Origin of the sequence: Candidatus Lernaella stagnicola (assembly GCA_030765525.1) — a bacterium.
In the GTDB taxonomy this organism is placed as follows: Bacteria; Lernaellota; Lernaellaia; order Lernaellales; family Lernaellaceae; genus Lernaella; species Lernaella stagnicola.
On the sequence record JAVCCK010000021.1, the window covers coordinates 1 to 57,671 of the forward strand.

A 57,671-nucleotide genomic window follows, 5' to 3' on the forward strand; every position below is an offset into this window, starting at 1 on the left:
AGGTCCCAAGGGTTTGGCTGTTCGCCAATTAAAGCGGTACGCGAGCTGGGTTTAGAACGTCGTGAGACAGTTCGGTCCCTATCTGTCGTGGGCGTAGGAGATTTGAAGGGAGCTGCCCCTAGTACGAGAGGACCGGGGTGGACGAACCTCTAGTGTTCCAGTTGTGGCGCCCGCCGCATTGCTGGGTAGCCAAGTTCGGAAAGGATAACCGCTGAAAGCATCTAAGCGGGAAGCCTCCTCCAAGACAAGTCATCCCAGAACTTAGGTTCCTAAAGGGCCCTGGAAGACTACCAGGTTGATAGGCCGGATGTGTAAGTGCAGTAATGCACTCAGCTAACCGGTACTAATTGCCCGTGAGGCTTGACCATCAAGTGAATCCTTTTCCCCTTCTATTGCGCCCGCATAGGTTGTTCGTTTGTCATCTATCATTTTCTTTGAAAATATTTTCCGGTGGCTATGGCGGAGGGGCCACACCCGATCCCTTTCCGAACTCGGAAGTTAAGCCCTCCAGCGCCGATGGTACTGCCCGGGTAGCTAGGTGGGAGAGTAGGTCGCCGCCGGATTTCCATTTTGTAAAAAGCCGTACCCCGAAAGGGGCTCGGCTTTTTCTTTTTAAAATTACTACCGGAGATAACCGAGGCAACGCGAAAAGCCGCGCCGCGCCACTATTTCGACGCGGGGAGCTTTCGCCAGGGGTTGGTGAAAAGCAGCAGCCCGACCGCGCAAACGATCAGCCCGCCGAACAGCCAGCCCGGGAAATTCGGAAGTGAATAGAAGGCCAGGGCAATCAGGGCGACCGTCTCGGCCAAAATCCACCACGCGATACGCTTGCCGACCGGGGACTTTTTGAAAACCAATCGAACCACGATATAGGCCACAATCGATAAAGCGCAACCAACGGTTCCCACAAGCCCCATGCCGGCAGCGAGGCCGGGGGCGGGGACCGTCTCTCTCAACTCGGGCCAACGGAACACGCCCAGGTATGCGTAGGCCATTACCGAGGCCAAAATCATGCCCCACAAGGACAAAAGCCCGGACATTGGTGGGCTTTTTTCGACGTTCACACTTTTCATTACACCTTCCTCTCCAAGGTTAGCCGCAGATTCCGCCGCTGCTGTCATCATCATCGTCGTCGTCGCCGGGCGGGAGTTCGCCGTCGGTGTCATCGTCATCGTCGTCGTCGTCGATTGTGTCGTCATCGGCGGCTTCGTCGTCATCGTCCACGGCCGGGTTGACGGTGACGGTAACCTGGTCGGCGTCGCTGTCGACCATGCCGTCGTTGACAACCAAAGCGAAGATCCCTTCGCCCTCTTGCTCGCCCACAACCGCCGGTTGCGCGGCCGCCGGGTCGTCAAGCTGCATCGCGACACCCGCCGTTTGGGTCCAGGTGTAAAACAGCCCGTCGCCGTCGACATCGCTGCTGCCGCTGCCGTCCAGTGTCACGGGTTCACCAACGGTCGTGACCACATCGGCTCCGGCGTCGGCCACCGGCCCGGAGTTCGTGCCCTCGTATTTGAGCAGGTTCACGTGCATGCCGACCGAATAGACGGTCGTGTTGTCGACCCACGCCAGCGCATACTGGCCGCCGTCGAAGGTCAGCGCGTGCTCATCGAGCGTCCAGTTGTCGCCACCATCCACGGTGTAAAACAAGGCCGGGGCATAGGCTAAGGTCTTGGCCGCGTAACCCCACACCATGCCGAAGCCGGGGTTCACGAAACTGACGCCCTCGGGCGCCCACTCGCCGGCGATGCCCGGCATCTCGGTGGGGAAGTTTTGTAGGTAGGGCTCCCACGAGTCGCCGCCGTTTTCGGTCTTGTAGAATTTGGAAATAAACCCGCCGACGACCGTTTCGTCGCCCACGATAAAGCCCGTATCTCGGTCGACGAAAAAGACCCAGCTATACCCCTCGGCGGTGCTCTGTTTGAGGACTTCCCACGTCATGCCGCCGTCGGTGGTGTGCAGGATCGAGCCGGAAATATACGTTTTTTCATCGCTTTTGGCCCAGTGTTCCCGGCGGTAAAGCGGGTCGGAACTCATCCGCATGCGGTGAAGTTGTCGTGCGATCAGCGCCCTGCCTCGCAAGGGTTCGGCCTTTTCCGGCTCTTCTTCCCATTGGCCGATCGCCAGCCAGCCTTCGTTTTCGTCCAGCCACTGCATGCGATTGACATACAGTCGGGGCGCGTACAGCGCCGGCATCGTCGACCACGTGAAACCGCCGTCGGTGGTCTTGATGAAATAGCTGTTCAGACCCGCGGCGTACCCGACCAGGTCGTCGACCATCACCACATCCTGAATCGTGCCGTAACTGTCGTCGGGCGGAATATCCGCGTCGTGGAAGGTCTCGCCGCTGTCCTCGGTGAGCCAAAGCTGCGGCTGGAGTGTGTCCGCGCAAACCAGGATGCAGGCGAACTGCTCTTCGATGGTATGCCCGAAGCGCTCGATGCACTCGAGGTCGACGCCCGAGCCGCCGAAGAGGCCGAATTCGGGCGTCACCATCTCCACGGATGAACGCGCCTCGATCAGCCGCAAAAACTCGCAGAAGTTTTCCGGGGCTAAATTCAGGCTCATCTCGTAGACCGATTCCCACGTCGCGCCGCCGTCCAGCGTGCGGTAGATCAGATCAAACGTGCTGGAGTCTTCGCTCGCGGCGCCGACTGCGAACACGGTGTCTTGGTCGGGCGCCGAGACATCGATCAGCCCTTGGTTGTGGTCGGAGATCGAATAGAGGGAGGTCCAGCCGCCGTATTCGGCCTGCGCGGCGATCGCCAGTGCCGCCACCAGAATCACGGCTAAAAGGGTCGATTGCGCTCTCATGATGGATTCCTTTTCCCCCGGCCGCTAATCGACTTCCGGGATGATTTTCATTTTTGCGTAACGTAGCGCGCCTTGGGTGTGGTCCAAGAAGACGACCCCCGGCAAGTCATCCGGCGCCACCGTCAGTTGCGCCCCACTGCCGAATTGGTCGCCATCGAACACATCAGCAAACCGCCACAAGACGCCGTTGGTCCGGTACGCGATGCGCGGCGTGTTCGACAGCGCGTTGGTATAGGCCAGGTAGACGGTGCCGTCGCTCGCCGTGTCCGCCGACAGCGGGGCGGCCGGGGCGACGTGGTTGTCGGGCAGGTCGTAGATTCCCCAGGAGTTGGTGAACTCGCCGACCACGATCACCGGCACGGCGTCGGTGATGAAAAACGACATCGGCTGGTTATCTTCGTCCCATGTTACCGCCGTAAAACGCATGTCGACGTCGATCAGATGGCCCCAGTACAGCACGACCGAGTTATCCCCGCCGAGCGGGTCGTACCAGCCGGCGTACATGGCGTCGTAGCCGTACTTGTCGCTCGACATCTCGTAGTTATAATCGGGCCACGAAAAGACGGGGAAACCCGACGGCGCCATGTGGGCGTCGAAGGTGTAGGAAATCTGTACGAACGCGTTCCCAAAGCGTTGCCACTCATTCCACGCGGCGCCCGCTTCCTCGTAGTGCGCGATATACCAGTCCGCGTACTTTTTCATGCAAAACACGTTGGCCTCATCGTTGAGGCCAAAATGCAATTTCGCGTTGAGACCGGTCATCCCCTGGGACGCAACGGTGCGGGCCGTCCAGTCTTCAGCGGTCGTTTTGAACGCCACTTTCAAATCGCCGGCGGTGGCGTTGTGGTAGGCCACACCGATGCGGTCGGCGCCGTCCACGTCGACCGACGCGTACCAACCGGTGTCGCCTTGCTCGTCGACGATCCGAGTCGGCCACCCTTTCGCCGTGCGGACCGACACGCCCAACGCCTTTGGGCCGGGAGCGTAATAGGCCACCACCGGCGTGCCGTCGCTTAGGTACGCGAGGGAATAGAAGCGGCGGTCTTCGTTCGGCAGGTAGTCGTCCAGCACCGTCTCCACGTCGAAGTAGACGCAGCCGTCATCTTCGACGCCGTCGCAGTCCTGGTCGCGGCCATCGGTGCATAATTCCGCCGCATCGGGATGGCTCAACGGGTCATGATCGTCGCAATCCTCACCGCCGCAGGCGGCGTCGGTGAAGCCATCCTCGTCGGCGTCGGGACAATCGGTGTCGTCGTTGTCATCGTCGTCGCCGGAAGCGGAGTCGTCGTCCGCGTCGTCGTCGTCATCGGCACCGGTTTGGTCGTCGTCATCGTCGCCGTCGGAACAGCCGGAAAACACGGCAAGCAACAGCAGCATCAGCGCCAGCAGACGAAGCCATCGTTCTGGATTACTCAAGACGCTTTCTCCTATTTATTCGGCGGAATTGTTAGCGAACAAGCGCGCGCCGAGCAACCACCATATGCCCAACGCGGCGAAATAGAAAAACAATCCGTGGACGAGTAAAAAGCGGTAGCCGGTGATCATCGCGCTGAATTCAAGCACGCCGCCAAACACCATGCCGACGAGATTGGCTCCCATGGCATTGGTGACACGACTCGGCTGCAGGTCCCGCAGAGCGGTGGCGAAGCCGATCGCCGCGAGCAAAAACGCCGGACCGGCAAACGCGATCGCGCCGCCGATTTGTGCCGGAAGACCGGCCCCCAGCAGTTGCGCCGGCTCGAAGACCAGGCTGACACCGACCGCCGCGGCCGTCGCCGCCAAGACGATCGGCAGCAGGCGTCGGGGCACGCGGGAAGCAATCAGGTTGCCGAGCAGGATTGCCACCATCACCAGCGAAAACACGATGGATGCTACATACCAGTTCACGCTGAACAAGACGTGCAATCGCGATACGGTCGACGCCTCCACCAGCATGAAGCCGGCGCCCAGGAAAAAGAAGAAGAGCAAATACCCGCCGCCTTGACCACGTTGTCGCAGCACGACGGCCAGGGCCAGCGCGGCGACGAAAAAGAAGATCAACACCGTCAGGTATTCCACCGGCAAGGTTCGCGTTTTGAGAAAAAAGAAGGGCCAGTCATCCGACGCGGGCGCCACGTCGCCGACGTTATTCCAAGCCGGGACGTCATCGAGTTGTTCCAACGGCCGGTCGTTGGCCGTGAGAAACGCGATGGTGTTATGGGCAAACGCGGCAACTGCCGGGGGCCAACCGAAAACCTCGCGGATCGTTTCGTACAGGCGGGCGCGGATGAAGGGCCGCGGCACACCGTAGGAAACGATGAACAAGCCGGCGGGCGCCAAGCGGCGGCGAATCTGGGCAAACGCTTCTGTCGTGTACAAGTAGCTGTCAAAACGGACCGTGCTTTGCGGCGAGGGCAACAGCACGGCGTCGACGCCGAACATGGTGATGACATCGTAGGTCGTATCGCCGTCGTGCAGGAAAGCGCGGGCGTCGTCGATTACGACGTTGACGGCCGCGTCGTTGAAGGGGCGGCGCCGGTTGTAGATTCCCGACAGGGCGACGATCTGCGGATCGAGTTCCACGGCGTCGATGTGCGCCTCGGGCCCCACGACCGCGCGAATCATGCTGACTAAGCGGCCGGTGCCGACGCCAAGCATGGCGACGCGTAGCGGTTTATTCGCCGCGGCGCGGCGGCGGGCGGTTTCCGCCAACTGCTCGAGATACCGAACCATTTGCGGCCCTGCCACGGCTTCGCCGGACCCATCGAATTGCGGAAGCGGGTCGGCGAATTCGGTTTCCATGAAAAAGATATTGTTCACCTGCAAAAAATGCGTGTCGGCGTACTCGGCGCCGGCAGGCGTTTGGTGCGGCCAGACGGTGATTTTCGAATAGGAAGACCAATGCACGCGTTCGTCGCCCAATTCGGGGATCGTCGGGGCAAGCGCGATGAGCGCCAGTACCAGCGCCACAACCCACCGCGGAATACGACGTCCATCGCCCGGCGCGTCGGCGGCGATCAACACGACGCACAGGGAGAGAACGAGGCCGAACCAAACGGCGGGCGGAGTTTGCAGCCACGCCAGAAGCGCAAAAGCCACGGTACCGCTTAGGGACCCGGCGACATTGATGGAGTAGGCGCGCAGCGCCGGTAGTTCTCCGAATCGCCGCGCGATATACGCCCCCAAGGGCATCGCCCAACCCACCAACGCGAGGATGATTAACGTGGCCAGAAACGGTACGGGCAGCTTGGCGGTAAAGGCGTTGGCGGCGTTGAAGTAGTAAATCGGACCCTGCGAAATGTTGATATCCGCGGCCGGGAATCCCAGCAGAGCGAAGACGGGCACCAACACCGCACTCAGCGCGAGAAAGGAAAATAGCCCCTTGCGGCCGTACGCGGGGGCAAAAAAGCCGATGCCGAGGCCGAATATCGTGGCGATGAAAACCAGATTCGAGAAGAAACCGAGAAACAGTAGTTGGGCCGGGAGCCAACGAATCAGCGCGAGTTCAAAAAAAAGCGAGATAAAACTGCCGAAAAACAACCCGTAGCCGGGATCCGCGCCGTTTGTGCCCGCGGGGTGGCTCGTAACGTTCGCTTCGGCCATGTTGTCTTCCCGCTCATTGATTCGGAAAAAGAGTGACGAAATCGCGCGTAAAAACCCGACTATGGTCGATTGCGTAAGTCTACGGGATTATCCGGTGAAAGTCCAAGTCTTGAGCCTCCGTCGGTGACAATCTTCCCGCATTGGGCGACGGTTTGCAGCGTTGAGGCCGACGCGGCGACCGTGCTAGGCTCTGCAGCCAGAGTTGGAGGAAACATGACCGAAAAACGCCGCCGAACGTGCCGGCCATCATGGCTGCTGGTAATCGTATGTTTGCTGATAAGCATCGCGGCGTGCCAAGAGCCCGTCCTTGAACGGGTACCGCGCAGCTTCAACGATCAGGTCACCGTGAAGATGATGAAAAGCTATCGGCGAGCGGTCAAAAGACAAGCGGCCGTTGGCTTGCCTCTAGGAGCCCTCTTGGGCGGCACTGCCGAGTTTCGTCAGATTCTGCAACTCCTCCAATTCGAGCCCGACGACACGATTGCCGACCTGGGTTGCGGCACCGGAGCCCTGGAAGTTGCCATGCTGGAGGGCGAGGTACCCTTTGCGCGTATTTACGCGGTCGACGTCAACCAGGACGCGTTGGATTTTCTTCAATACGCCATGGACCTTTACGAGTTTCCCCACGCGAACAAGATAGAAACAGTGTTATCGACGATGGACGATGTGCGCCTGCCGGCGAATTCCATCGACGTGGCGGTGTTGCTATCGATTCGTGCCTTCGACGCCAAGCGTAATCAAAACGGCATCTTAGAGGTGGACGGCAAAGGGCAGGATTGCTTGAAGACCTTGGCGAACGCGCTGCGCGATGACGGCAGGATCGTATACGTGTCCGGCGTGGTCGACGGCGAACCCGACGAGGATCTTTTCGAACGGATCGCGTATTCCTTCGAAAAAGCCGGAGTGAAAACGGTTGAAAAAAAAGTCGTGGAAATTGGCGGGCCGCGTAACGCGTACATCGTTTTTCACAAGCCGCCCAAACCGTGAGCCCGTCCCGCGGGCGCGGACACCGAAGCCTTGTTCGCCCATGCGCCGTTTGTTAAACTTCTCGGAATGGTAAATCGACTTAGACGAAAACTTCGAAGGATAGGCGGTATCGGGCACCTCGGCTTAATGTCAGCCATCGTTATGCTGTCGTTGTTCACGCTTGCTTGCCAAAAACCGGAAGCGACCACACCTCCGCCCGGGGAACAGATACAAGGCTTCAGGCCCGACGCACCGGAACAGTTGGTGCCGCGCGATCCGGAAACCCTTGATTCTGAGAACTATTGTCACGCGGAGTACTATTTCCGAGGTAAGGAACGCGAGTCACCGGCGATACCGTTTGGCCGCTGCACGCGCGATGGCGACTACATGCTGTTACGTCGCGGCAAGGGTAAGCCGTTCAAGAAGCCGATTTTAGCTATTCGTGTGCGAGTGAATGAAAAAGTCACACCCGTGTTGACCGATACGACCTTCTCCCTCACGCAAGACGACAAGGCGCTCAAGCCGGACATCCTGGATTTGCAGGGCAAGGACGGATGGCTGGGCGAGCTCCGCTGGAATTTGGATCCCGATTGGCAGAAAATCCGGATCAACACCGACGTTATGGGACGCGACCCCGTCAGCAAAGTGATCAGGCCGACGACGGCGATGTTCGGCCTCAATGTTTTCAATGAAACAGTAGAGTGGCCGCGTTTCGCCAAGCCGAACACGAAGGCGGCCGGCAAGGGAGACGCGGTAACGTTGACCGGCCCCTGCTTCCCCTAGTGCAGCCCACCGAAATATTCTGTAAAATCGACCGCCTCGACAGGCGATACATCTGACTGCTCGTCATAAGGATGGTTTGTGAGAAGAAGAGTGCGCCGACGCGTGTTGATAGTTCTGGTGCTCGGGTTGGCGGCGGCCGTCATCGCGGGCTGGTGGGTGGTAGGCGGCAACCGCGGCTACCGCAACGTCGTGGAAAAGGAAGCGCCCGAAGCGAATTGGAAGTGTAAACACGCCAGATCGTGTGATGCTGATTACCGGCGTTTTGCCGAGCGCTACTCGAGGAAGGGCCAGCCCGTTTCAGAAGCCGAACTGGCCGAGTCGATAAAAGAGGCGGGCTGGGAGAGGCCGGTGACTTCCGCCCTGCCGTATGAAGAACTCCGGGCCGCGATCATCCAGGCGCTGAACATCGACTTTCTGCTCGACGGCCTCAACGAGCGCCGGCTTGAGGTGATTTACACAGCGCGCCACGAAGAAGCTGATTTCACTCGCGAAGAATTCTTACTCGTGGATCGTTACGTGGGCATGACCAAGGGCGTCTTGTATACGCCGCGAGGTGTCTCGCCGTGCCGCGCGATTCTTGGAGTACATGGGCATGGGCAACATGCGGAGACGTTTTTCCGGGATCTCGGGCTCAAGGCGTGGCTTGACGAGGGCTACGTGGTCCTCTCGGTGACGATGCGCGCGGCCGGCGCCGACATGGTCGAGGACCAACTCGTGCGGCATCTTTTACGCCGGGGATTTTCGCTTCTTGGGCTGCGTGTCTACGAAACGCTGCTCGGGCATAAGTTGCTCAAAGACCGCTTTGGCGAGGACGTCGAGGTCGTCTTGTTGGGGCATTCCGGCGGCAGCGTCAGTAACAACATCGTCATTCGCGTAACGCGCGAGATCGATGCGGCAATCATCGACGCGGTGGGTACCTATCTAAATGCCTGGAACGTTGGATTGACCGATGAGATCGCGCTGGAACTGCATCGGTATCGGCTGTTGATCAACGATTTTTCCACGGCTCCCATGCCGGTGCTTCGCCAAGCGTACGGTTATCCCGAGGGTTGGGGCTTGGCGAAGGATTTTCTGCAACACAATCTCGAATCGCCGGCGACCACAACATATAGCCCCTAACCCGATTCTTCCGTCAACGCGCGCGGCACGCGCCAGCTCGACTGGTCCTCGCTACCTGACTGATTAATTTTCCGGCACTTCATGCACGAGTTCGAAGCGGATGACGGCGTGGCATTCGTCGATCGGCGCGACGGGTGTCGTTAGGAAATCGTCAGTGAATCGCACACCGCGTAGCGCTGCGGTCAGGCGGTGGGCGGCGGTTCGATAATCCCGGCGACGTACCGACCGCAAGTGGCCGGAAATGTTTCGAACCTATTGGCGTGCAGGGAACTTACGCGGTTCCGGCGAAAAAAGGGCGGGCGAAGGTTGGCATTGGCCAAATCGCGACTTATTTTCTGTTTCGACTACAAGGATTTTTGAGAAAACGACGGCTTGGATAATCGGCCATAAAAGCACGACCCCTTGGCGGTCGCCGGTTTTGAAATAAAGGGTGGGTTTTCGTAAACCGTTCGAGAAAAGGGTCCCTAACAGAGCGCTCCTCTCAGGAGGAATAACATAGGCACGGGCGCGCAAGCGAGGTATGTCCTTGCGGTTGCAGCGCGATGCTTGTAACCGTGCGGCCGGCAGATTGAGGAAAGAAAAAAATGACGTCTACGCAGCAAAACAAACCCGGCAAGGGTGACGAAGGATTCGCAAAAATGGAATACGACCCCCGCATGAATACGACGCCGGAGGGTTTTGATCCACACACGGATTTGCCCGCCGGTTTTTGGGATTTCTACCAGCCTCTTCACGAAAAGTTCACTCGACGCCAACAAGAATTAGCGGCTCTTCGGATTGAAAGGATGGCGGCGGCGCACCGTGGCGAGCAGCCGCAATATTTGCCGCCCTCGGAGGCGTCGCAGGGCGACTGGAAAATCGATTTGCCCGATTGGGTCAAGGACCAACGCAATCAGATGACCGGCCCGGTGGACGACGCGGAATTGTCGGTGAAGATGCTCAACTCCGGCGCGCCCGGCGTGATGCTGGACCTCGAAGACTCGATGAGCAATCAGTGGGAAAACCTGATGCGCGGCGTCGGTTACGCGGTTCAAGCGCTCTATGACGAATTGACCTACCAGAAGAACGGCGACACCGTGAGGATCGTCGAGAGCAAAACCGTCACCTACGTGCGGGTGCGCGGCCTGCATTTGTCGCAAGCCGGCGTGATACCAGGCGGCGGATTGACCTCGGCTTCGCTGTTCGATCTGGCGCTGGTGGCCTATCAGATCGACCGCGACCGCTTGAAGCACAACCTCTCATTCTACATTCCGAAAACCGAAACGGCCGAGGAAGGCAAGTGGTGGGCGGGGGCCTTCAAGGCCATCGCCGCGGCGAAAGGCTGGGAGCCCGACTACATCAAAGCCATGGCGCTGGTGGAATCGTTTTCCATGGCGTACCAGTTCGAGGAATTCGCCTACCACATGCGCGACCACCTGCTCGGGCTGAATCTGGGTCGTTGGGATTACATGGCCAGCCTGATTCACTACCACTTGGATGACCCGGAATGGGTGCTGCCGGATCGCAACACGATTCCGCACGACGTGCCGTTTTTCCAGGCCGTACGCTTGCGAATTCCGGAGATCTGCCACGCGCGGGGCATGCTCGCGATCGGCGGCATGACGGCGCTGTACCCCAGCCGGGCCGACGCGGAGCTAAACGACCGGGCGCTCAAGGTGCTGGCGCAGGATAAGAAAAACGAAGCCGATTGCGGCATGGACGGCGCCTGGACCGGTCACCCGGATCAAAACGAAATCGCCCTCGCGCAGTTCCCGAATCCGAATCAATTGAACGCCTTCGATCCGAACTACGACAAGTACCCGGCGTTGGATAAAGCCCCGCTGGGCGTGGGCCGGATGACCTTGGCCGGGACTCGGGCGGCGGTGCGCACGACGATCCTTTACCGCCATGGCTTCATCACCGGCCGGGGTGCGAGCCTGATCAACGGCTACATGGAAGACCTGGCGACGGACCGCATTTACCGGTTGATGATCGCCCAGCGCGTCATGCACAACGCTCACGTCACGATTGTTGACGACGACGGCGCGCGCGTGGAACACACAGCGGAATTGATCAGCCGTCTTTACGACGAGGAATTGGCGGGCATTTTGGCGGGCTTGCCCGGCGACACGCCTGAGGAAGCGAAAGCGAAGTACGGCGAGGCGCGCCGTCTCAGTGAAGAGATGATCACCAAGGGTTGGTTTGATCCCGTTTGATCGATCCCGAATCCTGGTTTGATTCCGTTCATGAGTGAACAAAAGAAGGAGTTTGAAAATGAGCAAGGAGATGAAACTGGTCGAAACTCCGTTGCTGCCCAAGGGGTTGAAGATTCCCGCGTCGCGGTTAGAAAATTCGAGTACGCGGTTACGGAGAATGCTGGAGACCGAGCCCTATGTTTTCGGTCCCGGCGTGTACGATCCCATGACGGCGCAACTGGTCATGTATTACGGCTTCAACGCGGTGTACTTCAGCGGCTACAGCTTCGCCATCGGTCACGTGGGCAGCACCGATATGGACCTCTACACCGGCACCGAAATCGCCGACGTAGCGCGTCGCACAATCAGCGGTCTGCGCAAGTTCCAGTTGGCGATGGCGGTGGGCGATCCTGAAAAAGGCATCCCGCCCAAGCACCTGCACATTCCGCCGATGATCATCGACATGGACGGCGGCTACGGCAACGTGTTCAACGTGGCCCGCACTACCGAGAACTACGTTAACGCCGGGGTTGCCGCGGCGCATATCGAAGACCAGGTGCTGCCCAAGCGCTGCGGGCATATCGGCGGCAAGGCGCTGATTCCCGAAGGTGAGATGGTCGGCAAGCTGAAGATGATGCGCGCCGTGGCCGACGACCTGGGCAACCGGGACTTCGTGATTATCGCCCGCACCGACGGCCTCTCGGCGGTGGACGCGCCGGAAAGCGCCCGCGGCATGGAACTGGCGATCAAGCGCGCGCTGGCGTATCTCGACACGGGCGTGCCCGACTTGGTCTGGTGCGAATTTCCGACCTCCGACCGCGGCCCGCTGGAAGAGTTTACCGGGCGCGTGCACGAAGTATTTCCGGACGCCAAGTTCGCGTTCAACTACAGTTCTTCCTTCAAGTGGTTCAACGATGAGAACCCGATGACCTTCGACGCGCTGGGCGAGTTGGGCGTCAAGTTCCTGTTCATCACCCTGGGGGCGCAGCACGCCACGGCCCACGGCCTGAGCGTCTTGCTCCAGGAGATGAAGGAAGGCAAGCAGCAGGGCTACATCAACCTGCAGAAGAAGGAATTCGTGGAAGGCGGCGACTTCCCCAGCAAGAGCCACCACTTCTTCTCGGGCGTGCCGATGCACCACGTCGTCGGCGACATGTTCGAAAGCGCTCGTTTGGGCACGCAGTTCGTGGAAGAATTGCCCGACGATAAGGTTGTCTAGGTAGGTTTCATCAACGGGGGGCGGCCGCGGCGCCGTCCCGCTTCTTCTTCGATGACGGGTAAGAACATGAAGAAACGCAGACTAGGACACAGCGACCTGTACGTGACTGAAATCGGCCTGGGCACCAACGCGGTGGGCGGCCACAACCTCTATGAGAATCTCTCGGAAGAAGTGGGCATGGCCCTGGTGCGCCGCGCGGTGGAGGTGGGTATCAGTTTCATCGACACGGCCGACATCTACGGTCATGGTCGCTCCGAGGAACTAGTCGGCCAAGCGCTGGGCGCGGGGATCAACGACGTGATCATCGCCACGAAGGGCGGCCACGAGTGGGACCCGGCCGACCCGTCGAAGGTGCGTATCAACAACCATCCGGAGTTTTTGCGCGCGGCGCTCGAGGCGAGCCTGCGGCGGTTGGGGCGCGAGTACGTCGACCTCTACTACATCCACAAAATCGACGACGACGTGCCGGTCTGCGACAGCTACGGCGAACTGATGAAACTGCGGGAAGAGGGCAAGATACGCGCGGCGGGCCTATCGAACGTGCTCGTGCCGCACATTCAAGCCGCCATGTGCGCCGGGCCGGTCGACGCGGTGCAGAATCAATACAACCTGCTGATGCGCGAGCCGGAGGACGAGGTCACGCCCTTCTGCGAGGATAACGACATCGCCTTCATTCCTTACGGGCCGATCGCCTACGGCATTCTGGGCGGAACGTACGGGCCGGACCTGCAACTCGCACCGGGTGACTGGCGCAACGGCGTGCCGCTCTTCTCGGAAAAGAATTACGGGTCCGTGCTGAGCATTGTCGAAGGGCTCAAGAAAATCGCGGCCGAACTCAACGTGCCGCTGCCGCACCTGGCGATGCGCTGGGTGCTGCGCCGTTCGTTCGTGGCCTCGACGATCACCGGCGCCAAGCGCCCCGAGCAGGTCGAGGCGAACGCCCGCGCCGTGGGCTGGGACCTGGACCGCGACACGCTGGACCGTATCAACGAACTAACCGCTCGCGTGCGGTTTCATTAATTCTCGCCTGCGAAACCGCCTTAGTGAAATGGCTGCGATCAAATAAGGCAAATCGAAGACGAGGACTGCGAGAATCACCGGCCAACGATCGGACGCGCCATTGAAGAACCAAGGGAAGGCGAGTTTGAAACAAAACGCCGCGAAGAAGTAAACCTCCAGGTATCTGTAGGTCGACTCACGCCGTCGCCACAACAGAGAAAGCGCCACGGCGTTTGCCAGAAAGAAAAACGAGAAATTTGCCCAGCCAAGAAGCCAACCGAGGGGTTCGACTTTTTCTCCGTAAGCCGTCACGAACAGGGCTACGATAATCAGTGCCATCCATGCCAAAAGAAAAGAAGCACAGACGATGGCGACTATGGGCCTCTGATTCTTATTCATTTTAGCTTTCTCCCCAGAGTATTCCTTCTGCCTATGCGATATTAGCAAGCGACCTCAAGAAAGGCCGTTCGTCGCTTCCGGCACGCGCGATCAATTCCTTGCATTGTTCCTTGAACTGGGTTTGTTTCGGGAACGGGAAGACCCAAGACATCCGTTTTTGCCCCGCCTTTTTCGGTGCCGAGACAATTGTGAGCCACATGAAGCGCCGGACACGCGGCTCCCTCGAATCATCCCAAGCGATAAATTGGCGGCCGCCGAACGGAATATGTCTCGCAATACCCTCCTCGTTTACGTCGAAATACCCAAAACGATGACCGATAAATGTAGAAATTATGATGACGATGACGATCCCTATAAGAAAACGAAGGGTAAAAAGGGCCAGCAAAAACAATTCATCGAAAGAAGCTTCTCCCCATCCCCTAGTCGCGAGAATCGCGAGACCGGTCGCGAAATACGCGAGAATACTCACGATCACCACGATCATGGAATTCGGCCGATAGTATTTTGTCCCGTGCATACTTCTTTAGTTTCTCCGAAGAATAATGTGGGGGACACTAACCCGAATTATTGAGCGCATCGGTCACTCCGTCGAAGGGCCCGTTCCCGGGCGAATGACATCGATGGTGGAAAATCTACGTTGTGGCGGGCCGACCATGCGAATTTTGCACGTCTGGTCGTGTGAACACAAGGCTGAGCCGCACAGCCTCCTCGCCGATTCGTAAAAAACGGCGACATGTACTTGTTATGTGTCTCGATTATTCACTGAAAGCCGAAATAATTAAGGATGGTGTCCCTTAAAATCCGTGCTGCTTCAACGGTTCCTGAAGGCGGGATTAGTTCGGTTTGTTGCACATTTTAGCAATGCATTCGTCAACGGTTATACCGCGCCGCAGATCGCCGCGTAAAAACATCAATCGACATTCCAGTTCGCACGATATTTCTTCAGGTTGGGTTTTCGGGCAATAACCCTGGCCGGTGCACACAGCGATTTGAAGGATCCGACCGACGTAGACGGTTTCCGCGGATATCCGAAAATCCGCCAGCATGAGAAAGGTGTTATCGCGATAGGGGAAGCAAGGTTTCGTGCCAAAACCGGGGACGTCGAGTTGAAGTACCCTAGAGGATGAAAAATGAAGATTTTCGATGCGGCCATCGGACTGTCGCCATTGAAGGGTGCCGGTACCGGTTGCCCAAATACCCAACGTCGGTGTAGGCATTAATTTAGCGCAGCCATCTGGAGATTTCAGGAACGTCAGGTTCAACGTTCCATCAAAAAACCCGTAGCCTGCCGGCAGTTCCTCGATCGTGGGGATGGAGACACGGTTCGCGACGCTGGCGCAACTGATAATGACTATCGCGATGAATGGGAACGCTCCTAAAAGCAGCCGTGTTTTGTTCAACATGCAAATTCTGGGGACACCGAACTCAATTATCGAACGCATTGTTCACTCCGGCGAAGGGCCCGTTCCCGGGCGAATGACATCGATGAAGAAAATCTACGTTGTGGCGGGCCGACCATGCGAATTTTGCGCCTCTGGTCGTTTGAACACAAGGCTGGGCCGCACAGCCTCCCCGCCGATGGCGGTGAAACTATGGCACCCCGGGCGATTTCAGCGCCGGACCTTGCCCGGCCCTCACCCTGGCCTACGGCCGTCCCTCTCCCACAAGGAGAGGGCAGCGAAAATGTTGGCGCCCTGCCTCCCCTCTCCTTGTGGGAGAGGGGCCAGGGGTGAGGGCAAAAAAGCCCCGTAGAGGCGTGATCAGATAGCCCAGGGCATGAGCCCTGGGTGTGCTCCTATCGGCGTGCGGATTAGAGGTCGGGCATCGGGACCTTTGTAATGAGCGCGGAGATATCCTCGTCGGTGAAGTGGATGCCGCCGCCGGCGAAGTAGCGCGGGTCGGCGTATCCGTCCAGGACGTCTTTGTGGATCAGGTCGTCGGCGCCGGCGGTGATGAAGAAGTGGTCGAGGAAGAGGAAATCCATATTCGCCTTCAGGCGTGGATTGCGATCGTCGGCGAAGTCGCTGGCTTCGAGGGCGAGAATCAGGTGGTCGTCGAAAAGCATCAGTTCGGTGCCGACACCGGCCTCGGTTTCGATCAGGCCGCCGCGCACGACGATGTCGCGCCAGCGCTTGGCGATTTGGGCGCTAATTTTCAAATTGTCGGCGGTGATCTGTTTGTTGATGATTTTCTTTTCCTTACGCTCGGCCGGCCCCCCCGCGTCGTAGGTGGTGCTGATCACCTCGCGGGTTTCCACGGTGCGGCCGAAGGGGTCGTCGACCAGCCCGATTTCGTACCATTTGTCGGGGCGCGGTTGCAGGCGCACGGTGATGTAGGATTTCAGGTCGTTGTCTTCGGGGAAGTACTCGCCGCGGTAGCCCACGTGGGTTTGGATGCGGCGGATGCGGCCGACGAACTCATTGATCGTATCCAGGGTGTCGGAGAGTTCGTCGATGGTTTCGGTGTCGTTGATAAGCTGCCCGACGGTGCCTTCGCCTTCGTCGATTTTGCGGGTGATCGACGCGATATGTTCCATGGCGGCGCGCATTTGTTCGGAGGTGGCGGCCAATTCCCGCACGGCCTGGTTGATCTCTTCGTTGTTGGAGTCGGTGACTTGCGCCAGGTTGCGGCTAATGATCTCGATGTTGCCCGCAATCGCGGGGAACGCGCCGAGGGCTTCGCGGATGGCGGTGCGGTTTTCGACGGTCATCGCGGCCATTTGGCCGGTCATGGTTTCGATATTCTGGGCGATCTGGTTCATGCGTTGCTGGTTGTCTTCCAGCGCACCGGCGATGCGGTGGGTGATTTCCTGCAGGTTCATGAAGATATCGCGGATACCTTCTTCACCTTCCTCGCCGGCGAAGACTTTGCGCAAGTTGGCGGTGATGGCTTGCACGTCATCGGCGACCGCGGAGGCCTTGCCGGAGAGGGCGCTGAGTTCGCCGGTTGTGGACACGTTGGTGATTTCTTCGGCGTCTTCGTAGAATTTCGTATCCTTACCGGGCATGATTTCCAGGTATTTCGCGCCGAGAAAGCCGCGGGATTGTATGGAAATATCGCTGTCGATAGGGATTTCCGTACCTGGGGCGACGCGGAAAAAGATGCGTACGCGGCCCTTTTCGAGTTCCAGGTCGGTGACCATGCCGATGCGCAACCCGGCGAAAGAAACGGCGGTTTCGTCGTTGATGCCCGCAGCGGTATCAAAGACCGCCGAGAGGGTATAGCCGCCGGCTTCGCCGATTTTGTAGTTACCAAGCTTCAGGCTGATAAAAGCGATCAGCACAAAACAGGCGACAAAAAACACCCCGACCTTGGTTTCTAAATTCAGTTTTTTCACACGCTTCCCCAGCTCGAAACGTACAAAGGTCCTCAACTTGAACAGTCGGACATACTTACCGTGTCGTCATGCCGTTTGCAAGCGATGCGCTTTTTTCTTGACAGTTGGCACCTCACCCCGATAACTTAAAGCAACACATTCGCATCGGCGAGGTATCCATCGAAAGAAAAAGGATTTTTGGGCTCAATGAAAACGGGCCTTTTGATGTTGCAAAGGAGAAATAGATGAAGTCTCCGCATGAAATCCGGCGGCTGTTGTGGTTGATTTTGATCGTAGTGAGTCTTTCGCTCTTGGTGGCGGCGTGCGCCGACAGCGACGACGACGATGACGACGACGGCGGCGGCGGGTACGGCCAGGATATCAAAGGCCTCTACCGGGGCGTCATCCGTACCACGTTTAATAGTTGCCCGGGCGAACCGATTCCGGATGAGGAATGGTTCATTCAGATCGAGCAGTCCGAAGACCTCTCCAAGGCCGAAGTGTATTGGCAGGAAGAGGGCGCCGGGTCCGAGCAAGCGCTGTTGTTTGAAGGCGATGTGTACGGCTCGGCGATCGTGCTGGTGACCGTGCAGAAAACGAATATCGGGGACGCCGACTGCCTGCAGGTCACGTTGATCGACTACCGCCTGAACATCGATCCGGAAACCAACGATGTGTTCGGGTTCCTCAATGACGATACTTTTTACCTCGGTGCCGCCTGCTCCGCTTCGGTCGTAGACTGCCGCACCGAGCGCGTAATCGAACCCGATGACGCACTGGGCGACGACGATACCGCCGGCACCGACGACGACACGGCCGTCTGAAAAACCGGCCCCTTTGTGGTAGAACGCACGGAATCACTCCGCTAGGGGTGGTTCCGTTTTTTGTGGACGCAACGTAGGGAGCGCGTGAATGAATTTAGCGGGCGAATACCAGGGCGTGTTGTTCGATATGGACGGCGTGTTGCTGGACACCATGGGCGCGCACGTCGAAGCCTGGGTCGCCGCCGGGGTCGAACTGGGCTTGGAGATCGACGAGCACGAAGTGTACTTGCGCGAAGGGGAAAAAGGCGAAGTGTCGGCGCGTGATTTCATCAAGGCGGCCGGGCTGATGGGCACCAAAGCCAGGATGCGCGCGCTGCTGGAAGCTAAAGAGCGACGTTTTGCCGAACTGGCGCGAGCGCCCAAACTCTTCCCGGGGGCTATCGAAGCGCTCAGCGTCTGCCGCGAGCGGGGCCTGAAAATCGGCTTGGTGACCGGCACCAGCCGCGCCGAATGGCAGGATATCTTCCCGATCGAGTTACGCGAGTATCTGGACGCTTCGGTGACCGGCGACGAAGTGCTGCGCGGCAAGCCCAATCCCGAGCCGTTCCTGACCAGCGCCATGCAGCTAGGCTTACCGCCGCGGCGTTGCGTGGCCGTCGAAAACGCGCCATTCGGCATCCGGAGCGCGAACGCGGCGGGTTGTTTCGTCGTGGCGGTGCGCAGCTATTTGGCGGATGAAGATCTCGGCCAGGCCGCCGTGCTCGTGGACGACCTGGCCGCGTTTGTAACGTTGCTGTAGCGCTAGTCCACCGGGAGCGTGCCCGTCAGCCTCGCATAACGGAGTTCGCCGTTGACGAAATCCGGCTCGTAGGTGAAGGTCACACCCGGCAAACCGTTCGGCGCCACCGCCAAGCTGGCGGATTTGCCGTATTCGCCGGCTCCATTATCCAACATTTCGTAGAAGGTCCAGTCTTCACCCTGAAGGTGGCCGATGATCGGCGTAAGCGGGAAATCGCTGCCGTAGGATACCCACACCGTGCCGTCGGGCGACCGGTCGGCGCACAGCGGTCCGGTCAATTGTGCATGGTCATCATCAGGCAGGCTGGACTTCTGCCACGTGCCCTCGATCTTCTGGGCCAAGATGATCGTCATGGGCATGCCGCGCTGGAAGAAGACGTGAGGTACGTCGTTGCCGTCGAAAGCAAAGGCGTTGAATAGCGTCGAGACTTCGGCGTCGGAGAAGTCGTCGATATCCTCCTCGGTCGCCTCGTTGGTGAAGTCATAGGTGCCGTAGAAAATCCGATTGACGCCGTCGGTGTAGTCATCGTAGTGCCGCACGATTCCGGCCATGTTGGTGGCGGCGTTGAGCATGAAGTCGGCGCCGAACGCGCTCGTACCTTCGGTGTAGATCCGCGTGCTGTTGAACGCGCCGAGGCTGAACTCCTGGTGGTACATAATGTTCCAGGCGAGCGCGAACTTGATGGCCGTGATGTGGGCCATATTCGAATCGTCGAATTGAATATGCGGATCGCCGCCGATTTCCAAGAGACCGCCATGGGCGCCGAGCGAGATGATCAACCAATCCCCGCCGGGATCTTTCCAAGCGTAACGAATTTCCTTGCTCCCGCTCGTGTAATAGGCAATGCCGATACGGCCGTTGGGGGCCACGGCAATGGACGGGTCGCGGCCGACGTCGCCTTCGGAGTCGAGGAATACGATCGTCCAGTCTTTGTCTTTGGCGGTTTTGGTGGCGTACTTCAGGTCGCCTTCGCCCGCTTCCCAGAAGGCGACGTGCGGGTTGCCGTCCGAATCGTAGGCGAGATCGTGGCAACGCACGTAGCTGGACATGAGCGTCGGGCAGAAAAAACCGTCTTCGACGATGGTTTCGATTTCGACTGCGAGGCAGCCATCATCGGCGACGTCGTCGCAATCCTGGTCGATGTTGTCGTCGCAGATTTCTTCGGCGCCCGGATAGATCGTGTCGTCGGCGTCGTTGCAGTCTTCGCCGCCGCAGGCCGCGTCGGTAAAGCCGTCACCATCGGCGTCGGGACAGGCCGTGTCATCGTCGCCGCCGGTGTCATCGTCGCCGCCGGTATCGTCGTCGCCGCCGGTATCGTCGTCGCCGGTGTCGTCGTCATCGCCGGCCGCGTCGTCGTCGTCATCGTCGTCGTCACAGGCGAGGGTCAGCCCAAAAGCAAATGAGAAAGCCATGAACAGCACAAGGAACGTGGAAAGAGAAAGCTTCATCGTATCCTCCCCAGAATAGACGCGTTATTTTTGCAATGACGGTAAACGCCAAAGGCTACCGCGTGCAACCCTGCGCGGCGGCCATGAAATCGGCGTCGTCTTGATCTGCGTAACCGCTCTGATCGAGGTCCGCTCCCTCGCACCACTCGTTGCCCGCGTCGCAGGGCACTCCGTCATAGGTGACCAGCAGGGCGTCGTGCGCGGTTTGATCGCCGGTGTCGACGCTCCCTGAGTCGTCCAGATCGGGGCGGGCGCAACCGAGAGCGGCCCATTCGCACGAAAACACCCAAGGCGCGTTCGTGCACAGGGGCATTTCGTAAAGCAGATGGTTGGCGCTCCAAGATTGGTGCCACGGCGTTTCGACGTCGCTCCATTCACCGGCCCAGTTTTCCGCCTCGTAACCGACGCCGCCTTCCTTGACGCGGATCGGCGGCCCGTCGCTGAAGCGGTCCCAGTAGCGTTCGACGATCCACGGCTCATTATCCGCTTTGCGGTCGAGTTCGTTCTGGATGCGCGCCATGATTTCCGTGTCGTCGATCTGCGCCCAAGGCGACGTGTCGCCGAAGGAAAGAACCGATTCGAGGTAGTTGGCGCGGCTATGGCCGATGGAGAAGCCGTCGAGGTCCTCCAAGTTGACCTCGATGCCGTACATGCTGCCCATGTACGCGGCGACGTAGAGATGCTCTTGGGTCGAGGCGATGACGTCGTCCCATTTGGCTTCGTATTCCGTGCCGGCCATGGCGGCTTTGCCCGCATAGGCCAACTCGGCCAGGATGTAGTGCATATCGATCAGATTGCTCAAGTGCTGCCGAGACTCGTTCAGCAAATCCGGTTTGCCGTGGGTGTCGGCGTAGTAGCACAAGGCCATCGCGCCCATTTCCATTTCCTTGAAATCGTCGCCGGTCGAGCCGACGAGCGTCGGGAACAGGTCCGGGAAGATCTCGGCGACGAAGAACGCAACGTCCCACAAGCCGACACCGAAGACTTCCGCATCGAGAAACTCGCGCCACGTCAGGCCGAAGAACGCATCGTCAATTGATTTGCAGCGCTTGGCCGGAATCGGGATGTCCTCGAAGCCCAGCAACCGCAGCAATTCCTGAATCGCCGAGTTTTCGACCGAACCGGACATGGGCAGCACCGGGACCGGTGTGTCGAGGCCTTCGGTGGTGATCGCCTTGGCCAGGTACGCCGTGGTGCAGGAGGCCAGCGAGCCCAAATCCTGCCATTCGGTGCGTCCGTCGGGCCGTACCTGCCCCCCGGGCACGAAGGTGAAATAGTCGTGATGCTCATCGACGGTCATCTGGATCGTGCGGTCGCCGATGATGCGGTCGCCCACGCGGTGCCCGGCCGCCGCGGCCAGTTGGGCCGACGTGCGTACGTCACTCGGGAGCGAGGTATCTTCGGCCGCTTCAAATGCCGCGAGGTAGCCCAGAGCCATATCGGGGAAGTTGTCGCGGCTGTTGTGGTTACCCCACCAGGCGTCTTCCCAGATGCCGGTTTTCGAGCGCATCCACGAGCCGCAGCAATTGGAGATGTGCAGCCAGTCGTCGAAATCCGAAAACACCCACGTGACGGCGTAGTTTTCCAGTTCGACGATCGGTTTGAGGTTCCAGTAGTACTCGCCGGGGTTCTCGCGGTATTTGACGATGATCCCATCGTAGAACGTATCGAGCATTTCCTGTTCGAGATCTCCGGCATAGGTCACCGGCGGCGTGAGGGGATTGCCGTACCGCGTCCGGGTGATCGTGTCGTCCACGCCGTTCATGATGCGCGTCCAGCCCGGGATCACTTCGCGGGAGGTGAGGCCGCTGTGGCCGGACACGGCTTCGTAGAAGGCCATGCCTTCGAACATGCGGATGAGGCTCAGTTCGATGTTGCGGCCGGCGAAATGCCTGGACGTATTCCAGGTCGTCCAAACGGTCAGGCCGATGTCGTTGTTATCGGTTTCACCGCCTTGGATTTCGTAATAGTTGTCGTCTTTGGCGATGAAGTGCTTGTGGATGTTCGTGCCGAAGCAGGCGTCGCCCACCAGCCCGAAGCGGTTCCACGCCAGTAGCAGGCGATCGACCCGTTCCTTGTAGAAAAGCTGGAAACCGGCGGCCCGAGCTTCGTTGGTGACCGGGGGCGGCGGGGTGACGTCGTCGTCATCGTCGTTGTTGTCATCGTCGTCGTCATCGTCGTCATCGTCGCCGCCAGTGTCGTCATCGGCCGTATCGTCGTCGACGGTGTCGTCGTTGTCGTCGTTATCGTCGTCGTTGTCGTCATTATCGTCGTCATTGTCATCGTCGTCGTCATCGTCTTCATCTTTGCAACCGACGAGCGTGATGGCGGACAACAGAACCAGCAGGGCGATAAGCAGAAGCAAGGCACGTTTCATGATTCGAGGTCTCCACATCGTTAACCGCCGCAGTGTATCACAGGCTATTTCTTTTGGGGATACTTCTCGCGGTGTTCGCGCAGCCAATCAAGGCGTTGGCTGATTCGCTCTTCCAAACCCTGGTCGCTCGGGTGATAGAACTGCTGGTTCTCGATTTCCGGCGGCAGGCACGGTTGGCCCGCGAAGTGATGGGGAAAATCGTGGTCGTATTTGTAGCCGTCCGCGTAGCCAAGCTCTTTCATCAACTTGGTCGGCGCGTTGCGCAAATGACGCGGCACTTCCAGCGGTCCCCGTTCCTTGACTTCCCGCGCCGCCGCCTCCAGCGCCACATAGCTGGCGTTGCTTTTCGGGGCGCACGCCAGGTAGGTCACGGCGTGAGCGAGGATGATGCGCGCCTCGGGCATGCCGATCATGTGGACCGACTGCATGGCCGCGGTCGCCAGGGGTAGGGCGCGTGGATCGGCGTTGGATACGTCTTCGGCGGCGAATATCACGATGCGCCGCGCCATGAACATCGGGTCTTCCCCGGCTTCGATCATCCTGGCGAGCCAGTACAAAGCGGCGTCGGGGTCGGAAGCGCGCATGGATTTGATGAAGGCGGAGATCACATTGTAGTGCTGCTCGCCGCCGCGGTCGTAAAGCAGGGCTTTGGCTTGAATCGCTTTCTCGGCGACTTCGAGGGTGACGGTCGTTATGCCGTCGATTTTGGGCAACTCGCCGGCTGCGGCGATTTCCAGGGCGTTGAGCGCCACGCGGGCGTCGCCGTGGGCCTGCTGGGCGAGATGGTCCAGAGCCTTGGGCGTGATGGTCAAACCTCGGCCGCCCAAGCCGCGTTGCTTGTCGGTCAAAGCGCGGTTCAGCAGGGCCTCGATATCGGCCGGGCCCAGCGGCTCGAGGGTCACCACGCGGCAGCGCGACAGCAGCGCGGAGTTGATCGTGAAACTGGGATTTTCCGTCGTGGCGCCGACCAGAACGATCGTGCCGGCCTCCACGTGCGGCAGGAAACTGTCTTGCTGACTTTTGTTGAAACGATGAATTTCATCGACGAAGAGAATCGTCTTGCGACCGTGAATGTGCAGGCGTTGGCGGGCTTCCTCCACGACTTGCCGCACCTCTTTCACGCCGGAAAGGACCGCGGAAAAGTTGACGAAAGCCGCTTCCACGTAGGCGGCCATCAAGCGGGCGATCGTCGTTTTGCCGCTGCCCGGCGGGCCCCAGAAGATCAGCGAGGGTACGTCACCGGACACTAGCGCATCGCGCAGCATGCTGCCCGGGCCGATGATTTTCTCCTGCCCAACGACTTCCTCGAGGCGGTGCGGGCGAATCCGCTCGGCCAGCGGTGCGTTTTTCGGCGCTTCGTCCGGTCCGGAAAATAGGTCCTTGGTCATCCGTACCTTCCTTGATATCACCCCGGCCGATGCCTTTAAGGGCGTCTTTTCAATTGACGTTATCCTATAATTCGGAGGCGATTCCAAATGGAATTTCTTTACGTAGGCCCAAACGAAAGGTACAATCCGGGCGTTTTTTGACGACGGAGAGTCACTTGGTTCGTAAACTCGCGCTGATTATCGTGTTCCTCGGACTGGCGGTCGTGTTGCTGATGGCCGTGCGGTTGGGTTCCTTTTCGGCCATCGACGACGCGTTTATCTCCTTCCGTTACGCGGAGAATTTCGCCGCCGGCCACGGTTTGGTATTCAACATCGGGGAGAAGGTCGAGGGGTATTCGTCCACTTTGTTCGTGCTGATACTCTCGGCCTTCGCGAAGGTTCTCGGCCGCGTGCGGCTGGGCGCCTTGGCCGTCGGCGTGCTGTCCCACGCGGCGCTTGTCGCGTTGCTGATCTCTTTCTTGGCGCGGTTTTCCTCGGAGCGCCTAAGAACGCCTCTATCGGTGGCCGGTATCGCCTTTCTCATGTTTCACCCCAGTGTATTCGCCTATGCGTCTTCGGGTATGGAGACGACCCTTGCCGCGGCCCTGTTGCTGTCGGCGATCTACGCGGCGACGGCGGCCGGTGAAAAGGAGGGTGGCCGGTTGCAGGCTGCCGGCTGCGGCGTGCTGTTGCTGGCAGCGGCCCTGACGCGCCCGGAAATGATTTTGTTGGCGGCTCCTTTCACCCTCTGGCTATTCTTCGCCAAGCCGGATCGGCGCTTGGCTCGGGTGATGGCGCCGATGTTGATCGTGGCCATCGGCTATGGAGCGTTTCTCTTATGGCGGCACGCATATTTCGGGCAGTGGCAGCCGAACACGTATTACGCCAAGACCGCCGGGGCTGGGATATCCCTCGTGCCCACGGGATTGATGTACGTGTTCGACTTCGCGAATACGACGTTGATCCCCTATTTGCTGTTGGCGTTGGTCGGTGGTGTGATCATGACGCGCGCGAAACTGCCGACGTGGTGGTGGGGCACGCTGGGCGTCGTAGCCACGCAGATCGTCGCCGTGGTGTACGTGGGCGGCGACCACTTTCCGCTCGGCCGGTTTTTGGTGCCGACGATCGCTCCGATGTTGTTGCTCTTGGTCGAGGGCGTGCGGGTATTGCGCGACACGATGAACCGGACGAACCCGAATTTGGCCGCCATGCGTCTACGACCGGCACTGTGGGTGTTGGTCGTGTTGTTGCTGCCGCTAAGCTTCGCGTTGGCGATGTTCTATAAAAATGCCGGAATCAACTTCGTGCGCAACGGCGCCCAAGCCGCGGGCTGGTGTGAGTTGGGCCAAAGCATGGCCGGAACATCGCCGCCGGACACGTCGGCGGCCCTGATCGCCATCGGGGCTTTCGGCTATTGCTCGGGCATGCCGATCGTAGATTTGGTCGGCCTGACCGACCCGGTCATCGCCAAAACACCGACCGACTTGAGCAAAAGCGCGCCGGGTCACGGGCGTTTCAACAGCCGCTACGTGCTTCAGGAAAAAAAGCCCGACTACATATTCCTGCAACTGCGAAGGGTCGCCGTACCCGTGCCGGAATGGGTCTTGCGGCGGGGAATTGTGCATCTGGCGGGCCGGAATTTGGTGGCGGACAAGTTTTTCCAAGAAGAATACGCGTTTCATCGGCTGGCGCAGTACCAGGGTTTCGTGCATTACTGGAGTCGGCGGGAGTTCGAATCCGAGGACAGCAATCCCGGGGAATATCCGGTCGAAGGCATCAAGCCCGAGTTTCCGATTCACGAACCGCCCACGGGAATCAAGCGTTCGGATTACTTCGAAGATGATAACAAGCGACCCGCGGAAACCCAGGTACCCGAAGGTTGGGAGGTCTGGTAATGGGCATCGAGAAAGTGGCCGTGTTCATCAAACGCAACAAATCCGAAGCGGGGACCTTGGCCAAGCACGTCATCCGTTGGATATCGCGGCGCGGGCTGACCCCCCTGGTGCCGGAAAACGAAGCGAAGATGTACAACATCGGCGAGGGGCAACCGACCGAGCAGGTCTTCAACGAGTGCGACATGGTGATCGTTCTGGGCGGCGACGGCACGTTTCTGGCGGCGGCGCGCCTCCTGGGCGGCCGGCAGGCTCCGATTATGGGCGTCAACCTCGGCAGCATGGGGTTCCTGACGGAGATTCGCCGGGACGAGGTCCAGGAATCGCTCGATTTGGTGCTGGCGGAAAAGGCGACGATCATTCGCCGCATGCGCCTGCAGGTCGATATCGTTACCGACGGCGAAACGTCCAGTTACTCGGCGCTCAACGACGTGGTGATTACCAAAACGGCGCTGGCCCGCATCTACGATTTGCGCATCGCGGTCGGCGGCATCTACATGAATATCGTCCGCGCCGACGGCCTGATTATTTCCACGCCGACCGGCTCGACCGCCTACAATCTGGCGGCGGGCGGGCCGATCGTGCATCCGCAGACGAATTGCCTGGTCGTCACACCGATTTGTCCACACATGCTGTCAAACCGGCCGCTCGTGGTGCCGGCGGATCAAAAAATCGAATTGGAGCTGGTCGACGACGCCGAGGTCTTCGTGACCATTGACGGCCAAGCCGGTCAAGAGCTGAACATGGGCGACCGGGTCGTGACGGAATTGTCGGAGCAACCGCTGCTGGTCATCCAAAGCCCGAAGCGCACGTATTTCGAATTGTTACGCGACAAGCTGCATTACGGAGCTCGATGAAGCCATGCTACGCACGTTGACCGTACGTCGACTGGCCGTGATTGAGGACGTCCAGGTCGAATTCAACGACGGCCTCAACGTACTGTCCGGCGAGACCGGCGCCGGCAAATCGATCATCGTGACGGCCATCGGCCTGGCGTTGGGCTGGCGTGCGACCAGCGACCTGATCCGTACCGGCTGCGACGATGCCGAAATCGTCGCCGTATTCAACGACATTGCGCCCGCCGGCCGACGCACCCTGGAGGAGGAGGGGCTCCCGACCGCTGACCCCTTGACGGTACGGCGAGTCCTGCAAACCACGGGGCGCAACCGCGTAGAGATCGCCGGACAGGATGTCACCCTGGCTGCGTTGCGGCGTTTCGGCGAAACGATGCTCAATCTGTACGGTCAGCACGAGGCGCAGGGCTTGATGCGACCGGAAAGCCACATGCTGTATTTGGATGCCTACACCTCATGCGCCGGCGATCGGAACGTGCTGGGCGATATGGTGGAACGACTCAAGGATCTCGACAAGGAGATCGCGCGGCTGACGAAGCAGGACGCCGACCGCGAGGCGCGGCTTGGCTATCTGCGTTTCGTCATCGAAGAAATCGACGGCGCGCAAATCGGCGAGGACGAAGATGAGGAACTGGCGGCCGAGATCAAGGTGTTGTCTCACGCGGAAAACCTGATCCGCACCGGTCGGTCGGTCAGCGAAGTTTTGTACGACCGTGACGAAGGCGCGGTGGTTGAATCGGCGGGCGAGTTGCTGCGCGAGGTCGAGGAACAGGTCGATGTTGACGCGCGCCTCGGCGAGCTTCAGAAGGGCTTGGAAGAACTGGTCGCGCTGGCCGAGGATATTGCGGCGCGCGGGCGGGATTATGCCGAATCGCTCGATTTCGACCCGGCCCGGCTGGAGCAGTTGCAGGATCGGCTGTACGCGCTTGGCGATTTGAAAAAGAAATACGGCGGCTCGTTGGCCGAGGTGTCGGCCATGCGCGAGCGTGCCGTCGCCGAAATCGCCGCGTTGGATCTCGTGTCGAGCAATCTGCGGAACTTAGCCGACGAGCGCCTGCGATTGCGCGACGAGGTGTCTGCAGCGGCGCGTCGCTTGTCCGGTGCGCGAAGGAAAGCGGCGAAAAAGATGCGGCGGGAAGTGGAACGCGAGTTGGCCGATTTGGATATGTCGGGAACGAGTTTCACCGTGGCGGTCGAGCCGCTATCGGCGGGCGGCCTGGAAATCGACGGACTCCGCATCGATGCGAACGGCGCCGACGAGGTCGAATTCCTGATCAGCGCCAATGTAGGTGAACTGCCGCGGCCCCTGGCCCGCATCGCCAGCGGCGGCGAACTGTCGCGCATCATGCTGGCGATCAAGCGGGTGCTGGCGCGCCATTTTCCGGTGCCGACGCTTATCTTCGACGAAATCGACGCCGGCGTCGGCGGGGCGCAAGCTGAACGCCTCGGCCGAAAATTGCGGGAAGTCGCCGGCGAGCACCAAGTGCTGTGCATCACGCATCTACCGCAGATCGCGGCCCAAGCCGATCATCATTACTTGGTGGAAAAGACCGCCATTCAGGGGCGGACGCACACGCGCGTCGAGGCGCTGTCGGCGGAGGGCCGGGTGAACGAGTTGGCGCGGATGTTGGGCGGCGAGGAAATCACGTCGGCCGCGCGCGCCAACGCGACATCGCTCATGGCGGCGACCCAGCCTCGTCGCTAGTCGCTCGCACCGCAGCATCTTCCAGAAATCAATAAGTCGTACGTGGGGTCGAAAAGGGCGGGGAGTGCTTTACGATTCCGTCGAAGCGCTGCTGTTGTCGACGAATCGCGCCAGAATCAGATCGTCGATTTGTTTCCCGTTGGAAAGCTGGGTGTGTCGCACCAAGGTGCCTTCCATGTGGAAATGGTGCTTTTTCAGCAGCGTGATACCGGGTTCGTTGATCGAGCGCACTTGGGTTTCGATCTTTTGGACTTTGTCCACATCGTGAGCCCATTCCAAAGCGATTCTCATGAGTTCCCGGGCGATCCCCCGCCGGCGGTAATGCGGGTCTACGGCGACGCTGAGGTATCGCACGTGATCCTGCGCGCGAAACGGACGGGATTCGAGGGTGACCATGCCGATCACACGCTCATCATCGGTGGCGACGTAAAATATCCGGTTGCGGCGGTTGGTCGCGTTGCGGATGCGGCCGCGGATATCTTCCGGCGAAAGTTCGTCGGCCGAGGCGGTCAGCGCACCTTCTTCATCGGCGACCGCAGTCATCAGGCGATGCACTTGATCGGCATCGACAGCCCGAGCGGGTCGGTAGTTGATTTTGAGATCCATCATCCGCTTCAGCCTAATGAAACGACATTTTTGATGCAAGTGGTCGGATAATCAGCGCCGGCTTCTGAGAAAGCGCCCCAACGCGAGAACCACTAAGGCGCCGAAAACGGCCACCGCCAAGCTGGAGATATTGCAGCCGGTAACGCCGGAACCGCCGAGGGATTGAAACAAGACGCCGCCGACGATCGCCCCGACAATACCGAGAATGATGTTCATCACGCAGCCGGATTCACGCCCCGACAACGACGAGGCGAGCGCGCCGGCCAAACCACCGAGAATGATCCAACCCAAAAATCCCATGTGTAACTCTCGCAGAAAGGTTTTGCTTATTGTTACCGATGTTTATCGATCACAGCGCGTACTTTGGCGCGTAATCGATTTGGGGTGAAGGGCTTTCCGAGAAAATCCGCCACCCCGAGGTGTTCCAATTCTCGCCGAGCTAAATCTCCCGGATAACCGGTACATACGAGAACTGGAATGCTCACGTCGTTTTGTACCATCATTTCCAGGAAATGTTTACCCGACATTTCGGGCATGAGCAGGTCGAGCAAGATCAGGTCGATGTCCGCCCCGTGCGCTTCCAAGATCTCCCATCCGGCCGCGCCGCCGCCGGCGGAGAATACTTCGTACCCCTCACCCACCAACACGCGTTCGTAGTAGGCGCGAATCTGCTCCTTGTCCTCGATGATCAACACCGTCAGATCGGGTTTCATTTCGCTTTCGGTTGGTTGCTCCGACACGGCCGAATCGTCCACGACGTCGGCGCTGCCGCGCGGCAGGAAAACGATGAAATCGGTGCCGAGGCCCGGCTCGCTTTCGACTCGTATCCAACCGCCGTGGTTGGCCACCGCAGCGTAGACCATCGACAAGCCTAGGCCGCTGCGACTTGAAGAGCCTTTGGTGGAGAAAAACGGTTCGAATATTTGCGCTTTCACTTCGGCGGTCATCCCGCCGCCGTTGTCGGAGATCGTCAGCTTCACGAATTCCCCATGGCGATTGTGGGAATGGTTGTTGGCCTCGAACTCGGGCCGCAATTCGATGTTCTCGGCCGCAATCTCAAGCCATGGCGTTCCGTCCATCACGGCTTCGGGTTGCGCGTGCCTTTCACGAAGGGCGTCACGGGCGTTCAGACACAGATGCATGATCATGTTTTTGATTTGGCTTGCGTCGGCGTCTATTGGCCATAAATCCGGCGAAACGCGGATCCGCACGTGGAGGCTTTTGTCGAAGGTTGTGTGCAGCAACGAGCGGAGATCATGGATGATTTGCGCCAAGTCAACCGCGTCCCGGGCACTTGAACCGTCACGCGCCAGGTGCAGCAGGCGGTTGGTCAATTCCGAGGCCGCTTCGGCAGCGTCATACGCCGCGTGGATATTTTCCGCAGCGTCTTCGCCCTCCGCCAATTTGCTTTGCGCGGTCGATAAGTTGCCGATGATGTTGGTCAGGTAATCGGCGAAATCATGCGCCACGCCGCCGGCCAAAGAGCCCACGGCGTCCATCTTTTGGGCGTCGACGATTTGCTGCGCCACGGCCCGCTCGTCGCTGATGTCGCGGGCGATGCCGACCAGGCCGATGATTTCGTCCGTCTCGTCGCGAATCGGGGTCTTGGTGAATTGCAGCACGACTTCGTTTCCAGCGATCATGTACGTGCTTTCGGAACGAACCGTGACGCCTTGGTCTAGTACCTGCCGTTCCTCGATCGCCACGACCGAGCCGTGCTCCTGCCCGAGCAGGTCGATATTCGTACGGCCGATGACTTCGCTTTCGGTGCGGCCGGTAATATCGAGGAAAGCTTGGTTGACGCGCGTGAAGCGACCGTGTTGGTCCTTCACCACGATCAGGTCGACTGTGGATCTCATCAAAACATCAAAGAGCCGTGTGGCGGCCAGCAGCTTTTTTTGGGTTTCCAGCTCGTCACGCAAATCTCGGCCGATGCTTTGAATGACTACCTCACCCCTGGCGCTGACTGTGGCCGTCGTGGTGATCTCCATGGGAAGTTCGAGTCCGGTCTTGGTGACCAAAACGTCTTGGTAGGATGGAAGATCTTCACCTCGCAGCAAGCGTTCGAAACGATCGTGGCTTTCGGCCGCGTCCTTTTCGCGGACCATACGGCTCATAGGCTCGCCGATCAGCTCCTCGCGAGCATACCCGAGCAGATCGCAACCTGTTTGGTTGATATCGAGGATGATTCCCTGATCCGAGATGTGGGCCACGCAAAATGGTTGAGCATCAAAAAGTGCGCGAAAACGCAGCACGGCACGGGAATCTTTTTCTTCAAAATCAGCCGACATTCCTCACGTCTCCTATCGTGGCGGCCAAGCCGTATAGTACTAGAATAAGTTCGCCGAGATGATTTGTCGATGCTTCTTATCGACGACGAGGCAGGAAATCGGGTTTGGCGCGGTGTAAGGCTTGAAAGAGGGCATCCTTGGTTCCCGGGCGGGATTCCTCGATTTCTTCCAGCCACGATGCTAATTCGCTACGTCGCGTCGCGCCGTCTATCGGGCAGCCGGAGGGCTGTACGGGGAACTCTTGCTGGCGGTGCAACTTGGCCAGCCGGTCTTTGGGCAGCGCATACAGGGGGCGGATCAGCACGAAACGACCGTCGAACACCGGCTGGGCGGGCATTAACGTGCTGATTTCCCGATTTTCCAACAAATTAAGCAGAAATGAGGCCAACACGTCGTCACGGTGATGACCCGTCGCGATGTGCGTGATCTCTAAACTGTCAGCCAGTTCGTACAACGCTTGACGGCGGCGGCGGGCGCAAAGAAAACAGGGCCGTTTGCCCCCGTCGGCCACGGATTCCGGCCCGATGGTCGAATGGTGCACGACGAGTGGCACGGACGCGGCGCGGCAACCCTCCAGCAAGGCTTGCAGCCGGTCCTGCGACCCGGGGTGGCCCAATTCGACGTGCAAGGCGGTCAAATGGGCGTCGATTCGACCCGCCGCGACCAATTCGGCCAACAGCGCCGCCACCGCCCAGGAGTCCAAGCCGCCGCTGAGGGCCACACCGATTTTCGCGCCGGGCGGGATAAGATCGTAGTCTGCCAGGCAGGCGGCGACTTCATCGGCCATTTCGCCGACCAACGATGTGGAGTGCGGCAGGGCGCTCATGGTTAGTTGATGTAACCCAACTCTTTGAGTTGTTCGCGGGTTTTGCGGTCCAGTTTGGTCCGCTTCGCCATGCGTTTTTTGCGTCGTTGCGCAGCGTTGTCACGGCTGTAATCGCGCATGGCGGATTGCATCTCGAGCAAGTTTTCCTGCCGATCGGCGACGAGATTGTTTTGCTCGTCGGGGTCGGCGGCAACGTCAAACAGCAATTCCCGCAAGGGTTCGGTGACGCGGTTGTGGTATTTCACCCGGCCCTTTTCGATCATCATTTCGTAACCGCGCTTGTAGGCGTGGAGTTTGTCGAGATTCGACATCTTCGTTTCAGCGAACAGCGGGCGGCTGGAATCGCAGGTGCGCGTGCCGGCGATTAATTCCAGCAGGTTCTGCCCCGGTCCCTTGTAGGGTACGTGCGGCGCTTTGGACCACGCGGCGATCGTCGGGAACAGATCGACCAGGCTTACCGGGCAAGCGATGGCGCCGCCGGCTTGGACTTTCGGCGCCTTGATAATCAACGGCACATGAATCAGTTCGTCGTAAAGCGAGTGGCCGTGACCTTTCTGCCCGTGGTCAAGGAACTCCTCGCCGTGGTCGGCGGTGATGATGATCGCCGTATTATCGTAGAGTCCCCGCTTTTTGAGGGCTTGGAACAAGCGCCCGAGCTGGCTGTCGACCCAGGCGATCTCGCCGTCGTATTGGGAGATGACGTACGCGAAGTCGGCCGGATCCATGCCGAGCCGGAACTTCTTGTTCTTTTCCCATTTCTTCATGCGGAACCGGCCCGTGTAATTCGGGTCGACGAATTTCTTGTCGTAGGGAGCCGGGGGGACGTAATCGTAATGGACATCCCACACGTGCATGAAAACGAACCAATTATCCCGGCGATGCTTGTCGATCTGGTCCAGCGCTTTATCCACGACCTTCTTCGCGGTGACCGCTTCGTGGCTTTCTTTGTAGCTTACATGCGCCAGTTCGTCGTCATAGACGTCGAAACCCTGGGAGAAGCCGTACAACTTTTTTAGATACGGTGCGCTGCCGAATCCGATCGTGGCGTAACCGTTATCTTTGAGCACTTCGCTGATGGTCAGAGCGGAATCGGCCAAGGCGTTTTTCGAGTAGCGAACATTGTGCACGCCCACTTCCTGGCCGGTGAGCATGGTCACGTGGCTCGGCAACGTCCACGGCGAGTTGGATAGTGCGCGTTCAAAACGCACGCCCTCGGCGGCGAGCTGATCCAGGTGCGGCGTGGTCGGCACAGGGTATCCGTAACAACCGACGTGATCGGCCCTCAAGGTGTCGATGCTGATCAGGATGATGTTGGGCTTGTCGGTCGGCGGGCCTCCCCGAGGTTGGCAAGCCGCGACCAACACCACCGACAACGCCAGGGTGAAAAGGGCAAAAAGGGCAACATGCCGAAAGCGCATGGATCTCCTCCAAATGGACGCCAAACGCTAGCAATCTCCGGTAGGGATCGTCAAGCTGCGGAACGCGTTAACTTACGGCGCAGACGGAATCGCAATTCCGGATACATAAAAGCGAAGGCCAGACAGGCCGGGAAAGAGAAGAACGTCGTGAGAAACGGCGTGTAGCCACGGCGGATAAACGCGGCGAGTCCGGGGAAGGTGAAGATCACCAGAACCAAAGACGCTTGCCAGAGAAAACCGGGGCTGGCCCGCCATCTCTCACCGACTCCGGTAATCCAGCGCATGGTGAGGACGATCAGCAGCGTGCAGGTGAGCCACGGGATGTAGTGAACGGGATGAATGGAACCGAAACGGACGGACTGCTCGATGAATTTCCCGACGATGATCAGTATCGATAAGAAGACCCAATGCCAAACCAGAAAAAGAAACGATTGCCGGCCGAGAAACTCGGTAAACGTGAAGGCGCGCTTGATCACGCCCTCTTTCATCGTCACCGCGCCGCGGTACCAACGATTAAGGGCGAGAAAAAACAGACCGCACTGGGCGTACCACAGGAGAAAGAAGAACGGCGTGTTGCGGGCCATCATGTCCGAGAAGTGCTGTTGCAGCAGCACCTGCGAACTCCACCGCGGCGCCAGCGCGGCCGGTATCGCCGCCAGCATCACCAGGAGGAAGAACACGGCCCAGCGAATCGCGGTTGCCGGATTATTTCGCACGCTGCGGAACGCCGCCGCCCCGACCAGCACGTAAGACGTCCACGGCAAAAAGGAAAAGTGCAGACCGAAGGCGCGCCAGATGACGGGAACGTGATCAATCCATTGCCGAAAAGTCGGCTCCGGCTCTTCGGTGAAAGGTAGCGAGCGGATGGCTTCGATGGCCGGTAATTGGGCCTCCCAAAAGAACACCCAGGGGATGTAAATCAGCAGCGAGATCGCGGCCAACGCCCAGTTTGGCAGGCGCAGGCGGATGAGCACGAAGGTAAACGCCGTGCCCATGGCGATGCCTTGGAAGATGTTGGGGATCCGCAAACTGCCCCGGTTTACCGAAAAGCAGACACTCAGCATGATCAAAATGAGCGCCGACAACAGGTAGAAAATCGTCATGCGAAAACCGGCTTTGCCGGCGTTCTTTTCGAAGAAGGTCACCACGTTCATGCCCGAGGCGAAAAAGAACAGCGGCGCCGAAAACCAGACAGACGTGAAGATCACGTTTTCAACAAGAAACAAGCGGTCCACCGACGGCGCCACGGCATGTCCGTACATAATCGCCAGGCACGCGAAGCCCTTGGCCAGGTCGATGTAGTCAATCCGACCCGGCGGCGTTGGAACGGTGGATTCGGCTGAATTCATGCCGCCGAGTGTACGAACCCGGCGTCGCAGCGGCAAGCGGTGAGGTTAAAATACACCGTGCTCGTGAAGGATGTGCAAGCCGATCCCGATCAGCACGAGGCCGCCCACGGCTTCGGCCCACCGGCCCAGACCGATGAGTTTGGCCACCGAATGAGACAACTGCATGCCGACGGCGGTCAACGCGAACGCCACGACGCCGATGATAAGAACGGCCAACCAGGGTGAGCCCGGCAAGAGGAAAAGACTTAACCCAACGCCGAGGGCGTCAATGCTCGTGGCAATCGACAAGACGATCAGCGACTTGCCGCGCGTGATGTCTTTCGTCGGGGCGTCCGCATCCTCGCCGCGACTGCTTTCCAGCAACATGCGGCCGCCGACAAGCAGTAGGAGAACAAAAGCGACCCAGTGGTCAAAGGGGGCGATCCACGGCGCAATCGTTCTGCCCACGATCCAGCCGGTGAAGGCCATCAACGATTGGAAAAAGCCGAAATGCCAAGCCAGCCGCAGCGTGCGCCGCAGCCCGACGTCGGCGGCGGTCGCCCCGGCCACGAGAGACACGGCGAAAGCGTCGAGCGCCAAAGCAAATGCCACGATGAGTATTACAGCCACATTCCGCCTCGTTGCCGGATGAACCGTCGCTCCGGTTTCAACCTGCAGAAACCTGCTGGGCCTGTTTACCTTGGTAATATTGCTTGAGCAACCCGCGCAGGGCGGGATAGAGATATGCCGCGCCGACGCAGGCGATAAAGGCGAAGTAATTCGACAGCCGCACGGCCTTGGCCAGCAGCAGAACAATCGACAGTACCGTCATACCGGCCGTGAACGCCGCCGCTTCGGAAACGAAATGCTTGCGCTTACCCCAGGCAATATTCAGTCGCGCGGCGGGCACCATCAGCGGGCAAACCAGGGCAAAGGCGACGATCCACCGCAGGTGGATGGGCATCTCGCCGCGCAACCAACCCCACGAAGCGGCCAGGCCCCAGGCGTGGATCATCAATTTCAGGCAAAGCCAATGGAAGCAGAAGAAGACGAACGAGAAAATGCCCAGGAACTCGATGTATTCGGCGATCGCGCGCCCCACCTTGCCGCGACGCTTCCACCGATCGTATCCGTAATGGCAGGCCAGCCAAGCCAGGCCCGAAATGCCCAGCGCCGAGAAGGCGTGATAGGGAACGTGGCGAAATAGGGCATCGGTGACTTGGTCGCCCGACAGTGCGCCGATTTGCAGACCCAGTGGCAAATAGGCCGAGCCGAAGCCGCCGGCCAGACAAAGTGCGAAGCCGATGCCCCACCACTTCGCGGTCCGCGGATTCTCGCGCACCGAGCGAAACGCCACGCCTCCCAGGATCGTATAACAAACCCACGGCAGGAGGCTGAAGTTCGCAAACAGCCACCGCTGGGGCAGGCTCAGGCCGGTGAGGATCGTTTTCATGGCGATGATCGCCGCAGGGTCGTCGGGCGCCACGCCGACGGGCAGGGTGTTGCGGTACCACATCAGCACCGGCTCCAACCCGACGCGAAAGCGGAAGTAGACCAAGTACAACCCGAAACAGATCAGCAGGTGAACCCACGTCGGCCATTTGGTTCGCAACATCAAAAACGCAACGGCGATGCACGCCGCGATGCCCTGGAAGATCTGCCAGGTGTTCAGCGAGAGGCGGGCGAAGCTATACAGGTAGCCGATGAGAAACAGGATGACCGCGCCCCACAGGTAGTAGGCCGTGATCGGAAAATGCGGGCGGCTGCGATATCGCTCCAGTACCAAAATGATATTCATGCCCGACGCGAAGAAAAAAAGCTGCGCGAAGGGCGGCTGCACGGCTAAGAGGAGGTTGGCGAAGCAATCGGGGTCGCCGATATGAAAGCGCATGGCGTGCGATTGCAGCATGATCAGGCAAGCCAAGCCCTTGAAAAAGTCAATGTATGAAATGCGCGCGGAGGCGCTGGAGTCCGTTGCGCCAGGCGTCATGCCTCACCCGCCGGCAACGCGGTGGTGTAACGACGACGCAGCTTGAGTCGCAACGTCGGGTAGACGAAGGCGAAGCCGAAACTGACCAAGTAGCTGACGTACAGCGGAATTTCAATGTAATAGGGCGAGGGGCCGAAACCACGGACGAGACCGCCGATGATGCCGAGCGAGAGAAAGGTCAGCATCAGGCCGGCGATCATGAACACGGCGGTCTTGGTGGCGAAGCTCGACTTGGCCGCGAGGCGGTCGCGCAGGCGGGCGAAAACGGGAACGAAAAACACCGTGCCGGCAATCACCAGCGCCGAACGCAGGTACGGATTGAGCGGCAACGCGTGTTCCACGGCGAGCACGGTCGAAATCAGCCACCAGTGGACGATCAAGAACATGAAGCTCTCTTTGCCGAGCATCTCGCTGCGGTCCGCCAGGAAGCGCAAAACGGGATTTTGATACTCGCTCGCGCCCGGATAGTGCCGCCGGGATACCAAATACAGCAGCCCCGCACCGCCGAGCGTCATGGCGACGTAGCTGGGAATGCCGCGCAACATCAGGTCCAGGAAGGTGTCGAGAAAGATCGCGTCCAGCAGGTTCTGCCCCCTACCGAACACGCCCCATCCCAAAAACGGCCCGACCACAAACAGCACGCCGAACAGCGCCCACCAGGGCCACGTGCGCGGCTTCGGCCGCGTGACGCTGCGGTAGCACAGCGCTCCGACGTAGAAAAACGTAATCCATTGCAGAAAACCGAAGTGGATCATCGTCCATCGTTGCAGCGGTCGAATGGCCGCAAACAGCGCGGCGAGGGCGGGGCTGATGCCCGATACGAAGAGGTCGGAGGCCAGCGGCACTTGGGCCCGCAGTTCGCGGAATTCGGCGAAGCGCGGCGCGATCTCGACCGGCAGGCGGAGGGTCAGCAAATAGACGGCGTAGAAACCGATGACGATCAGCCAGTGCACAAAGGTCGGCATGCGCAGGCGCATCAGCAAATAGACGACGACCGTGCACACCGCCACGCCCTGGAAGATATCCATGACCGGGCTGGCGCGGTTGAGGTTGTAGGTAAAGCCCAGGACGAAGAGCACCGCGGCGGCGGCCAGGTAGAAGCGCGTGGCGCGAAACCCGGGTTTGTCCGCGTTGCGTTCGAGGAAAGTCATCACGTTCATGCCCGAGACGAAGAAGAAAATCGGGCCCGAGAAATCCATGAAATGCAACACGATCTTGTCGAAGGTGTGCGGCACGGGCATGCGCGAACGCATAGCGTGGCCGACGAGCATCAACACACACGCCAGGCCTTTGAGCATGTCGATTTCGTGATAGCGGACGGCGGTTTTGCTCACGGGCGTATTCTCCTTGAAACGCCGTAAAGTACCGCACCGGGCCGCGTCGGGGAAGAGCGAAATCCCCATTATGGGATGTGAAAAAAATCGCCTATACTGAGACGGATGCTGCTTCTTTGGATTTTCGCCATTTGAATTTTTTACCTTGATGGGAGTGTTGGGTAATGGCCGAAGTGCAAGCGGTGGAACCGGGCCGGACGTTTTTTTCTCATTTGCTGACGCCGCGATTTTTCCCAGTCACGCACGGGATCATCCATGCGATCGTCGACGCCGCGACGGTCATGGTGATCTTCAGCACGATTTTCGTTCATGAATTACACCCGAGCGACGCCTTCACGCTGGTGTTGTCCTACGACCTGCTGGCCTTTGCCGGGCAGGCCTTCGTCGGATACGCGAGCGACCGCTTTCGTGCCGAGCGGGCCGTCACGTTGGCGGGAATCGTTCTAGCATTCGTCGCCGTGCTGACCATGCGCATCCATCCGTGGGCGGCGATGATTGTGGCGGGCGTGGGCAACGCGTTCTTTCATGTCGGGGCCGGGGCGGTGTCACTGCACGTACGCACCGGGCGGGCGACTTTTCCCGGAATTTTCGTGGCGCCGGGCGCACTTGGCTTGGCGATGGGCATTTACGTCGGCAAGGGGCATTTCCTAATCACGTGGCCGTTCCTTGTGTTGTTGGCGGCCGGGTTCGCTTTCGCGGCGGTGGCGAAACTGCCGGAGATACCCTACACGCGCAAAACGAAGCTGCTTGACGTGAAAATGCCGCTGCTGATTCTGTTTTTGCTGCTGTTTTCCGTTGCGGTGCGCGCCTTGGTCGGCGGCGCGGGCAGCTACGATTTACCCAAGACGGTCAAGACCGTATCGTTCGGCCTGGCCGCGGCAGCGTTCGCGGGTAAGGCGATGGGCGGCATCATTTCCGACCGCCTCGGTTGGATACCCGTAAGTGTCGGTGCGCTATTGATTTCGGCGCCGCTGATCGCGTTCGGCGGGGCGAACCCGATTGTCCTGACGATCGGGCTGTTTCTCTTCCAGATGACCATGCCGGTTACGCTGACCGCCTGCGCTGCGGTGCTGCCGGGGCGGCCGGGATTCGCCTTTGGGTTAACCTGCCTGGCGTTGATATTGGGTGCCGTGCCGACGTTCTACCACGCGGTGAAAATCCACTACGGGCCGGGTCCGTTCCTGGGGTTGATATTGCTTTCGGCAGCGTCGGTGGGCGCGGGGCTTTGGATGCTGCGGGGCAAAGTGCCGATGAAGTTCCGCGATTAGTCTCGCGGCCGCGCGCGTAAGCTGAGCAATAACGCGAGCATTCCCAGGGAGAGCATGATGGCGGTCATGGCGACCCCTGAGGTGTGCGACGAAGTATGGCAGCCGCCGGTCGAGTCGTCCTTTTCCTCATCGTCGTTATCGCCGGCCTCGCTGCTATCGTCGTCGGCGTAATTATTTGAGCCGCCGCCCCCGCCGGAGTCGTTGTCGTCGTCGTCGTCGTCGTCGTACGAGTCATCATCACCGTAGCCGCCGTCGTACATGTATTCGCAGCCAACCTCGAAGTATTTGACTTGGTACCCGCTGCCGCCGGTGCCGGTGTAACGCAACGCGAGGGTTACCATTTTGTCGTAAGGGGTATACAGACTGGCGGTGCCGTATTCACTGACCGCCAAGTTTTGCCAAGTGGGATTTTCGGCCTCGCCGTAATCGAAGCTGTATTGCAGGGAAAGCGGATCTTTCGGCGAAAAGCCAAAAGACTCGCCCTGTTGCCCGAACTCGATATCGAAGTAATACGCGTAACAATCCGGCGTTTGGAACGTCGGGGTAATCAGCCGTTCGTCGGAAGGGACGGCCGACCCGAAGACGACGGCGCAGCGGTGCGCGGCGTCGGGGCATTCGTCCTGGTGCCATGTGATGTCGGGATTGGTTTGCTCGATTCGCCACCCCGGTGGCGGGAAATCGTTGTCGAAGCGCTCTTCGAACAAGTCGTAGTATTCGGGCCCCGGGGCGTAGTCGGCCCAAGCCGAGGACGTGCACGCCAAAACGAGAACCAGCAATAAAAACAGCTTCTTCAACATGGTTGCTTTCCCGAAAAAAGCAATCACTCGGGTTTTCGAGCGACGCGACGCAGACTGAGTGCAAATGCAACCAGGCCGATCGTCATCATCACGGCGAACATCAACGAGCCGGATTGCTTGTTGGTCACTCCGCAACCGGAATCATTGTCGTTGTTGTTGTCGTTGTCGTTGTCGTTATCGTTATCGTTGTCGTCGTCCGTCGACCCGGAATCGTCATCGACATTCGAATCGTCATCGACATTCGAGTCGTCATCGACAGACGAATCGTCGTCGTAGGACCAGGAGTCGTCATCGGCCCAATCAGCCAAGGCGGATACGGGGAGAAGAGACACAAACAAAAAAACAAAAATCCACTTCTTCATAATCGTCTCCATGGGCGGCATTCGCTGCGCTCTTAGCCCCCTATTGTACTCTTCGCAAACTCAATCCAAGGGCGAACAGGCCGATGGTCATCATCACGGCGAACATCAGCGAGCCGGATTGGCGATTGGTGACGCCGCAACCCGATTCGTCATTATTTGTGTCGTCGCCGTCATTTAAATCGCCTTCGTCGGCGTCGTCATCGGTGTCGCTAGCGTCGTCATCGGCGGCACTAGCGTCGTCATCGTCACCGCTTGCATCATCGTCAGCCGCCCCCGCATCGTCGTCGATATCGGTATCGTCGTCGATATCCGTGTCGTCGTCGATATCGGTATCGTCGTCGATATCCGTATCGTCATCGTACCAGGTGTCGTCATCGGGCGGAGCGGCGTCGGCCCACGCCAAGCCGGAAAACACACAAACAAGAAGCAACGCCATCGCGAGTTTTTCCAACATGACAAACCTCTTCTTTCCCAATACTCAAAACACTATATCAGCAGCGGGGTGAGTGTGTCGGCGTGATCCGAGATGATGCGAAGTTGCCGTAACAACTCCTTAATCCAGACTCCGCGCGGGCCACGCATACAAACATAACGGTCCGCGCCCCCGCTGGATATTTGGAGAGTATCAAGTCACGGCGTCTATTGCAATCGAATTTCGCCGGGAAGGCTTATCGAAGACCGAGGCGGACCAAGTGAGCGGCCAGCCCTTCGCGCCAATCGGGAAAAGGGTATCCGGTCGCGGCGGTGAAGCTTGCCGTATCCAGGCGGCTGTTTTGGGGCCGCGGGGCGGGTCGGTCGATCTCGGTAGACGAAATCGGCTCGATCACCGCTTCCGCGAAACCGGCGAACTCAGCGATTTGTTTGGCGAAATCGAACCACGAACAATGTCCGCCGCCTACGGTGTGATGTACGCCGACCAGATGGCTTTCGATGGCCGCGAGTATGGCTTCAGCCAAGTGGCCGGTGTAAGTCGGCGAGCCGATTTGGTCGTTGACGACGCGAAGGGGCTCGCCTTTTTTGAGTTTTGCGAGGATCGCGCTGACGAAATTCGGACCGCCTGGACCATGGAGCCATGCCGTGCGAAGGATGACGCAGCGGTTGCCCAACACTTTGCGTGCCGCCGCCTCACCGGCCCATTTGCTTTTGCCGTAGACGCCTAGGGGCCCGGGCTCGTCGTCGGGAAGGTAGGCATCGGTTTTTTTGCCGTCGAAAACGTAATCCGTGGAAACGTGCAGCAAGCGCGCCCCGCGACCGCGGCAGGCCAGCGCCAAATTTTTCGTAGCCGTTTCATTGACGGCGAAAGCGGCGTCGGGCTCCTGTTCGGCGCGGTCGACGGCGGTATAGGCGGCGCAGTTGACAACCCAGGAAGGCGCGTACATTTCCAGCAGCTCCTGAGCTTGGTCTAGGTCGGTAAGATCGGCGTCGTCAATATCAACGCCGAAGACTTCGAGGCGCTCGCCCAAGACTATGAGGGCGTCTTGGCCCAACATCCCATCGGCGCCGGTAACGATTACTTTCATGTTTCCGTGGTAGTTTCCAAGAAGTCGTGTTCGTTGAGTATTACGGCCACTTCCTCGGTGTAGGTGCCGTCCATATTGTACACGAACATGGGCCGATTTACATGCAATGAGACGCCGGCGTCGCGCTGAGCTTCGAGCATCGCGAGCTTGGCGCCGGAGGAATGGTTGGCGTGGACGAATTGCACCTGCCGCGGTTCGAGGCTGTGGGCCCGACACAGGCAGAACAGGGCGGTCAAACGCTTGACGGGAAAGACGAAATACGCACGGCCCTTGGGCTTAATCAAGTAACGGGCCGCGATCACGACTTCTTCGAGCGTGATCTTGATTTCGTGCCGGGCGACGGCTTTTTCGTCTTCCGGATTCACACGCCCGGTCCCGGCGGCGACGTAGGGCGGGTTGGAGATCACCACGTCAAAACTATCGGCGGCGAAGCTTTTCTTGATATCCCTGATATCGCTGTGTCGGATGTCGATCTTTTTTCCGAGATGGTTGGCGGTCACACTTCGCTCGGCCATGTCGGCCATCGTTTTCTGGACTTCGACGCCCACAAATCCGGCTTTTGCCTCAACTTGGCGACTGGCTAGGATGAGCGGCATGATGCCGCTGCCTGTTCCCAAGTCGATGACCTGATCGCCCTTTTTCAACTCAATAAAAGAGGTCAAGAGAATCGGGTCGACACTGAACCGATAGCCGTTTTTTTTCTGCAAGATGACCATTTCGCCGTGGAGCAAATCCTGCAGTTCTTCATCGGTGTTTACGTCGACATCTTGGAAGCGATCGGAATTGGTTTTGTCACTACCGTTATTCACATCAGCCATTTGTTTCTCCGTGAGAACCATATTTAATGCTGTGCATGACCAGACCAGCCGGAATATTGGGATAAAACCGGGCGGCCTTATGTGGCAATTTTAGCTTCGCATCGGCAACAGATTCGAGTTGGCGGGTCGCCAGTGGATTGAGCAAGAACACCGCTTGCGCTTCTTTCTCGGTCACCAGTTGCAGCAAGCGCTCGGGTTCATGGAAAAAGACCAACTCACCCTTGCTGCGATCGGCGGGATCCAGGCCCAGGGGGCCCTCCAAAATCAGGCGGTGCAGCAGCGCAACGTCCATATCCCGGATCGGTTCGGCCAATCCTTCGGGCAAGATGAGCTTGGCCGCGTCGTTTTTGACGGAAAGAAGCAGAATTTCAGGCACTCCTTCAATGGCCGCGGCAAACGTCGCCTCGTCATGTTCGTCATCCCGGGCCATCTCCGTCATTACGTGTTGCAGCAGTTCGCCGTCGGCGTCGCTTTGGTCGAGTTCGCGGATATAGAACGTCTTCGACAATTCGAAAAGCAGGTCGTTCGGATTAAGCCGCGGCAGACCGGTTACGGCGCGGTGAATCGGCAGGATGGAGAGGCCGTCGTCCTGCAAGGGAACGAAGCAAGCGAGAATTCGTTGGGCCGCTTCGTTTTCGGGATGCGCCGCGGCGAACGCTTGGGCCGTGCGGTAGCGGTGGTGACCGTCGGCCAAGATGACGGTGTGTGTCGCCATGATGTCCCGCACGCGCTCAATCAGTTCCGGATCACCGAGGCGAAACACGGTATGGGAGGATTCGTCATCACATTCGGTGTCGATACAAGCCTCGACCTCGCCCGCGGCTCCGACCAACAGGGACATCACCTCGCGTTCGGGGTCAGAATACAACAGGAAGATGGGTGCCGCGGCTACGTGCGTGGCTTCCATGAGTTTCAGGCGCTCAACCCGCGGATTGACCCAGTCCGTCTCCTGGGGCAGGACCATGCGACTGCTTTCGGGTTCCAGGTCGAGCAGGGCGAAAAACGCCTTGCACACTTTGTATTGACCGTCAGGTCCGACGTATCCCTGGCGATAGTAGTAAATGCCGGGTTGAACGTCGCGTATCACGATGTTGTCCGCGCACCACTTGTTCCACGTATCGCCGGCGCGCTTGGCCATCTGCTCAATATTCACGTCATTGAGTTCGTCGTGGCCGGGCATTAGCTGAATGATGTTCACCGCGCCGCGATGGGCGATTTCGTCGCGTAGACGCTCATCCACTTGGTCGTATGGCGGCGCGAGCGCCGTACCGATGTCGGGAACGTTTTCCGGATGAAAGCGCCAAGCGGCAAAGGGGGCAATTCGGGCCACGTTTAATTCCTCAAATCGGGTTCGACGCCAATCGCGTCCGCGAGCACTTCACGGGATACTTCACCTTGACGGAGAATCAACGGCGGCCATTCGGTGCATAGTAAAACCGTACTGCCTTTGCTTATCGGCAGCGGCGGTCCTTCCGCGCAAACAAGTTGGCTACCGAAGTACTCATAAATGTCGCGACAGGAGCGCGCCGGAGGTTGGTCGGCCAAATTGGCGCTCGTGGCCACGAGCGCTCCGCCGGACAACGAAGCCAGGCGGCGAAGGGCATCGCTGCCCGGCACGCGGATACCCACAGTGTCGCTGCCGCCGGTTATCAGCATGTCTACCGCCGGATGGGCGGGCAGGACGATCGTCAAGGGGCCCGGCCAGAAGCGGGCGACCAGTTTTTCAACATCGGCGGGTATCGCGGACCATAGTGAGCGGGCGACGCCGAATGTGGAGACGACAACGGGGAGGGCGCGTTCGGGCGGACGTCCCTTGAGTTCGAAGACCTTCCGCAGCGCATTGGGTCGGTCGACTCGGGCTATCAAACCGTAAAAGGTTTCGGTCGGAAAGGCGACTACCTCGCCGTCATCCAGACGAGCCACAAGCGCCTTTAGGTCAGGCGGGGGTTGGTCTAGCTCTGCATCTTTCGGTTGCATGGTGCCGGTAAACTAAACCAGTGCGCACGGACGTGCAAGAGTTTTCTTTACAGCATTTCCTGGAGCTTTTGATCTTTTTTCTCCACTTTGTCAGCCATTTCGGCTTTGTAACGGGCGAGCTTTGCCGCGACGGCTTTTCGCGCGGTCCCCAATATCTGCACGGCAAACAGAGCCGCGTTTCGCGCCCCGGCCTCGCCGACGGCAAATGTGGCCACCGGCACGCCCGCGGGCATTTGCACGGTGGCCAGCAATGCGTCCAGGCCGTGCAGGCTCGTTGCATCCAAGGGAACGCCGAGCACGGGCAGGGTTGTTTCCGCGGCGCAGACGCCGGCCAGATGCGCAGCGGCGCCGGCCCCGCAGATGATCGCCGAAAAACCCTCGTCGCGGGCCCCCCGCACGAATTTCGCGGTACGCGCGGGCGTACGGTGCGCGCTGGAGACGTGCGCCTCGTAGCCGACACCGAATTGCCCGAGCACTTCGGCGGCATGCTTCATCACCGGCCAGTCGGAATCCGAACCCATCAAAATGAGCACTTTGGCTTTAGCCATGATCAATCCCCCAACCATTTCAACGCTTTTTTACCGATATCGGTGCGGAAATTGGCTCCGTTGAAGCCAATGAGCCGCACGGCTTCGTAGGCCAAGTCGATCGTGGCCGGGATGTCGGCCGCGCGGGCGGTGACGCCCAGCACGCGTCCGCCGCTGGTCACGACGCGCCCTTCCTCGAGTTTCGTGCCGGCGTGAAACACAAGGGTGTCGGGCAGCGCACTTTCGAGGCCGGATATTTCCTTGCCCTTTTCGTAGGCGTCGGGGTAGCCTCCGCTGGCCATGACGACGCACACGGCGGGGCGCTCGTCCCACTCGATTTGATGTTGGTCCAGCGTGCCGTCGATCGAAGCGAGCAGCAGCGGTACGATGTCGCTTTTCATGCGGAACAAGAGGGGCTGGCATTCCGGGTCGCCGAAACGCGCGTTGTATTCCAGCACTTTGGGAACGCCGTTCTCAATCATCAGACCGGCGTACAAGACGCCCTTGTACGGATGACCGCGACGGGCCATTTCCCGAACCGTGGGCTCGATGATCTGCTTGATGATGCGTTCGTGCAGGTCCGGTGTGACGACGGGAGCGGGGCTATAGGCCCCCATGCCGCCCGTGTTGGGTCCGGTGTCGCCGTCGCCGACGGGTTTGTGGTCCTGGCTGGAGGCTAAGGCCAGCACGTGTTCGCCGTCGGACAAAACCAGGAAGCTGGCCTCCTCGCCGACGAGGCATTCTTCGACGATCAACCGGTCGCCGGCAGAGCCGAAACGTCGCTCGACCAAAATGTCGTCCACCGCGTTTTCGGCTTCGGAAATCGTCGCGCAAACAATGGCTCCTTTGCCGGCGGCGAGTCCATCGGCCTTCACAACAATCGGGGCGCCCTGTTCGCGGATGTACGCTTTGGCTTCGTCGGGATCAGTGAAAAGTTGGTATGCGGCGCTGGAGGCTCCGGCACCGTCCAGGATCGATTTGCAGAAAGCCTTGCTGCCTTCGATTTGCGCGGCCTCGGCGCTGGGTCCGAAGATTTTCCGCCCGGCCTTTTCGAAACGGTCGACGATGCCCATCACCAGCGGTGCTTCGGGGCCGACAATCGTGAGGTCGACGTCTTCGCGGTTGACGAAGTCGAGCAGGGCGTCGATATCCTCGGCCGAGATCGGGAGGTTGTCGCCGCAAGTCGCGGTGCCGGCGTTACCGGGCGTGCACCATACCTGTTTGACGAGGGGGGATTGGGCGATTTTCCACACCAACGCGTGTTCGCGTCCGCCGCCGCCAATGACCAACACTTTCATCGTCGCCTCCGTTTCGCTTGAGGTATGGGAGATGGCGAGTGTACCAACTGGTAACGGTGTGTAAAGTCTACGCGTGCGCGGCGAGCTGCCCGCGTATAAACCGTGTCGCTTGTTCCCGCCCGCGAAACACGCCGAAATGGCCCTCGCACAGGATATCCGGTTGCAGCGCGAGCAGCTTTTCCATGCTGACACGCCACGATTTTATGTCCGATTGAAACATGGCGTTGAACGGGCCGTGTACATCCTGCCCAAACAGAACGCGGCCGGCGCTTGTATCCATGTAGGCCGCGATCGAGCCGGGGGTATGCCCGGGGATGTGCAGCCATTTCACGCCGGAAATTTCGCCGCTGTCCCCGCGTAGCGTTACGTCGATGGGTAAGTGCGGCAGTTGAATTCCGTACCAATTGGCCGCCGTGCGGCGCTCGTCGCCGGTGGTGATGGCGTCGGCGTCATCGAGGTGGGCGGCGATGCGACATCCCGTTTTTTCGCGCATGGCCGCCGCGCCGCCGATGTGATCGACGTGGCCGTGGGTGAGCAGCAGACAGGCGATGTCTTCGGGTTGGTGGCCGGTTTCCAGGATGTTGTCGCAGAGACGATCGACTTCGAGGTTGGCGCCGGCGTCGATCAATACCAAAGGCGGCCCGGCCACGAGATAGGTCAGACAATCACCCGCGTAGGTAAAGGCATCACCGCCGACCACATACACGCTGCCGACCACGCGCTCAAAGGGCATGGAAGCCGCCTCCATCGTTGAACGCGTGCAGCATAGTCAAAAGGAAAGGTACTTTCAACGTCGATGCTACGCGTGGTCTTTTGAGATTGTGCGTGCTATAAATAACCGCCGTTTTCGCGGCGTGGGTCGGCTGTATAAATGTGGGGCGCGAAAGGATAGTGTCACCATGGCACGTCGCGGATTGTTTATTCTCGTCATATTGTTAGCGGTCGGCGCGGTGTGCGCGACCGCGGCTCCGAATGCCTTTGAAGGCGATCGAGATTACGAAGCCATTCTGGTCATGCATTCGCCGGATGATTTGGCGGCGCTCAAGCCTTACTACCTGACCATCACTTCCCGACACGACGATGAGTTGCGCCTGCAGGTCAGCCTGGCCGAGGTTGCGACCTTGCAGGCGGCCGGATGGGACGTGCGGATTCTGGGCAAGGCGGGCGGCGAGCCGGAAATCGGCGATTCGGAATACCACACCTTCGCCCAAATCGAAGCCGAACTGGCGGTGCTGGACGTGGATCCGAGTTACGACGCCATTACCGAACTGATCTCCTTCGGCGAGTCGTACAACGGCCACGATTTGTGGGTGCTCAAGATTTCCGACAACGCGGCGGTCGATGAAGCCGAGCCGGTGATCTTGTATGACTTGAACGTCCACGGCGACGAAGCCATCGCTGGCGAGGTGGGGATGGCGTTCATCAACCTGTTGTTGGCGGGATACGTCGCCGACGACCCGCAAATTGTTGCGTTGGTCGACGATCTCGAATTCTATATCGTACCGGTTTTTAATCCCGACGGGCACATTGCGGTCTCGCGTTACAACGGCGGCGGCAGCGACCTCAACCGTGATTTCCCGTACCTGTGGGAAGGGTGGAGCACGTGGTCGCCCGAACCGGAAACCGAGTCGTTGATACGCCTGGCGCGGGACATTCATCCGGTGGCGGGGATCGATTTTCACTCGGGTGCCGAAGCGGTCAATTACAATTGGGATGGCGTTTACACGTTGAGTCCGGATAACGACATCGAGTTAGTGGCGAGCACTCGCTACGGGGATCTTAGCGGTTACTGGGTCACGAACGGCGCGCAATGGTATGTGGCCGACGGCACCGTGGAGGACTGGTACCACGGCGCGCAAGGCATGCTGTCGGCGATCGTCGAAATCAGCGACACGAAAAAACCGTCCGCGTCGCTAATCGATTACTACGTCGGTTTGAACATGGACGCGATGCTCGATTGGGCCTCGCTGGCCAGGTGGGGCCTGTGGGGCACGATCACCGACGAGGCGACCGGCGACCCGATCGAAGCGACGGTGTTCGTCGATGAGCGCATGCCGGTGTACAGCAATCCGGTCGACGGCAGCTTTTTCCGAATCCTAGAAGCGGGCACCTACGACGTGCAGGTGTTCGCCAACGGCTACGACGCTGTCCTTTTCGAAGACGTGGTGGTCCCCGACGAAGACTACCTGACCGTAGCGTGGGAGTTGACGGCCAGCGACGCCGCCGCACCGGCCGCCGTGCGCTGCGTGATCAACATGCGCGACGACAACAACGACAATCCGGCCAACACGAGCCTGCCGCACGCGGCTTTCGGCCTACCGGACGGCGTCGCCTTCTCCACGGGCGTGGATGGCTGGGCGGTTTGGGATATGGGCTCTGCGACGCCGGTATCGACCGACCCCGGCTGGCGTCTGCGCGTGACGGAAATCGAAAGCGACGGGGCCGACGGGTACGCCGTAAAGGTCTCCGATGACTGGCTCGGACCCTGGCAATCGGTGGGCAGCGGCACCGGCACGGCGGCGTTGTCACTTTCGAGCGTGACGTTGGACGAAATCCGCTACGTGCGCTTGGAGGATGACGGTAACGGCCTCAACACCGGCGCGACACCCGGCGCGGATATCGATGCCATCGAAGCGTTCTACCAGGTCGGCGACGACGATGACGACGACGACGATGATAATGACGACAATGATGATAACGACGACGACGATAATGACGACAACGACGACGACAATGATGACAATAACGATGATGACGACAACGACGATGACAATGACGATGACGACAATGATGACGACAACAACGATGACAACGACAACGATGACGACAACGACAATAACGACGATAACGATAACGACGATGATAACGACAGCGGCGGCTGTTCCTGAGACAGATAAAGGAAGGCAATTCCATGAAACGCATAGCTGGATTGACGGTTGTTTTGGTTCTGGTTGCCGCGCTCGTGTCGGCGGCGCCGATTACGGCCAACGTGAACGAAAAAAGCCTCGATGTCGTCCTTCAGTTGGACGATCTTTCCGATTACGACGCGCTCAAACCGTTGTACCTGACGGTTATTGGACGCGACGGCAATGACCTGCGCTTGCAGGCGAGCGAGGACGAGGTCGCGTACCTGGAGGCGCAGGGCTTTGAGGTGAAGGTTGTCGGTCGCTTCGACGGCGTCAAGGCGGCGGGATACCGCAGCTACCCCGAAGTGGTGGCCGAATTGCAGGATATCGCCCAAACGTACGGCAACCTGGCCAAGCGCTTCGAGATCGGTACTTCGGCCGGCGGTAAAACGATGTACGCGCTGAAAATCAGCGACAACGTCAACCTCGACGAGATCGAGCCTGCGCTGCTGTACGACCATTCGATTCACGGCGATGAAGCCATTGCCACGGAGCTGGCCTTCGCGTTCATTTACGAGCTGCTGGACAACTACGGCTCGACCCCCGCGATCACGAACCTGGTCGACAGCAATGAGATTTGGATCGTGCCGGCGGTGAATCCCGACGGGCTGACTCTCCGGCGCGGCAACGGCAACGGCGTGGACATGAACCGCAACTATCCGTTCGGGTGGGAAGGGTTCGGCTCGTGGAACGGGCAACCCGAAACTTTTGCCATGATGGATTTTGTCATGGATATCAGGCCGCTGTTTTCGATCAGCTACCACTCGGGCGCCGAAGTCGTGAACTACTGTTGGGACGGTATTTACACGCGCAGCCCCGAGGATGATCTCGAACGCGCCATGAGCCACGTCTACGACAACCTCGCAAATTACGGCATCACCAACGGCGCCGATTGGTATATCGCCGACGGCACTTCGGAAGATTGGTACCACGGGGCCATCGGCACGATCTCGGTGATCGTGGAAATCAGCTACAATAAAATGCCGCCCGCGGCGAATATTCCCGCCTACTTGAACAAGAACGTCCCGGCGATGGTTGCCTGGGCGCAGAAGTCGGCCGACGCCGTGCACGGGCTGGTCACCAACGCGGCCACCGGCGAGCCACTAGAGGCTGTCATCGTCGCCGACTCCCGGCTGCCGGTGACTTCGGATCCGATTTCCGGCGATTTCTATCGACTACTGCCGGCGGGCAATCATACGCTTTACGTGTGGGCCAACGGCTTTGGCTGGAATGAAGTGCCGGTTACCGTGCCATCCTCGGGCGGCGTCGACCTGGACGTCGAATTGACACCGGCGAAGGCTACGGATTTCGGCGCGCTGCGTACGGTTCTGAATTTCCGTAAGGATAACAACGATAGACCGGATAACGTCTCGCTGCCCACAGCGGTGCTGGGCGGTGCCGACGATGTGGCCTTTTCTTTGGGTGTCAACGGTTACGCCGCATTTGAGTTCGGCGAGACGACCGCGGCGGTTGATGGTTCCGGCGCCGACTTCCGCGTCGTGGAAAAGGGCGACGACGAAGGCTACACCGTGCTCGTAGCCGCGCAGTGGACCGGCCCCTGGCAAAGCCTGGGAGCGGGCAGCGGCACCACCGAGTTCGACTTGGCGTCCTCCGGCCTGGCCGAGGCGCGCTACGTGTTGATCCAAGACGACGGCGACGGCGCGAACACCGGGGCCACCCCGGGCGCGGATATCGACGCCATCGAAGCCTTTGCGGTGTGCGATACCCCGGTGGTCAATTTCTCGGGCACTCCGCTGACCGGTGCGGCCCCGCTGGACGTGGCGTTCACTGCCACCGTGGACGTCGCGCCGGGTTGTCTGGATACACTGAGTTGGGATTTCGGTGACGGCGGGAGTTCGGACGAACTCAGCCCCACGCACGTTTATAACGCTCCGGGCGTGTATACCGTAACGCTAACGGCAAGCGGCCCGGGCGGCGATGACGAACTGACCCGTGAAGACTACATTTCGGTCACCGGCGGCGACGACGTAACCGACGACGATACCGGCGGCGACGACGACACAATCGGCGACGACGACGCAGCGGGCGACGATGATGACGACGACGACGATGACGATAGCGGTGGAGGCTGCGGCTGAGAAAACGGAAGCGATTTCAAGGAAGGCCCCCACCTGGGGGCCTTTTTCGTTTAATTAGCGTAAAATGCGCGTATGGCAATATGGCGACGCAGAGTAAGCCGCATAGCGTGGACGGCGCTGGCGACCTTTTCGGTCGCGTTCCTTTTGTTCGTGTACACCTTTACCGAAGGCATCGGTGTCTTCAGTGGATTGTGGTGGAAGTCCGAAAGCAACTGTTGGACGATCACGCGCCCTGAGGGGTGGCTGTTGGTCAACGCGCACCTGCGCGGCGCGGTCCGGCCGCAGGGTCTGACCATTCGCAACACGGGCGCCACGCCCTTGGTCTCACCATTCGTGACGCGGGACGGGATTTCGCCGTGGCTGTCATTCGACGCACAGGCGCGAGCGATCGCGGAGCGTGCCGACACCAACGCGGATCGCGCGGCGCTGCTTGTCGATTGGGTCCGCCGGTACGTGTTCCCCGAAGCATGCGGGACGAAGGCGCAGGACATCGAGGGGCGTCCGTGGCCCATGATGCACGTTTTGGGTTGTGGCGAGTGCGACGATCTTTGTTTCTTGGTGGCCATGGCGGCGCGGTCGGTGGGGCTGAAAGCGCGAACGTTGGATTTGGACGGGGGACACGCGGTCGTCGAGATTTTCTACGATGATGGCTGGCACGTATTTGACCCCATGTACGGTTACGCTTTCTACGACGACGACGGCGTGGTGCCCAGTTTCGAGAGAGTGCGTGCCGCCGGCGGAAAGGGCGCGTGGAACCAGGCGGACCGTCCGTGGCTTTTCGCCCGGTTGACTGACCGTGTGTGGCAAAGCAAAGCACGGCCCGTCGAGCGCGATATCCCGCCGCAATGGCGCAAGCCACCGGTGCCGCTGGTTTTGGCCCCGGGCGACGAAGTGCGATTTCGGCGAGTGCGGCATCGCGAGTTGTTTGCCGGACGCGGCGGCGGCAAAAACGCATTCGTGAGCCGCGTCGATCTGGATTTGTCCGTGACGCCCAACAAATTCTTGTGGGAATTCCCTTTCCGAGTGCTCAAGGCGACGATCACCGCCGGGCCCGACGGCCCGACCACGGTGCTGGCCGATTACTACGACCGGCCCGCCCAGGCAATCCACCGCTTCAAGCACCAAGCCGCCGCGCCCTGGCCGCCGGGTACGCGCCTGCTTGTGGAAGCGATGGCGGCGTCGGGTTGGATACCGGTTCCCGATCCGGGACTGACGGCGCTGAGCTACGGCTGGGCGGCGGGGGATCGCGCGGAGGTCACGCTGCGGTGGATGCTTCGCTAATGTCGGCCGCTAACTCTGCGGCGGATACGGCAGCGGCGGATGGCTTGCCAGGAACTCGACAATCTCCTCCACGTCGTCGGTGATCAGCAAAAGCTTTGCGTAGACGTGTGGCGCGGCGATTTTTTCCAGCAAGCGGAAAATCGGCGCCGTTTCCGTCCAAAACTTTCGGCCGTAGAACACCATTGGGCTGATCCAGTGAAAGAGCCCATACTGGTTTTGCGCCGCGTCTTGGAACACTTCCTGGAAGGTGCCGGCGCTGCCCGGTGTATAGACGACGCCGTGCCGGCAGATGGCCAGCAGACCGTCTTCGCGGATACTGTTGGCGAAATACTTGGCGATATACGGTGTGAATTGGTTGGTGGGTTCGTGGCCGTAGAACCAAGTAGGAATGGCCAGGCTCTCGCCGCCGGCCGGATAACGCTGCAGCAGTTCGCAGCTTAGTTCAACGTAGCGATCGGCGAGGAAATCGGTTTCCTGCTGCAACAAATCGACGGCGCGTTCGACTTCGTCGGCCTCGCGCGGGGCCAAGTACGCGCCAAGATTGCCCGCCTCCATCGCGCCCGGTCCGCCACCGGTGGCCACGAAGTAGTCGGCCCGGGTCAAGCGACGCCCGAGACTCACGATGTCCCGGTAAGCCGCTTCGTCGCGTTTCATCGCATGACCGCCCATGATGCCCACGACTTTCGGTCGCGAGGCGAGAAGCTCCCGCAGGGCGTCGTCGATCGCGTGGTCATGGATGCGCTGGGCGAGGGCTTCGATGATGGGCGGCGAGCTTTCGGGGCCGCGGTATTGCGCGAAGTGCCGGTAAATGCGCCCGTCGAGTGTGTCGTGGAGAAAGCTGCCGAGTTTGCCGGGCACATAGCCTTCCATCAATTCGCTCGGCGCGTACAGGGTGGCGCGATAGGGTCGATAGGGCAAAGCGGGTAATCGCGGAAAGACGATACCACCGGTGTCGACGATGTGGTCCAGGGCGTTGGGCGTGAGGTGGCAGCCGAGGAAAAACGCCCCGGTGGCCGGCACGCGTCGCAGTTCGGCATCGAGGGAAGTCAGATCGACATTTTGGATGACGACATCAAGCAGGGTACCGTGGTCGGCCAGATGGCGTCGCAGGGCGTCGGCGTTTTGAAATTCGATCAACAAGACACGCTTTCTATTCGTCGTTGCAGCGATAGCATACGCCGAAGAGGAACAATTCGTGGGAATCCACCGAAAATCCGGGTGGGGCGAGTTTACTCTCGTCGATGGGGCAACCGGGGAAGTCGAAAAGCTTCCGGCAGCGGCGGCAGTAAAAATGATGGTGGTGATCGATCCCGGCGCGCTCGTAGAGTGTCCCGAGTTCGGGCACCGGCACCTCGACGATTTCGCCTTCGCCGATCAGTAACTTCAGGTTGCGGTAGACGGTGGCGATGCCCAATTGCGGCACTTTACTTTGGGCAAATTCGTGAACTTCCTCGACCCGTAACGGCCGCGGATTCTCCAAAAACACCGCACGAATAGCGTCCCGCTGTCTCGTTTTTCGCTGCAATTGGTTACTCCTACAACACTAAACATAGCGAATACCACGCGTCATACAAGAGCGGCGCGGGAAAACAACCGCGCCGAGCCGGAGCTTGATAACACCACGGCTGCGTTGCCGGGCATCGATTTGTCGGCCTGAGGCGCGGCTAGAAGATCTCGCTGGCGGCGAAAAAATAGGCGATTTCCTCTGCGGCGGTCTCGGGCGCGTCGGAGCCGTGTACCGTGTTTTCGGTGAGGCTGTCGGCCCACTGGGCGCGAATCGTACCGGGCGCGGCTTTGGCCGGGTCGGTGGCGCCCATCAGTTCGCGGTTTTTCGCGATGGCGTCTTCGCCTTCGAGCACCATCACCAAGCAGGGGCCGCGGCTCATGAAGTCCGTGAGGTGGTCGAAAAAGGGCTTGTCGCGATGGACGGCATAGAACCCTTCGGCTTCGCGTTTGCTCAGCCATATCAATTTCGCCGCTTTTACGCGCAGCCCGTTTTGTTCGAAGCGATCGATAATCCGCCCGATGAGGTCTTTCTCGACGGCGTTGGGTTTGATGATCGACAGCGTGCGCTCGATGGTCATCTCTTCCTCCTTGCGTGGACGAATTCAAGATAAGCGTCCCGCCGCGAAAAGCAACTTGACGGCGCGGCTCGCTCGCCTACTCTGAGCGGAAGGAGGTGCCCCGGTGGCGGGAACATCGCTGCGACGAAAAGCTGTGCAATTACGTAAGCGGTTGTTGTTTGCGGCCGTAGTGACACTGCTTTGCCTTGCGGTTGTTGAGGTGCTGCTTCGCATCGGCGGCGTCGCGCAAACGACGGCCGAGCAATTGTTTTCCGATGTGTACGACGTCAACTACGCCATGGTGCCGCACGCGATGAATCCGTGGACGGACGTGGAGGAATTCCTCAACGGATCGGGCTTTCGCGGTCATGATGTGGACCCAAAAAAGAAGCCCGGCACCTACCGCATTCTAAGCGTCGGCGACTCCACGACTTTCGGCACCAACGTTCGCGTCGAGCAGACCTACATGTACCTGCTGGGCGACATGCTGCGCGGACGGGGCTTGCCGGTCGAGATGATCAACGCCGGTATGCCGGGTTCGTCGCTCTGGAAGCAAGCGATTATGATCGAGAAGCGCTTCCGAAATTACGAGTTCGACCTCGTGGTGCTCTATACCAACTACGGTTATCGACGCGATTATCTCGAGTTACGCAAGTTCATGGAAGAACATCGCCTGCGGATGCAGGTGCGCGACGGGCTGGCGCGTCTTCATTTGTACAAACTGCTGCGGCTGTGGCTGCGGCCACCCGACTTCGCCCGCCACGCGAGCCAGTACGGGGACCTCGAGGGGTTCGTTAACTCCATTGATGACGCCAACACGCGCAAGCTGATCAGCCATTACACCGAGCAGGATCTGAAGCGCATCAAGGCCCGTTGTGACAAGCTCGGCGTACCGTTGCTGGTCGTTCCGTTGCTTTCGCGAGGCGTTTTTCATGACGCGATGGCGGTCAAAGCGGAGCCGGGTTCGCCATGGTGGCGGTTTCACTATCTCCAAGCTCAAAGCGCGGCGCACACCGGCGTCGTGGCGCGCCGCTTGGGGTTGATGGTGGTCGACGCGTCCGACGAATTTCTCAAGGCGTACTATCGGCGCGAGATGTTTCTTGACGACTGTCACTTTTCGCCTGCCGGTCACGACGTGTTGGCCCGCATGCTGGCCGAGGCCGTCTGCGAGCAGAATCTGCTGCCCGCTCCCTGCGCGCCGGGCGGTTGACCACCGCGGCCGTCAAGGCTACAAACGAAATCCATGGAAGTGGCACGGTAACTGGTGTGCCGCCCGGTCTTCAAAATCGGTGAGGGTCGCTAATCACGGCCCTGGTGGGTTCGATTCCCATCCACTTCCGCCAGCTTTTCGTAGGGGTTACGGGTACTTACGTGCTTGTGACCCCTTGTTATTTGCCGGTGTGACCAAAAGTGTGACCAAAAACCGCGGGCACTTCATTGCTACTCAGCCTTCCCATCCTGGTTTTCCTCATCGTCTTTGACCAAGCCGAGGTCGGAGTACAGCTTGTTCACAGCTTCATCTTTCGCCTCGGGTGAAAGGTGGGCATAGCGCATCGTCGTCTCGATGTGCTTGTGCCCGAGTAGCTTCTGGACGATGTAGAGCGAGACCCCTCGGATAACAAGTTGGCTTGCGAAACTGTGCCGCATGTCGTGGAAGGTGATCCGAGGTAATCCAGCATGTCGTTGAACCCTGTGAAGAGCACCGAGGTACTCGTGATCCAAGATGTGGGTTTTAAGCCTCCCGGGAAAGACCAGATCAGTCTTGAGGTGCCGAAGCTGGCGATAGCGCCAGAGCACCTTCTTTAGCTCGGGGTGCATCGGTACCTCACGTGTTTCGACTCCTTTGGGCGTGCCCACCCTTCCGAGGTAGACGGCGCGATCGACGATGATGACCCCCGTGGGTTCCGAAAATTCGGTCCATGTTGATTTTACCTGCTTTTTCGTGATTGCCTTGAAATGCTTTTGGCATGAAAATCTTGCTCGAAATCACGATATTGACAGTCGCTGGTTTCGAGTCTTCATCCCGACAGAATAGGTAGATTTCGGCGTGGCCACAACTTGTTGATTTCATTAACGGACGAGTTTTGGCGAGGGACAGGCGAGCCCCTTTGGACTCCCCCGAAAAGGGTAAAAGGGGAAAAGAGCCCAAGGGTAACTCTTAACAGTCCCGGGAAATACGAAACCCAACGCTGCTGCCACGGTCGGCCGGATAGAACCCGTTCCGATCCGACGCGCGCACATTGCCTGCAATAACGTACCAGCCACCGCCGCGAAGCACGCGGGTAGCGCCGTCTTCTTCGGGCCGATCAAAGCACCACTCATAGACGTTGCCGAGCATGTCATAGAGGTCCCAGGCGTTCGGTTTCTTTTCGCCTACCGGATGGG

The 57,671-nt window shown here is 59.6% G+C and carries 52 protein-coding genes, 1 tRNA gene and 2 rRNA genes (1 of these 55 running past the window's edge); 19 read left to right on the plus strand and 36 right to left on the minus strand.

The annotated features are described in order from the left end of the window. Nucleotides 1-368 (plus strand): 23S ribosomal RNA (locus tag P9L99_10010); the annotation flags it as partial. A 78-nt stretch (nucleotides 369-446) separates the two neighbouring features. Next, nucleotides 447-563: ribosomal RNA gene (gene rrf / locus P9L99_10015) — 5S ribosomal RNA — on the plus strand. Nucleotides 564-665: 102 nt separating this feature from the next. Here the strand turns inward: rrf and P9L99_10020 are convergent. From P9L99_10020 to P9L99_10035, 4 genes are read right to left on the minus strand one after another with little or no spacing between them, the layout of a single operon-like run. Next, nucleotides 666-1,073, minus strand: coding sequence for a hypothetical protein (locus P9L99_10020; protein MDP8223683.1), 408 nt, complete (start codon nucleotides 1,071-1,073; stop codon nucleotides 666-668). A 19-nt stretch (nucleotides 1,074-1,092) separates the two neighbouring features. After that, nucleotides 1,093-2,814 (minus strand): hypothetical protein, encoded by a 1,722-nt coding sequence (locus tag P9L99_10025; GenBank protein ID MDP8223684.1) that lies wholly within the window; start codon nucleotides 2,812-2,814, stop codon nucleotides 1,093-1,095. A 24-nt stretch (nucleotides 2,815-2,838) separates the two neighbouring features. After that, nucleotides 2,839-4,230 carry a putative metal-binding motif-containing protein gene (locus P9L99_10030; protein MDP8223685.1) on the minus strand — a complete coding sequence of 464 codons (1,392 nt, stop codon included), beginning with the start codon at nucleotides 4,228-4,230 and terminating at the stop codon, nucleotides 2,839-2,841. A gap of 15 nt (nucleotides 4,231-4,245) precedes the next feature. Then, a complete protein-coding gene (locus P9L99_10035; protein MDP8223686.1) occupies nucleotides 4,246-6,396 on the minus strand; it encodes a hypothetical protein in 2,151 nt (716 codons plus the stop codon). A 213-nt stretch (nucleotides 6,397-6,609) separates the two neighbouring features. Between P9L99_10035 and P9L99_10040 the strand changes: the two genes are divergently transcribed. The 3 genes from P9L99_10040 to P9L99_10050 all read left to right on the plus strand — a co-directional run bounded on the left by P9L99_10040 (nucleotide 6,610) and on the right by P9L99_10050 (nucleotide 9,264). Then, entirely contained in the window at nucleotides 6,610-7,383 is a 774-nt protein-coding gene (locus tag P9L99_10040; protein ID MDP8223687.1) for a methyltransferase domain-containing protein, read from the plus strand. 30 nt (nucleotides 7,384-7,413) lie between these two features. After that, on the plus strand, nucleotides 7,414-8,145 hold the full coding sequence (locus P9L99_10045) for a hypothetical protein (protein ID MDP8223688.1): 732 nt from the start codon (nucleotides 7,414-7,416) through the stop codon (nucleotides 8,143-8,145). A 78-nt stretch (nucleotides 8,146-8,223) separates the two neighbouring features. Further along, a complete protein-coding gene (locus tag P9L99_10050) occupies nucleotides 8,224-9,264 on the plus strand; it encodes a hypothetical protein (protein MDP8223689.1) in 1,041 nt (346 codons plus the stop codon). A gap of 63 nt (nucleotides 9,265-9,327) precedes the next feature. Here P9L99_10050 and P9L99_10055 read toward each other — a convergent pair whose 3' ends face one another. Next, nucleotides 9,328-9,495, minus strand: a complete 168-nt coding sequence (locus P9L99_10055; protein ID MDP8223690.1) for a hypothetical protein — start codon at nucleotides 9,493-9,495, stop codon at nucleotides 9,328-9,330. 353 nt (nucleotides 9,496-9,848) lie between these two features. On the opposite strand from P9L99_10055, the gene P9L99_10060 reads away from it, so the two are divergent. The 3 genes from P9L99_10060 to P9L99_10070 all read left to right on the plus strand — a co-directional run bounded on the left by P9L99_10060 (nucleotide 9,849) and on the right by P9L99_10070 (nucleotide 13,677). Then, nucleotides 9,849-11,459 carry a hypothetical protein gene (locus P9L99_10060; GenBank protein ID MDP8223691.1) on the plus strand — a complete coding sequence of 537 codons (1,611 nt, stop codon included), beginning with the start codon at nucleotides 9,849-9,851 and terminating at the stop codon, nucleotides 11,457-11,459. Between the two features lie 58 nt (nucleotides 11,460-11,517). Further along, complete coding sequence (locus tag P9L99_10065; protein ID MDP8223692.1) at nucleotides 11,518-12,657, plus strand: isocitrate lyase/PEP mutase family protein; 1,140 nt, start codon at nucleotides 11,518-11,520, stop codon at nucleotides 12,655-12,657. A 66-nt stretch (nucleotides 12,658-12,723) separates the two neighbouring features. Further along, complete coding sequence (locus P9L99_10070) at nucleotides 12,724-13,677, plus strand: aldo/keto reductase (protein ID MDP8223693.1); 954 nt, start codon at nucleotides 12,724-12,726, stop codon at nucleotides 13,675-13,677. Here P9L99_10070 and P9L99_10075 read toward each other — a convergent pair. The 4 genes from P9L99_10075 to P9L99_10090 all read right to left on the minus strand — a co-directional run bounded on the left by P9L99_10075 (nucleotide 13,651) and on the right by P9L99_10090 (nucleotide 17,392). Continuing rightward, on the minus strand, nucleotides 13,651-14,055 hold the full coding sequence (locus P9L99_10075; GenBank protein ID MDP8223694.1) for a hypothetical protein: 405 nt from the start codon (nucleotides 14,053-14,055) through the stop codon (nucleotides 13,651-13,653). The genes P9L99_10070 and P9L99_10075 overlap by 27 nt on opposite strands. 31 nt (nucleotides 14,056-14,086) lie before the next feature. Continuing rightward, nucleotides 14,087-14,539, minus strand: a complete 453-nt coding sequence (locus tag P9L99_10080; GenBank protein ID MDP8223695.1) for a hypothetical protein — start codon at nucleotides 14,537-14,539, stop codon at nucleotides 14,087-14,089. A gap of 349 nt (nucleotides 14,540-14,888) precedes the next feature. Further along, nucleotides 14,889-15,497 carry a hypothetical protein gene (locus P9L99_10085; GenBank protein ID MDP8223696.1) on the minus strand — a complete coding sequence of 203 codons (609 nt, stop codon included), beginning with the start codon at nucleotides 15,495-15,497 and terminating at the stop codon, nucleotides 14,889-14,891. A 368-nt stretch (nucleotides 15,498-15,865) separates the two neighbouring features. Continuing rightward, complete coding sequence (locus P9L99_10090) at nucleotides 15,866-17,392, minus strand: MlaD family protein (protein ID MDP8223697.1); 1,527 nt, start codon at nucleotides 17,390-17,392, stop codon at nucleotides 15,866-15,868. 224 nt (nucleotides 17,393-17,616) lie between these two features. On the opposite strand from P9L99_10090, the gene P9L99_10095 reads away from it, so the two are divergent. Together P9L99_10095 and P9L99_10100 are read left to right on the plus strand one after the other, a co-directional pair. After that, nucleotides 17,617-18,195, plus strand: a complete 579-nt coding sequence (locus P9L99_10095) for a hypothetical protein (GenBank protein ID MDP8223698.1) — start codon at nucleotides 17,617-17,619, stop codon at nucleotides 18,193-18,195. An 88-nt stretch (nucleotides 18,196-18,283) separates the two neighbouring features. Further along, nucleotides 18,284-18,934, plus strand: a complete 651-nt coding sequence (locus P9L99_10100; GenBank protein ID MDP8223699.1) for an HAD-IA family hydrolase — start codon at nucleotides 18,284-18,286, stop codon at nucleotides 18,932-18,934. Between the two features lie 2 nt (nucleotides 18,935-18,936). Here P9L99_10100 and P9L99_10105 read toward each other — a convergent pair whose 3' ends face one another. Genes P9L99_10105 through P9L99_10115 form a run of 3 tightly spaced genes read right to left on the minus strand, consistent with a single transcriptional unit; the run spans nucleotide 18,937 to nucleotide 24,147 of the window. Beyond that, on the minus strand, nucleotides 18,937-20,382 hold the full coding sequence (locus P9L99_10105) for a putative metal-binding motif-containing protein (protein ID MDP8223700.1): 1,446 nt from the start codon (nucleotides 20,380-20,382) through the stop codon (nucleotides 18,937-18,939). Between the two features lie 55 nt (nucleotides 20,383-20,437). After that, nucleotides 20,438-22,759: a hypothetical protein gene (locus P9L99_10110; protein MDP8223701.1), complete on the minus strand. Its 2,322-nt coding sequence runs from the start codon at nucleotides 22,757-22,759 to the stop codon at nucleotides 20,438-20,440. A 44-nt stretch (nucleotides 22,760-22,803) separates the two neighbouring features. After that, a complete protein-coding gene (locus P9L99_10115) occupies nucleotides 22,804-24,147 on the minus strand; it encodes a replication-associated recombination protein A (protein MDP8223702.1) in 1,344 nt (447 codons plus the stop codon). A 155-nt stretch (nucleotides 24,148-24,302) separates the two neighbouring features. Between P9L99_10115 and P9L99_10120 the strand changes: the two genes are divergently transcribed. The 3 genes from P9L99_10120 to recN are packed head-to-tail and all read left to right on the plus strand — an operon-like array spanning nucleotide 24,303 to nucleotide 28,577. Continuing rightward, complete coding sequence (locus tag P9L99_10120) at nucleotides 24,303-26,021, plus strand: hypothetical protein (GenBank protein MDP8223703.1); 1,719 nt, start codon at nucleotides 24,303-24,305, stop codon at nucleotides 26,019-26,021. Further along, the gene (locus tag P9L99_10125; protein ID MDP8223704.1) at nucleotides 26,021-26,875 is read left to right on the plus strand and encodes an NAD(+)/NADH kinase; all 855 of its coding nucleotides are present in this window, start codon (nucleotides 26,021-26,023) and stop codon (nucleotides 26,873-26,875) included. Before P9L99_10120 ends, P9L99_10125 begins: the two co-directional genes overlap by 1 nt. 4 nt (nucleotides 26,876-26,879) lie before the next feature. Then, nucleotides 26,880-28,577: a DNA repair protein RecN gene (recN, locus tag P9L99_10130; protein MDP8223705.1), complete on the plus strand. Its 1,698-nt coding sequence runs from the start codon at nucleotides 26,880-26,882 to the stop codon at nucleotides 28,575-28,577. A gap of 69 nt (nucleotides 28,578-28,646) precedes the next feature. Here the strand turns inward: recN and P9L99_10135 are convergent, their stop codons facing one another. From P9L99_10135 to P9L99_10175, 9 genes are all read right to left on the minus strand, one after another. After that, nucleotides 28,647-29,186, minus strand: a complete 540-nt coding sequence (locus P9L99_10135) for a GNAT family protein (protein MDP8223706.1) — start codon at nucleotides 29,184-29,186, stop codon at nucleotides 28,647-28,649. Nucleotides 29,187-29,234: 48 nt separating this feature from the next. Next, nucleotides 29,235-29,483, minus strand: coding sequence for a GlsB/YeaQ/YmgE family stress response membrane protein (locus tag P9L99_10140; protein ID MDP8223707.1), 249 nt, complete (start codon nucleotides 29,481-29,483; stop codon nucleotides 29,235-29,237). Nucleotides 29,484-29,515: 32 nt separating this feature from the next. Next, nucleotides 29,516-31,474, minus strand: coding sequence for a PAS domain S-box protein (locus P9L99_10145; GenBank protein MDP8223708.1), 1,959 nt, complete (start codon nucleotides 31,472-31,474; stop codon nucleotides 29,516-29,518). Between the two features lie 76 nt (nucleotides 31,475-31,550). Further along, nucleotides 31,551-32,300 (minus strand): ATP-binding protein, encoded by a 750-nt coding sequence (locus tag P9L99_10150; GenBank protein ID MDP8223709.1) that lies wholly within the window; start codon nucleotides 32,298-32,300, stop codon nucleotides 31,551-31,553. Between the two features lie 2 nt (nucleotides 32,301-32,302). Further along, a complete protein-coding gene (locus tag P9L99_10155; protein MDP8223710.1) occupies nucleotides 32,303-33,718 on the minus strand; it encodes a sulfatase in 1,416 nt (471 codons plus the stop codon). Between the two features lie 50 nt (nucleotides 33,719-33,768). Further along, nucleotides 33,769-35,067, minus strand: coding sequence for a hypothetical protein (locus P9L99_10160; GenBank protein ID MDP8223711.1), 1,299 nt, complete (start codon nucleotides 35,065-35,067; stop codon nucleotides 33,769-33,771). Nucleotides 35,068-35,112: 45 nt separating this feature from the next. Beyond that, nucleotides 35,113-35,676: a manganese efflux pump MntP family protein gene (locus P9L99_10165; GenBank protein ID MDP8223712.1), complete on the minus strand. Its 564-nt coding sequence runs from the start codon at nucleotides 35,674-35,676 to the stop codon at nucleotides 35,113-35,115. 37 nt (nucleotides 35,677-35,713) lie between these two features. Then, nucleotides 35,714-37,036 (minus strand): hypothetical protein, encoded by a 1,323-nt coding sequence (locus tag P9L99_10170; GenBank protein MDP8223713.1) that lies wholly within the window; start codon nucleotides 37,034-37,036, stop codon nucleotides 35,714-35,716. Then, nucleotides 37,033-38,370: an acyltransferase family protein gene (locus P9L99_10175; GenBank protein ID MDP8223714.1), complete on the minus strand. Its 1,338-nt coding sequence runs from the start codon at nucleotides 38,368-38,370 to the stop codon at nucleotides 37,033-37,035. Before P9L99_10175 ends, P9L99_10170 begins: the two co-directional genes overlap by 4 nt. A 164-nt stretch (nucleotides 38,371-38,534) precedes the next feature. On the opposite strand from P9L99_10175, the gene P9L99_10180 reads away from it, so the two are divergent. Next, entirely contained in the window at nucleotides 38,535-39,638 is a 1,104-nt protein-coding gene (locus P9L99_10180; protein ID MDP8223715.1) for a hypothetical protein, read from the plus strand. Here P9L99_10180 and P9L99_10185 read toward each other — a convergent pair. The 10 genes from P9L99_10185 to P9L99_10230 form a co-directional block, all read right to left on the minus strand. Beyond that, on the minus strand, nucleotides 39,635-40,435 hold the full coding sequence (locus P9L99_10185; GenBank protein ID MDP8223716.1) for a hypothetical protein: 801 nt from the start codon (nucleotides 40,433-40,435) through the stop codon (nucleotides 39,635-39,637). The genes P9L99_10180 and P9L99_10185 overlap by 4 nt on opposite strands. 23 nt (nucleotides 40,436-40,458) lie before the next feature. Next, on the minus strand, nucleotides 40,459-40,797 hold the full coding sequence (locus P9L99_10190) for a hypothetical protein (GenBank protein ID MDP8223717.1): 339 nt from the start codon (nucleotides 40,795-40,797) through the stop codon (nucleotides 40,459-40,461). Between the two features lie 40 nt (nucleotides 40,798-40,837). Then, nucleotides 40,838-41,251 (minus strand): hypothetical protein, encoded by a 414-nt coding sequence (locus P9L99_10195; GenBank protein MDP8223718.1) that lies wholly within the window; start codon nucleotides 41,249-41,251, stop codon nucleotides 40,838-40,840. A 214-nt stretch (nucleotides 41,252-41,465) separates the two neighbouring features. Next, the gene (gene rfbD, locus P9L99_10200) at nucleotides 41,466-42,317 is read right to left on the minus strand and encodes a dTDP-4-dehydrorhamnose reductase (GenBank protein MDP8223719.1); all 852 of its coding nucleotides are present in this window, start codon (nucleotides 42,315-42,317) and stop codon (nucleotides 41,466-41,468) included. After that, nucleotides 42,314-43,135, minus strand: coding sequence for a tRNA1(Val) (adenine(37)-N6)-methyltransferase (locus tag P9L99_10205; protein MDP8223720.1), 822 nt, complete (start codon nucleotides 43,133-43,135; stop codon nucleotides 42,314-42,316). The genes rfbD and P9L99_10205 overlap by 4 nt, the downstream gene beginning before the upstream one ends. Beyond that, complete coding sequence (locus P9L99_10210; GenBank protein MDP8223721.1) at nucleotides 43,128-44,465, minus strand: DUF1015 domain-containing protein; 1,338 nt, start codon at nucleotides 44,463-44,465, stop codon at nucleotides 43,128-43,130. The genes P9L99_10205 and P9L99_10210 overlap by 8 nt, the downstream gene beginning before the upstream one ends. A gap of 2 nt (nucleotides 44,466-44,467) precedes the next feature. Then, nucleotides 44,468-45,112 (minus strand): L-threonylcarbamoyladenylate synthase, encoded by a 645-nt coding sequence (locus P9L99_10215; protein ID MDP8223722.1) that lies wholly within the window; start codon nucleotides 45,110-45,112, stop codon nucleotides 44,468-44,470. A gap of 47 nt (nucleotides 45,113-45,159) precedes the next feature. After that, nucleotides 45,160-45,660 carry a 5-(carboxyamino)imidazole ribonucleotide mutase gene (gene purE / locus P9L99_10220; GenBank protein ID MDP8223723.1) on the minus strand — a complete coding sequence of 167 codons (501 nt, stop codon included), beginning with the start codon at nucleotides 45,658-45,660 and terminating at the stop codon, nucleotides 45,160-45,162. 2 nt (nucleotides 45,661-45,662) lie between these two features. Further along, nucleotides 45,663-46,937, minus strand: coding sequence for a phosphoribosylamine--glycine ligase (purD, locus tag P9L99_10225; GenBank protein ID MDP8223724.1), 1,275 nt, complete (start codon nucleotides 46,935-46,937; stop codon nucleotides 45,663-45,665). A 67-nt stretch (nucleotides 46,938-47,004) separates the two neighbouring features. Beyond that, on the minus strand, nucleotides 47,005-47,670 hold the full coding sequence (locus P9L99_10230; GenBank protein ID MDP8223725.1) for an MBL fold metallo-hydrolase: 666 nt from the start codon (nucleotides 47,668-47,670) through the stop codon (nucleotides 47,005-47,007). A 166-nt stretch (nucleotides 47,671-47,836) separates the two neighbouring features. Between P9L99_10230 and P9L99_10235 the strand changes: the two genes are divergently transcribed. From P9L99_10235 to P9L99_10245, 3 genes are all read left to right on the plus strand, one after another. Beyond that, on the plus strand, nucleotides 47,837-49,825 hold the full coding sequence (locus P9L99_10235) for a M14 family zinc carboxypeptidase (GenBank protein ID MDP8223726.1): 1,989 nt from the start codon (nucleotides 47,837-47,839) through the stop codon (nucleotides 49,823-49,825). Nucleotides 49,826-49,848: 23 nt separating this feature from the next. After that, nucleotides 49,849-51,942: a M14 family zinc carboxypeptidase gene (locus tag P9L99_10240; GenBank protein ID MDP8223727.1), complete on the plus strand. Its 2,094-nt coding sequence runs from the start codon at nucleotides 49,849-49,851 to the stop codon at nucleotides 51,940-51,942. 72 nt (nucleotides 51,943-52,014) lie between these two features. After that, a complete protein-coding gene (locus tag P9L99_10245; GenBank protein ID MDP8223728.1) occupies nucleotides 52,015-53,223 on the plus strand; it encodes a transglutaminase-like domain-containing protein in 1,209 nt (402 codons plus the stop codon). 9 nt (nucleotides 53,224-53,232) lie between these two features. Here P9L99_10245 and P9L99_10250 read toward each other — a convergent pair whose 3' ends face one another. The 3 genes from P9L99_10250 to ndk form a co-directional block, all read right to left on the minus strand. Then, nucleotides 53,233-54,363 (minus strand): hypothetical protein, encoded by a 1,131-nt coding sequence (locus tag P9L99_10250; GenBank protein MDP8223729.1) that lies wholly within the window; start codon nucleotides 54,361-54,363, stop codon nucleotides 53,233-53,235. Nucleotides 54,364-54,373: 10 nt separating this feature from the next. Continuing rightward, the gene (locus tag P9L99_10255; protein MDP8223730.1) at nucleotides 54,374-54,748 is read right to left on the minus strand and encodes a transcriptional repressor; all 375 of its coding nucleotides are present in this window, start codon (nucleotides 54,746-54,748) and stop codon (nucleotides 54,374-54,376) included. A 139-nt stretch (nucleotides 54,749-54,887) separates the two neighbouring features. Continuing rightward, entirely contained in the window at nucleotides 54,888-55,307 is a 420-nt protein-coding gene (ndk, locus tag P9L99_10260) for a nucleoside-diphosphate kinase (protein ID MDP8223731.1), read from the minus strand. Between the two features lie 103 nt (nucleotides 55,308-55,410). Here ndk and P9L99_10265 point away from each other — a divergent pair, with 103 nt between their 5' ends. After that, nucleotides 55,411-56,496, plus strand: a complete 1,086-nt coding sequence (locus tag P9L99_10265) for a hypothetical protein (GenBank protein ID MDP8223732.1) — start codon at nucleotides 55,411-55,413, stop codon at nucleotides 56,494-56,496. A gap of 35 nt (nucleotides 56,497-56,531) precedes the next feature. After that, nucleotides 56,532-56,629: transfer RNA gene (locus P9L99_10270), tRNA-Sec, on the plus strand. 97 nt (nucleotides 56,630-56,726) lie between these two features. Here the strand turns inward: P9L99_10270 and P9L99_10275 are convergent. Together P9L99_10275 and P9L99_10280 are read right to left on the minus strand one after the other, a co-directional pair. Then, the gene (locus tag P9L99_10275) at nucleotides 56,727-57,173 is read right to left on the minus strand and encodes a site-specific integrase (protein ID MDP8223733.1); all 447 of its coding nucleotides are present in this window, start codon (nucleotides 57,171-57,173) and stop codon (nucleotides 56,727-56,729) included. A gap of 271 nt (nucleotides 57,174-57,444) precedes the next feature. Further along, a protein-coding gene (locus P9L99_10280) for a formylglycine-generating enzyme family protein (protein MDP8223734.1) crosses the window boundary here: on the minus strand, nucleotides 57,445-57,671 show its end. 319 nt of this gene lie beyond the right edge of the window; only the last 227 of its 546 coding nucleotides appear in the window; the start codon falls outside the window, past its right edge — the gene reads right to left on this strand; it ends in the stop codon at nucleotides 57,445-57,447.

Coding starts and splice junctions, on each gene's coding strand:
- P9L99_10185 (MDP8223716.1), bottom strand. CDS start 40,435: ATGTTGAAGAAGCTGTTTTTATTGCTGGTTCTCGTTTTGGCGTGCACG.
- P9L99_10125 (MDP8223704.1), top strand. CDS start 26,021: ATGGGCATCGAGAAAGTGGCCGTGTTCATCAAACGCAACAAATCCGAA.
- P9L99_10190 (MDP8223717.1), bottom strand. CDS start 40,797: ATGAAGAAGTGGATTTTTGTTTTTTTGTTTGTGTCTCTTCTCCCCGTA.
- P9L99_10035 (MDP8223686.1), bottom strand. CDS start 6,396: ATGGCCGAAGCGAACGTTACGAGCCACCCCGCGGGCACAAACGGCGCG.
- P9L99_10025 (MDP8223684.1), bottom strand. CDS start 2,814: ATGAGAGCGCAATCGACCCTTTTAGCCGTGATTCTGGTGGCGGCACTG.
- P9L99_10095 (MDP8223698.1), top strand. CDS start 17,617: ATGAAGTCTCCGCATGAAATCCGGCGGCTGTTGTGGTTGATTTTGATC.
- purD (MDP8223724.1), bottom strand. CDS start 46,937: ATGAAAGTGTTGGTCATTGGCGGCGGCGGACGCGAACACGCGTTGGTG.
- P9L99_10060 (MDP8223691.1), top strand. CDS start 9,849: ATGACGTCTACGCAGCAAAACAAACCCGGCAAGGGTGACGAAGGATTC.
- P9L99_10205 (MDP8223720.1), bottom strand. CDS start 43,135: ATGGCTGATGTGAATAACGGTAGTGACAAAACCAATTCCGATCGCTTC.
- P9L99_10080 (MDP8223695.1), bottom strand. CDS start 14,539: ATGATCGTGGTGATCGTGAGTATTCTCGCGTATTTCGCGACCGGTCTC.
- P9L99_10155 (MDP8223710.1), bottom strand. CDS start 33,718: ATGCGCTTTCGGCATGTTGCCCTTTTTGCCCTTTTCACCCTGGCGTTG.
- P9L99_10115 (MDP8223702.1), bottom strand. CDS start 24,147: ATGACCAAGGACCTATTTTCCGGACCGGACGAAGCGCCGAAAAACGCA.
- P9L99_10085 (MDP8223696.1), bottom strand. CDS start 15,497: ATGCGTTCGATAATTGAGTTCGGTGTCCCCAGAATTTGCATGTTGAAC.
- P9L99_10110 (MDP8223701.1), bottom strand. CDS start 22,759: ATGAAACGTGCCTTGCTTCTGCTTATCGCCCTGCTGGTTCTGTTGTCC.
- ndk (MDP8223731.1), bottom strand. CDS start 55,307: ATGACCATCGAGCGCACGCTGTCGATCATCAAACCCAACGCCGTCGAG.
- P9L99_10070 (MDP8223693.1), top strand. CDS start 12,724: ATGAAGAAACGCAGACTAGGACACAGCGACCTGTACGTGACTGAAATC.
- P9L99_10230 (MDP8223725.1), bottom strand. CDS start 47,670: ATGCCCTTTGAGCGCGTGGTCGGCAGCGTGTATGTGGTCGGCGGTGAT.
- P9L99_10020 (MDP8223683.1), bottom strand. CDS start 1,073: ATGAAAAGTGTGAACGTCGAAAAAAGCCCACCAATGTCCGGGCTTTTG.
- P9L99_10075 (MDP8223694.1), bottom strand. CDS start 14,055: ATGAATAAGAATCAGAGGCCCATAGTCGCCATCGTCTGTGCTTCTTTT.
- recN (MDP8223705.1), top strand. CDS start 26,880: ATGCTACGCACGTTGACCGTACGTCGACTGGCCGTGATTGAGGACGTC.
- P9L99_10195 (MDP8223718.1), bottom strand. CDS start 41,251: ATGTTGGAAAAACTCGCGATGGCGTTGCTTCTTGTTTGTGTGTTTTCC.
- P9L99_10235 (MDP8223726.1), top strand. CDS start 47,837: ATGGCACGTCGCGGATTGTTTATTCTCGTCATATTGTTAGCGGTCGGC.
- P9L99_10240 (MDP8223727.1), top strand. CDS start 49,849: ATGAAACGCATAGCTGGATTGACGGTTGTTTTGGTTCTGGTTGCCGCG.
- P9L99_10245 (MDP8223728.1), top strand. CDS start 52,015: ATGGCAATATGGCGACGCAGAGTAAGCCGCATAGCGTGGACGGCGCTG.
- P9L99_10100 (MDP8223699.1), top strand. CDS start 18,284: ATGAATTTAGCGGGCGAATACCAGGGCGTGTTGTTCGATATGGACGGC.
- P9L99_10065 (MDP8223692.1), top strand. CDS start 11,518: ATGAGCAAGGAGATGAAACTGGTCGAAACTCCGTTGCTGCCCAAGGGG.
- P9L99_10140 (MDP8223707.1), bottom strand. CDS start 29,483: ATGGGATTTTTGGGTTGGATCATTCTCGGTGGTTTGGCCGGCGCGCTC.
- purE (MDP8223723.1), bottom strand. CDS start 45,660: ATGGCTAAAGCCAAAGTGCTCATTTTGATGGGTTCGGATTCCGACTGG.
- P9L99_10180 (MDP8223715.1), top strand. CDS start 38,535: ATGGCCGAAGTGCAAGCGGTGGAACCGGGCCGGACGTTTTTTTCTCAT.
- P9L99_10145 (MDP8223708.1), bottom strand. CDS start 31,474: ATGTCGGCTGATTTTGAAGAAAAAGATTCCCGTGCCGTGCTGCGTTTT.
- P9L99_10170 (MDP8223713.1), bottom strand. CDS start 37,036: ATGACGCCTGGCGCAACGGACTCCAGCGCCTCCGCGCGCATTTCATAC.
- P9L99_10135 (MDP8223706.1), bottom strand. CDS start 29,186: ATGATGGATCTCAAAATCAACTACCGACCCGCTCGGGCTGTCGATGCC.
- P9L99_10105 (MDP8223700.1), bottom strand. CDS start 20,382: ATGAAGCTTTCTCTTTCCACGTTCCTTGTGCTGTTCATGGCTTTCTCA.
- P9L99_10150 (MDP8223709.1), bottom strand. CDS start 32,300: ATGAGCGCCCTGCCGCACTCCACATCGTTGGTCGGCGAAATGGCCGAT.
- P9L99_10215 (MDP8223722.1), bottom strand. CDS start 45,112: ATGCAACCGAAAGATGCAGAGCTAGACCAACCCCCGCCTGACCTAAAG.
- P9L99_10040 (MDP8223687.1), top strand. CDS start 6,610: ATGACCGAAAAACGCCGCCGAACGTGCCGGCCATCATGGCTGCTGGTA.
- P9L99_10160 (MDP8223711.1), bottom strand. CDS start 35,067: ATGAATTCAGCCGAATCCACCGTTCCAACGCCGCCGGGTCGGATTGAC.
- rfbD (MDP8223719.1), bottom strand. CDS start 42,317: ATGAAAGTAATCGTTACCGGCGCCGATGGGATGTTGGGCCAAGACGCC.